Raw genomic sequence first — 57,671 nt, forward strand, 5'->3', positions numbered from 1 at the left:
ATCTCCTGAAGCCCTTTATATTCTGGACTAGCCATCCGTATAGCAAACTCACGCTGTTTAAGCAAGATTTCTTCAGTTCCCTTAGAATTATCAATTTCTAGAGCTTGTAATTCATTACAATATTCTTCTAAATGTTCAAGTTGATTTGTATTAACTCCGCGTTTAATTAAATCAATTAAACACCACGCATAGGCTCTTATATTCCATGCATCATGACCTGCCATGTTCATTAATTCTTTTGCTAACTCGAATGCACGATCAATATCTTGATGACGTAAATCAAAAACATCCTTGCTCGTATACTTCGTCTTAGTTTCCATAGCTACATAACTCCTTCTTCCAAAACGGATTTAATATCGTCAGCCAAGTCCGAATCATTACATAAGCTATCTATAAACTGGGTTTTCGTAACTCGTTTTTTACCATTATAAATGATATCCATCGTAATAGTACCTATACCTCTTTTGAAAGTATATCGAACTCGGTACGGAGCACACTTGATTTCTTTAATTCCAATATGATGTTCTTGCAACTTAGCTTCTAACTGTTCGCTATAAGCTTGTAAAAACTCTTTAAATGGTTCTGGATATACTGCTCGTTGAACAATCGATTCCACATTTTGTGTTTGTTCCATAAGTGGTTTTTCATCCATTTGTATCAACAATCCTACCAACATATTCAGTGAAGTATATAATTGATTAGAATTATTTTTATTACTAGGACTTATACTCCTGATAATATGTTTGCCATTATAGTAAATCTTATACTCTTCTAATTTACCTTCAATCTGAATTTGATAGATATCATGATAGTCATGAGATACAACTTTCTTAATAGTAATATCTTGACCTGCCAAAGTCTTAACAACCATGCGGCAAATACCTTGCGAAATACTAGGCAATGAAGCTAACTCAAAATCAAGATATGTATCAATTGCACAATCTTCTTGTAGTTTTGAAGTTAGTTGTTTTTGATTTTCAGCGAATTTCAATTCATCTACTTCAATATTAGAATCAGCTCTTCTATCCCACCAATTAAGTAAATACAAGCACTCCGTTGCCCTTGTGATTCCTGTATATAACCACTTAAATCCATCTACGGATAGTATGTTGTTATAATGCTGACAATCGAGGAATACACGTTTCCACTCACTGCCTTGTGCTTTATGGCATGTAATTGCATATCCATATTTAGCCTGAACTGCATTAAAATACGGATCTGACATCATTAATTTCAACCGTTCATGACTATTATTAAAATGGATTTTCTTATGCTCTTCTTCTGATCCATCATCCTTATTTTCTGCTTTCATTTGTTGCGCAATAGATTTTAAAGCATTAGTGTTTCTTATATAAAAATCTTTATATAATGCTTTTTGTTCATCTGCATCCAACATGGCATTAGGCGATGTTAATAAATCCTCTATCAACAAGGTAGGTGCTACAATACGCATACCATTTTCATTAATAAATTCGACTTGAACATGTCTAAAGTTAAGATCTACAATCCGTTCTTTATTCAATTGAATTCGACGAGACTCTACATGATCTACAGCCGTAACTGTTGCAAATTCTCCATTAAACACGCGGTGTCCATCGATAAATGTATTTTTAGAGAACATAATTCGATCACCTGGCACTATTGTCTTAGCCCCAGGATATAAGGACTCTCGTATCATCATGTTATACATACCTACTAAGTCATTCTTAGAGGCAATCACAATGGTCTGCGCATCCATATTATTATTGCAGTTCATCATATAAGTGTCTAAAAATTGTTCAGCCTTAATGCCTACTACCTCTGAATCATCTTGCTCAATAGTTAAACGATTTAACTGATGTCGAGCTAAATCATTTCGAATATGTAAGGCATTCTTTAAAATGAGGCTATCTGTTTTTTGACGTACTACTTCAGTAAGTTGGAAGGAACGAATAGGAAATTCATCACCGTATAACTTTTTAAAATACTCTTCAGATAAAGCTGGAGAGTGATTCATTCTAACAGGCATAAGCTGTGCATCATCACCAATAAAAATGACTTTCTTAGCATGTTCATTAGCATCTAGATTTATATAGTACATTAAATCATCTAATAATTTCCCGCTACCAAATTGGATGAATTCGTTATTTGCCATAGCATCGGACAACATGGAGCTTTCATCAATCAAATACACATGATTAGCTGGATTTTCATTGTCCTTTAATTCGAATACTAGTTTAAAGGTTTCTCCCTCTTGATTTCTTCCATATTCGTTCAACGTATTAAGAGAGTAAATCATAGAATGTACAGTAGATGCAGAATGACCTGTTTTCTCACGCAATACCAACGTCGCTTTACCAGTTGGCGCAGATAAACTGCAACTACGTCCAACATTCTTAAGATAATTAACCACACCTTTAAGGATGAAAGTCTTACCTGTACCAGCATAACCTTTCATTAGGAACACATGTTCCGAATCATTGTTAAGGAAATCCTCTAGTTGCGCTACTAATTCTTGCTGATCTGCGGTCAAAGCATATCCTTTAAACTCGTCTACCAAATGATAGTAAGCTGCGGTTTCTTCTGGATATAAATTGATATGATTCTTTTCAATAACATCAGCATATTCCTTAGCATGTACCTCCGTAATTTTTTCACGTTCCTCAGAACTAATCTTACTATATACTTCGTTTCGTTTAGCAATGGAACCATCTGGGTCACGATGTAAAGCTTCTAGTTCTTCGTCCAAATCGATAGAATCAACTGGATGTACTAAAGGTTTATTTTCAGGTAAAACAAATTCAGGATAATCCGTAATAGTAGGGTCCAATTTAAAACATAGCCATTTACTCAATAAATATGATTCCTTTAAGCAATGATTAACCACCTTTTGATCACACTCAATAACTTTATGGGCCATATCATTACCATTAACACGAAGAAGATGCAATTTTTTTATAATATCATGTGGAACTGCTCTAGAAAATTCATATTTTTGTAATTTACTACAAAAGTTTTCATTAGGATTATTAGGCAACTGTAAGTCGTTATACAAATAATTAGTAAAACTTTCAGCAAACACGCGCAACTTAACTAATGCAATTTGATGATCTGCATACAAATACCGTTCAGAATCCGTAGCCATTTTATACATCTCAGGATTTATGGTCTCTAATCTTGAAAAATTATGTGTCCCCATATGCCACCTCAACCATTTACAAATACTTTGTAAATCATGAGAATTTCATGAATTGTTAATTTTAATTATAGGGTAGTCATAAAGTTCCGTCAATAATTGCAATACTATACATTAAATTAGTTTAATAATAGCTATGACAAAAAAAAATATTGTAAAATAACTAAAATATCCCCCAGTAAACACAATTGTCTACTGGGGGTATTTACTTACGGTATGTTATTAAAAATCATAAAATTTTAAAAGATATGTTACTGGTTAAGGTTTTCTAGCATGAAGGCAATAACTAAAGATTTGTGAGTATATTCATCATATATACCGTAAACGGTAAGTACTGTTGCAACACATATTCAATTTATGAAGATGAAGAAGATTATTGTTTCAATACCGTAAACGGTAAGTACTGTTGCAACGCAGAAAGAGGTATACTATGCTATACGAAGAATTAGAGTTTCAATACCGTAAACGGTAAGTACTGTTGCAACATATGATATATAGTTTATAGTATTAAGCCATATGGCAGTTTCAATACCGTAAACGGTAAGTACTGTTGCAACGAAAGTGCATATGGTGATTCTATCGTATTTGAGTTTCAATACCGTAAACGGTAAGTACTGTTGCAACATCAATTGCTCTACTAATTCAGTCTCAGTAAATGGTTCAGTTTCAATACCGTAAACGGTAAGTACTGTTGCAACCTATTATTAGCTCTAATGGTGGTGGTGCTACTATGGGTTTCAATACCGTAAACGGTAAGTACTGTTGCAACTTAAAATTTTCTATTAAAGTATTTTTAAAATTTTCTAAAGTTTCAATACCGTAAACGGTAAGTACTGTTGCAACTCAAAATAGGGCTCCAATGAGTTCTGAGACCCATTGTTTCAATACCGTAAACGGTAAGTACTGTTGCAACCTCTTGGAATGATCGAAGGTATCTTAAATAAATTCCATGAAGGTTTCAATACCGTAAACGGTAAGTACTGTTGCAACAGCGAGTCCTAGAAAGCCAGTATTCATGGGGCTCAAAATTAGGTTTTAGAAAACCTCACACCGTAAACGGTCAAAACATGCTCCCATTCGGTTCACAATGCCTACGAACCTAGGTAAATACTGGTAGAAAATGATTTTTCTAAGATTACAGTAATTATAAGGGTTTTCGAGTTTTACGTCAATATGTAGGGAGATTTTCTAAAAGGAACAATTTTTATAAAATACAGGTAGTAACTGGGCTTATCGCTATTTTGATAACTTTTATAAGCCAAGAAAACCTATTTCATAGCTAATTTACAAAAAAAGACCTACTCGCATCAGATCACACGAATAGGTCTATCCATTCTTATATTCACTTATTACTTTCAAAATTATTCTCCAAAACATGATACCACAACATACAGCACTAATAATCCTAGTATAATTGACATATGTAACACCTCCTTTTATTACAGAATGCTAACTAGTCCCGTGTTGCCCGATATATTGTTGTTCCTATTGTTACAGTTGTTGAAAAGACTTCCCACGCAGATGCAGCTGCTAAAAATCCTAATACTGGTAACATATTAACTCCTCCTTTTTAAAACCTTAACAATTCATACTTACATTAACAAACAAAAAATACTGCATCAAAGTTACTAGGAGATACCTAGCTTCTATATGACACAATCAATAAAATATTATCTAAGCTGACCGAATGTTCCTCCCATTTTATTCACCACCTTTAATAAAAATATACTTAAAATATTAATCCTCAAATAATTTACATAAACCAAAAACTACTGCAAAACCTATAAATGGATACATATAAAACACCTCCTCATAATATATACGAAAATACTTCAATTAATACTAGTCTTCATCAAGTGCATCTAGCACTGCTACTAACACTGCAACTGCAGCATCTACCGCTAATGGGGACATAATACACCTCCTTATTAGTAATAATGATTTCACCAAAATTTCTAGGACCAACCTAATACTTTCAACTAAGTGATTTCTTATCGCCCACAACTTGATTATATATGAATTACTAATATCACCATATTCAAAATAACTAAGACGAAAGAATCTATAAAACTATATTGGCATAAATTCATCTTGATAAATCTATCTAGATATATTATGACAGACTACTATATACAGTACTTAAAATTTGGTATAGTATTCATGAAAGGTTCATTCATTTCAATGTAATAGGAGCTATATCATGGAACATCATATTTATTTAACATTTTTAAGTACTCTTGATACACGTTTCACTTTTAATCCCGAAAAATTAAAAAAAACAATTATCAATCTTATGGATATCGATCCATTAAATACAATTCTTCAAACAAATGAGTCTGCACTAAAATATTTACTACATAATAAATTGATAGAAAATCCTACTTTCATATTAGATAAGCTCTTTTTCTTTAAAACACCTGAGCTAGTAGACACATTCAAAGAATCAGACATATCAACGCTAAATATCTTTGAAGAACAAATGAATAACTACATAAATACAATGCATATACCCCTAACTTGGAATGAAGATACAATTAACTATATAGATTGTGGCGATATTGATGATATAAATAATTTAAAGGATAGTATCATCGATATGTCCCAAGCAATCATGTCTTACTATAAAGAGTTACCAACAGAAGATAATGTTATATTACATGTTGACTTATCAGGTGGCCCTCGTACAGCAATTATGTTGATGATTGCCATCATTCGTTTGGTAGCATTTCAAGGCATTCAAATCGGATCTATTCTATACGCTAATATGAATAATAAAAATCGTGATGAAATATTAGTGTATGAAGGGAACTCTATCTATAACATTTATGATATGATTACAGGTTTTGCAGAGTTTAATCAATTCGGCAGTGTAGATACATTAAAGACCTATGTAAACACATTGGAAAAGCCTGATAAACAAGTCGAAACACTACTCGTAAAAATGAGCGATTTTTCAGAGGCTATTCGTCTTTCAAGTCGAGGCTTATTCCAATTATCCATGGAAGATATCCATCAAACTCTAACAGATATCGAATCCACTAAAAATGCTTCACAACTTATGAGTACAACAAGTCATAAAAATTTTGAGATTGAAGCACTAAAAATGATGAGTCCTACCATCCAAAACAACTATAATATTGTATTGAATAACAAAGAAGATGATTTAGCCTATATTGACTGGTGCCTTAACAATGGATACCTACAACAAGCACTTGCATTATTTGCGGAATTTGTACCTCGTGTCATTCTTGATTCCAATATGTTTACATTAGATGAGCAACTCTTTCCAGTAAATGCCAATTCAGAGCTAAACTCGTATATGGAACATTTCAATACAATTAATACATATTCTGCGAAAATCATTGAAATGGTTAATGAACGAAGCAAACCAATCATCAATCAGATTAAGAAATCATTTCATGAATATATAAACGGCGACTATAAAAGAGAATGTAATAAAATCATCAAAGAATCGACAGCAGCACGGAAATCTAACCGTGCTTTCAACATCACCCGAGAAGATACATCATTTCCAAATTTTGAGAAAAATTTACTAGATAGTATTAATACCACTATTAGCACCATAGCCGCTAAGGAAGCAGATGCAATATTCAAATATTATACCTACGAAAATGATGATAAAAATCTTCCGATCAAATTCTTGCGTCTTATCAGTAATCTATGTGTAAATAGTCAATATATTCTTGATATAAACGAATTCCCAATACAGTTCAGACGATATGTCGTACAAGCACTTAAGCAAGAATTACGAAATGCAGGAGATTATGATGATATTATCACAATCACACCACAATATAAAATTCAATTAAATGCAACAAAACAGCTATTTAAAATACGAAAAGCATTTCTATCACTCCTCACTTCATCAGATTATGAGTACATATATCGCTACTTATTTTCACAAGCAGTAACATACCAATATCCTATAGATTTATTTCCACTCAAACTATACGATATTGATGGACTCATATTACACCCATGTTTACATAATCATCTAGAGATAATACAAAAGATTGCAAGCGTCTTAAATCTATATAGATTGCTTAAAGGTAGTCGAAACGATACAGCTCATGCACGAGAAGAAAAACGTGGCCAATGGCAAGGAAGTGCGGACATAAAAGAACAAATAGACTTATGCCTTACTGAAATCCGAGATGTTCGCAATTTTATTCGTACAAATACTACTCACAAATAATTACAAACGGCTAGAAAACAAGATTCATCACATGTTTTCTAGCCGTTCTTATATATTATTTTCTGCCTAAAAATCTTGCGAGATTAACACATTGTTTTATCTCTCTTCGTAACTCACAAGCTGTAGTGTATTTACAAAGAGCCTCTTTATTAGCATGATTACTATCATTCCGAGCTTTTTTGATTTCAAAATATTGCTCTAAAAACACCAATGTATTACTCACATTTTCTAAATCCTTATGAGGAATTATAACACCTGGCAAATTATACAAATCAACCTTATTATCCTTGGACAATCGAATAAGCTGCTCAGCATATTGTAATGGTGAAAGGTTCGCCGTATCAGCACGATATATAATTAAACCTTTATACTGCTTACCATCAAAGCCACCTGTAATATAGTTGATAAAATCATTACATACGGCTTGATATGCTTCATTCGCTGTATTCTTAAATTGAATTGTATTTGTCTCCGCATCAATAATAACATATTTATTACATGGATAGTCCTTGAACACAACCTTAAAAAAATGTAAGCGCATCGGCAAAAATACATCATTAATATTAACAATATTAGACGGTGATTTCATAATATCACCGAGAAAATAAATCCAATCAATTAACGTATAGTTTTTAATTTCCACATCTTCCGGCGGATATAAGCTAAATCCCTTTCCTTGTAAAAGGCTACTACAATTAGATGCTAATTGTTGTATCTGTCTATCAACTAATTCATCAATAAGTTTTTTTTGTTGAAATAAATCAGTTTCATTGTGAATAATATTATCACGCTCATTAGTAATCTCACTTAAGACTTTACGTATTCTTCGATCTAATTTTGGTGCCAACTCTTCTTTTGCAGGTTCACCACCACATTCTGATATTTGTCGTCTCGCTTTATTAATAGCATTAAACAATCGCATCGGTGTAGACCGTAAATCTGAAGGATTATATAAATCTTTAACTAACTCTTTATCATTAGCCAGTACATCCTCATCCACCTCAATAATTCCCTTGTCTACCACATATTCTGGTACATATTCACAGAACAGTGTTAACGCTTGTTGTAAATAATCATGATCGAGGCACCAATCGATATACGCCAATTCATCGGATGTATCATTATGATGATGTTCTAATAACTCAGCATAGGATTCTTCTATCGGCTGTTGTAACAATTCTACCAATTCTTGATTAAACGATTTACTGCGACATTCATAACGAGCAGATGCTTTTACTAACGACAAACTTTCATCAAGATTAGCTATAGATTTTTCAAAGGCACCTCGGCTCGAAATATTAATGGCCTCTGAAAATTCATCCATGGCAGTCAACAATTGATGTGTTGAACTATCTATCGTTTCGTCCTTGGATGGAGATGCATCCTCAGCATCAAAATATTCATTCAGTTTTTTGGCACTGCCGAATAATTTGAACTCTTCAAATCCGGCAATCATGTCAAACAGGTTGTACACATCTAAGATACGATGCACCGTGATTTCCTTCGGCACATTATCAATTCGTTTTAAACTCGAGTAATACACGCCCCGCACCGTAATGCCATGGTACGCCATGATTCGACTAATAACGAGCAAAATCATCGCTGCATTTCTCGGCCCACCCGTAGTATCCATATAGAGGCGCACCTCATTTTGATCGCCCATAACGCTATCTTTAAAAGCAAGGATTCTCCGCGATACATCAATAATACTCGTTTTAACGCGGTCTAAATCATCGAGATTATCGCCACACGGAATTTGTTCAATGCTATGGGTGAAAGTATTAATATTTTTTCCCTTATTATAATATACCTCCACCATTTGTTTAAGAAATATATCATACGAAGAAATGCCCGTAGTTTCCTTGGCTTTCAACACATCATCTGTGCATAACAAGAAAATCTTATCAAATGATACATCTGCCGTTTCCTTCTCACGCCACGTATGATGCAATACATATTTTAATGCGGATTCATTCGTCGTAATACTATCCCGCATATCATCATCAAAATCCTCATTCGTTATCTGTTTTATACTCGTACTAGTCACCAGACTAAGAAATGTTAAAAATACATTGTATATTGCCATACTATCTCCAAGCTCATACTAGTAGCTCTGCTTCGTAATAAATTATCGTTAATTTGTGAAAGTTTTTGCTATTTCATACCTTACATTTTATATTGTATCATGTTATATTCATAATTAAGAAAATAATTTTACAACTGCAAATCACCATTGATAGGGGGATGAAACAATGGCAACGACAACCAACTATATAAATGATTTAGCCAGTATGCGTCAGTTTATCCGCAGCTTAACATTTGGTAATCACAATCGGGGAAAAGCAACGGTTCGGGGTATAAAAGAAAGCCAGCATGATGATGTCATTCGCCGGTTAGATTATTTTGACATAATGCGCCATATTTATACACAACGCATTGGCAAATCATCGATTCATCACTTAGAAAAAGATGATTTTATTGATGGTTACAACTATCTAAATAGTCTATATGAACTCTATGCAGCAGTACCAGAACAGATTTATGTACAATTATGTATTTTATCCTATATTTATAACAACGATATAGCAACAATCACTGAAATATATTCCGGTTTAAATTCGGATATATTCTTAGATAACTATATAGATTTGGTGGAAAAACTCTTTCAAAAAAGAAATAAAAAACAAGACCCACCTGGACTTATTGATCAACAGTACATTCAACGTCAAATCAAAACATTAGAAACACTAGGTGTCTTGGAAAAAACGGAGGATACAAAAGGGTATTCGTACAGTATAAAAAATACAATCATCGATGAATTAACTAAAGCTCAACTAGAAGAGCTAGCCATCGCCGTATTTTTCTATACGAATGTGTCCATTACTGCCGCCGCAGGCTATATCTTACTAAGAAAAATCATGTATTTATTAGAAGGCCTATCGCTAAAAGAGGAACAGGAATCAATTACTAGCGGATTCAATAATAATTATTTTACATTTAAAGATAATAATCCCAATAATGTAATTGATGGCGATATTTTCTACCCATTAGCCGATGCGTTACATCGTAATAAAAAAGTCCGTCTTTCCTTTTACGAGCCGGGCAAACCTCGTGAAATTGTTAGCCCCGTAGAGCTGCAAACATACTATGGAGAAAATAAAAATATCCTGTGTAGTGTCAATAATGGTCTTATGCAACGTAATCGCATTGACCGCATCAAGTCATTAGAAGTGACAAAATATAACGCTACCGATATGTCCACAAGTCAAGAAAATACTACGATATCACATGATACCTGTACCATTCATTTCTTAACATTAGATGGTTATAAAGAAGCATATAGTCAATTTTTACGCCAGTTCAAACACTATCTTACAAATATCTCTGTCACAGATGAGTATATCGAATCACAACTAGTGGCACCGGATTTACTACAATTATTGCCACTACTACGCAGCTATTTACCATACTTACAAATTATAAATACCTCTAAACCAACTATACAAAAGAAATTTTATAATAATATATATGCATCTATTGGAATGGATTTTATAGAGGCAGAAGGCTACAAAAAGAAGAAAAAAATCAATAGATTTCTTCAGCCGTTACAAAAGAAAAAAGAGGATTCTACAAAGGAATCCCTAAAATCAAAGAAAGACCCTGATATCAGTAAAACCTATGTATCCTCTATGCTTAATGATATTAATGCCATTACGTTTACCACACAATATCAATTACAACTAGATTTACTCAATGGTATGTCGTATACACAGCAAGATATTTCCGATATCATCAATCATCGTAGACTACTAACACCGGCCCTCTACAAAAAGGCACTACGTAATGATGATTATGAACATATCTTAGCTGGTGCTCTTATAGAATCAGACGCTCCAGATGAACCTATAACATCAATATTACAAGATTTACCACTTGTCATTCTATCGGATGCAGAGCGTATGTTTTTAAAAGATCTTATCAAAGATACACGTGCTAACTGGCTACTCTCACAAGACCTATGCCAATCACTATCAACGGCACTCGAAACAATAGATACAACATTCCCAACCGGCACATGGAAGCAAATGCCAACCATGACCGATGACACACCGTCCAACATGACGGTCGTAATGCAATGTTTACAAGCGATTCAACAAAATCTACGCATCATCATCCGAGATCAAGAAGTATCTCCATGCCGACTAGAATATTCCGTAGGCAGCAATGGGTATACCCTCATCGCCTATCATCATGTAGACCACACATTTACAACATATCCATTACACGATATCAATACGATTACCATAACCGAAACACCTCGTCTCATGGATATAGATGAGGAGTATATTACATACTGTAACGAATCTAAACAAACGATTATATTTACATTACATGATGCAAATAATGCCGTCGATCGCTGCTTTAACTATTTTAGTAATTACACAATTAAGGCTAAGGAGATTGATTCTGATGAATTCACTATTGAAGTAAAATACCTGCCATTCCAAGAACAGGACATCCTACATCACCTACTTAAACTAGGCTATGCAATCCGCATTATAGACGAATCCCCACTACGCCAACAATTAGATACTATTTATGAAACAGCGATACGCTACGCGCCACAACAAAACGAATAGCCTAGAACATTACTATACCCCAGGCTTGTAACCGTTTTCCCCATTCAGTTTGAGGGGCAACAAATCCTACCATAGAATCACCTTCTTTCTCTAAAAACACAATTATTTTTCTAAACCGATTTTATTTTTAGTCACTATAACACCTCCCTCATCAGACTCATTATCTTAGTAACAATACGCCACATCCATCAGTTATATATGCATTATACGGCTAAACTCTACGCAAACATATTTGACTAACATTAATCATCTAACAATTCACACGCAACAAGGCCTATGGCAAATCCCACGAATTGATACATACAATCACCTACTTTCTCAAATATTTATATATCATTACAATTTCAATACTAATTTTCTATTTCTCTTCATAGATAACCTCATATTTTATAACAACACCAACTACTTACATTCATAGTATAAACTAATAGTGGAAGATTCCTTTATCAAAATAACTAAGACAAAACCCCGAGCAGATCAAATTAATCTACTCGGGGTTTTGTCATATATTCTATTAAATACCGTAAACGGTAAATACTGTTGCAATGGTGGTGGCAACATGGTTAAGTATTCCCAATATGGTGCAGTTTCAATACCGCAAGCGGTAAGTACTGTTGCAACAATCAAATATTTCGAAGAAAACAACAAAGGTCTAGAAAGGTTTCAATACCGTAAACGGTAAGTACTGTTGCAACTACCAGCCAAAGAATTAATGCGTGTATTCTGTGAGTTTCAATACCGTAAACGGTAAGTACTGTTGCAACTGATGTAGCAAAAGAAGTAGATAGCTTCACAAATGAGTTTCAATACCGTAAACGGTAAGTACTGTTGCAACCTTAGAAGTATCAGTCACTCGTGGGTCAACGACCTATGGTTTCAATACCGTAAACGGTAAGTACTGTTGCAACTAATACATATGAATCTGTTGCATCCATTTATCGGAATGGTTTCAATACCGTAAACGGTAAGTACTGTTGCAACGCAAAAAACAGTGCTATCACATTTGAAGAGCATTGTAGTTTCAATACCGTAAACGGTAAGTACTGTTGCAACAATCTTCGGATTTATGGCATGGGCATCTGCATGTGATTGGTTTCAATACCGTAAACGGTAAGTACTGTTGCAACAGCGGGTCCTAGAAAGCCAGTATTCATGGGGCTCAAAATTAGGTTTTAGAAAACCTCACACCGTAAACGGTCAAAACATAATCTCATTCGGTTCACAATACCTACGAACCTAGGTAAATACTGGTAGAAAATGATTTTTCTAAGATTACAGTAATTATAAAGGTTTTCGAGTTTTACGTCAATATGTAGGGAGATTTTCTAAAAGGAACGATTTTTATAAAATACAGGTAATAACTGGGCTTATCGCTATTTTGATAACTTTTATAAGCCAAGAAAACCTATTTCATAACTAGTTTACAAAAAAGACCTACTCGCATCAAATCACACGAATAGGTCTATCGATTCTTATATTCACTTATTACTTTCAAAATTATTCTCCAAAACATGATACCACAACATACAGCACTAATAATCCTAGTATAATTGACATATATAACACCTCCTTTTATTACAGAATGTTAACTAGTCCCGTGTTGCCCGATATATTGTTGTTCCTATTGTTACAGTTGTTGAAAAGACTTCCCACGCAGACACTGTGCTACTAAAACTCCTAATACTGGAAACATATTAACTCCTCCTTTTTAAAACATTATCTAGGCCGACCAAATGTTCCTCCCATTATATTCACCACCTTTCAACAATACTAAAGTTCAAACTATTAATCGTAATATAACCCAAGTCATGAAAATCTTTATATCAATATTACTAGGACAAACCTCTATCTAAATTTTTCATTACTCATTAGCTACATCATGATTATATGCTAACCCATATTATTAACGTACTCAAAAAAACTAAGATACATTCAAATTTGCATAATTATAGTTTCACATAAATAATTTTCTAAATAAATTTTATATGATACTATATAAATTATGAATATTAAATGAATTTATATTGCATAAAGGAAGATATATACTATGAGTACGAATCGATTTAAAAATACAACGTATCCATCACCTATACTATTTGATGGCCTACAAAATGCATCTAAAGAGGAGTTATCCTATTTAATCGCACTTCTCCGTCAACAAACTATGATGAATATTTTCTCAGATAAGTTCAATAGCACGGTAACCACAGGAAAAAAGGCAATCAACTCAGTTATGAGCTTTTTTGGCAAATCGAAGAAAACGAATGAGGAAATCGAACGCCAAGACAAAGATAAGCACCAAGATATAAATGATAAAATTAAAGAAGAAATTCACGTATTACAAAATTATACGCAAGAGCAACTCTATAATCTATTTATTGAGGAAGTCCGCAATGAGTTAGATATACCAGATAGCAGTCTAACTCATTTATCTAATAAAATTATTGAAAGTGCTGCAAAGACAGATAAAACAATACATGAAGATTTAGATGTGAATCAAAAAGCAGATATTATATATCAAAAAACACTTCAATCTATCAAAACAAGTTTAGAGAAACAAAGTGTACAAGAACGAGATGAAATGATTCGTCAGCTAAATGAAGAATTAGATAATCTATCATCTGATCGAAAGGAATTAATTAAACAGTCCTTACAAACTGACCATTTAAGTGGTGAAGTATTACGCAATAGTTTCCTAAAATCTGGAGTTGGTATTGGTTCACTCATCACTGTAGGCAGCACATTTGGTGCTTATATCGCTATTAATACAATTATCCATGCCATATTCACAAGCTTTTTAGGAATTACTCTTCCTTTTGCAGTTTACACTGGAGTTGCTAAAGGAGTCTCCATTATCGCAGGTCCTATTGGCTGGTGTGCATTGGGTGGCTATTCTGTATACTCCCTCATTAAGACCTCTGGTAAATTAACATCTGCCATGATGTCCGTTATTGTATTCATTGCTATGACTATTTATGGTAAAAGTTTCTTAGTCGACGATAATGGTGCACCATTATGGTTTACAAGTGATTCAGCTGAATATCAAGAATATAAAAGTAACCAATATCGAATTAAGCAATTACATGATGAATTAAATGAAGTTACACAAAATTTAGCACGTGCTCGGAAAAAAGCACAAGAAATAGAAGAAGCAAAACAAGCTATTGAAAAAGAACTAAAGCAAGAAAAAGCGAATGCAAATAGTAACAATCAGGCCACTATCGATAATCTAAATAAGAAACTCGAAGAAACCTATCAACAATTAAGCTCTGCATTAGGTGATTGTGAAGAATACGAAAAAGAATATAAAACACAAACGAATGAAATAGATACACTAAATAAACGCAATAAGGAACTAGAAAAAGAAAATATAGTATTACACAAAGAAACACAGTACCTTAAAGACTACAAGGATCTCTTAGAAACGGACAACGAAAAACTAAATCAAAGCATGATAGAAAAAGAAAATAAGTATGTCCAAGAAATCCAAGAACTCAAAGAAGCAATGGTTGAAGACGAGCACGCATATGACAACGATAAGGATCGTTTAAACGAAGGTAAAATTTTACAAAGAAAGTTTGAAGACTTTGAATTAGAGAAACAATTCTTACAAGATTATACTAGCGCTAGTAAATCAGTACGTGACGATATCGATAGAATGCTCATTCGCTTATACAAAATCGATGATCCCACACAAATCGATGCTACTCACAATAGTAAAATAGATGTACTTGGATACCCTGTATACCATATGCAAACGGCAAAAGACTATCGATTATACTATACCTATTCCAAAACAAGTGCCAAACCAATTCATATACTTTGCCACTGCATTAAAGCAAAACAAGATGTGTATTTTAAAAAGCTAAAAAACTCTGAAACTCTAAAACAAAAATTCAGATAATATCCATCAATATATTGTCTTTTAATGGTCAAATACCAAAATTCAATATCGAAATAAACAAAAAGCTGACGATTCATGCAAATTGTCAGCTTTTATACGTATTAATTACTATATATTGTTAAAGATACATTGCCATTATCAAAGGCTATATATTCACCATGTCCAATAGAGAAACAACCTTGGAGTGTATTTTTTGATAGCTCTGATGGTATTCTATTAAATTGGTAGAAATTATAGTAATCAATTAACGATGAACTCTTAATTAATCCAGACTTTTCTAAATGTGCATTATCACCAATAAGGTTAATAACGGTCACAATACCATGATCAAGTTCAACAGATATTCCCAAATTACTATACTTTAATGTTTCACGGCCACGATTATCAACAGGATTACTTGGCACTCCAAGTAAATCTATGACCTCCTGTTTATTCATACCTAAATATACACCATTAACCGATTCATAATGTTGTCGTTGAGGAATCGTACTTAATTGCACCTTTTTGTTTATGATTAACGTCTTATGTTCACCATACCCCATCCACTGCAGATGAATCGCTTTTCTACCTTGAGCCTCCTGAATAATAAAAACACCAGCTCCAGGATATCCTCCTACGAAATCGGCACCATCCACGATAGGACAACCATTGATATATCCGTTAGAAATGGTTAATACTTTATTCCCACTAGTATTATACCAATCACCAACAATTTTATTCGAAGCTCGGATTGTACTGTCTAATGAATTTTGATAGGCATCTACAGCTATCGAAGAGCACATACAAAGAATACTAAAAACTATACCAAATATCCATCTCAATTTACTATTCATATAGATCTCCCCTTATTGCCCTATTATTTTTCCATCATATTATATACGGCTTCCCAAAATTCAGGTGGAAACTCATCATCCTCATCATAACTATAATCCGGTAGGTATAGTTTACTTTCATCATAAAAATCATCACTAGTAGACTTAGACATGTAAGCATAATCCCATATAATGCCCAGCATATCTATTTTGAACTCACCAACCTCAACCATTGCAATGAGGTCCACGTAATATTGAATAATATATCGGCTTGAATTAAAACCATTATCCTCACCACAAAGCACTAGAGCAAGTTCACACAATAGTTTCAAATCATATAAAAAACATTGTTCATCAGTCTTATTATCATATACATCCGAGCTATCATCTTCCATATAAGGACATACAATAAAAAAATCACAATCCCATAAAAAGGTTCTGCTAAGTAAATAATGTCGCCCATCAATTGCAACCTCTAATTCACTTAGGCCACGATATGACTTATCATACATACGCGATTTACATAACGGTGTGAATATTTCTAGAATATTATCACCTAGTTGCTTTTTAATAACTGCTGACGCCATATATTGAGCACTACTAAGTAATGTAATATCTTCTAAATCTATAGACTGAGAAAATATCCTCATAAGTTCACATGCCAAATCCTTATATGTTATCTCATCCATTTCTTCTATAGCATATTTCCACATTCTAACATCTCCCAATTCATATAACCTTCACAGAACAATACTTTATACCAATTATAATAGGAAATGCATTAATAGCCAAATTTAGTTTGTAATACACATAAATAATCCACATATACTAACCAAATATTAGATTCACTAGTTTATTAACATTAGGAAATACCTTCCATTAAATTAGACAATAATAGCCAGTACCACATTTCGTAGTACTGGCTATTTTAATTTATGCCATTAATATTATAAAAATTTGTTTTAGTAATGCTCAACTAGATATCATATACCGTAAGCGGTACGTACTGTTGCAACTGACAATGTTTGATCCATTATGCTTCTTGCTTAAAGAGTTTCAATACCGTAAACGGTAAATACTGTTGCAACGGACTTATACCGCCGTTTGTTTGGCTTTGGTTATGAATGGTTTCAATACCGTAAACGGTAAGTACTGTTGCAACGACGACGTCAAAGAGGCTATCAAAAAGATCTGTGCGTTTCAATACCGTAAACGGTAAGTACTGTTGCAACGAACTTATTAATATATTTTGCAATAGGATATTTTCTTGGGTTTCAATACCGTAAACGGTAAGTACTGTTGCAACTGTGGCACACTTGCGGAAGTACAGGCTTGTGAGATTGAGTTTCAATACCGTAAACGGTAAGTACTGTTGCAACTTTCTGTATGTAAACTGTTTTATGATTGTATACTATTGTTTCAATACCGTAAACGGTAAGTACTGTTGCAACTGTTAAGATTTCCCCTTGGTACGACAACAATTATCGTTTCAATACCGTAAACGGTAAGTACTGTTGCAACTCATATTACACCAGCAGAACGTGTTAAATGGAATAAAGTTTCAATACCGTAAACGGTAAGTACTGTTGCAACATTGAGGCCTACTTCACTAAGTATCTTGGTCTGATCTTAGGTTTCAATACCGTAAACGGTAAGTACTGTTGCAACCATCGTGCATGACTTAAGATATTATGGTATCATTAAGGTTTCAATACCGTAAACGGTAAGTACTGTTGCAACCCTAATTGTAGAATTAGAAGATGGCTCAAAATATTGTTTCAATACCGTAAACGGTAAGTACTGTTGCAACTGGATGGTTGTTAATTATGAAAAAGACTTCAACTGTAGTTTCAATACCGTAAACGGTAAGTACTGTTGCAACTTGAAACTGTAGCATAATACAATTAGGGGTGGATAAACCACGTTTCAATACCGTAAACGGTAAGTACTGTTGCAACTCGACGTAGCCGATTTATCATTGGCAACAGGTTTAGTTTCAATACCGTAAACGGTAAGTACTGTTGCAACTATGGAACGGTCAAATCACCCATAGACAATATGATCAAGTTTCAATACCGTAAACGGTAAGTACTGTTGCAACAGATTGTGCTATTCGAGTTATTTCTAGAGTATTGTTTCAATACCGTAAACGGTAAGTACTGTTGCAACCCAAATACATTTACATCAATAAGAAAGGAGAAATAATATTGTTTCAATACCGTAAACGGTAAGTACTGTTGCAACATAGTAAATATTTTGGTGTCCCTATAGATGCCTAATATAATCAGTTTCAATACCGTAAACGGTAAGTACTGTTGCAACTTTCAAATATAAAAATATTGTTAGCAATATCTTCTTGTTTCAATACCGTAAACGGTAAGTACTGTTGCAACAGCAGTCCTTACAAAGCCAGTATTCATGGGGCTTAAAATTAGGTTTTGGAAAACCTCACACCGTAAACGGTCAAAACGCGCTCCCATTTGGTCCACAAGGCCTATGGATATAGGTAAATACTGTAAGAAAATGATTTTTCTAAGGATACAGTAATTATAAGGGTTTTCTGAAATCACGTCAATATGAGGGTAGGTTTTCCAAAAAGTCTATTTTTCAAAAAATGCAGATAATAACTAGGTTTATATCCATTTTTATCTATTTCAGCGTAGTAGAAAAGCTTTTCTCTCTCGATTTTATACAGAAAAAGACCTATCCATATGACATCATACGAATAGATCTATCGATTCTTATATTTACTTATTACTTTCAAAATTATACCTCAACACATACATGAACTAACCCAAGATTGACTGATGACAACATATATAACACCTCCTTTTATTACAGAGTTTAAACTAGTCCCGTGTCGCCCGATATATTGTTGTTCCTACAGTTACAGTTGTTGAAAAGACTTCCCATGCAGACGCAGCTGCTAAAAATCCTAATACTGGTAACATATCGATTCCTCCTTATACTAAACTAATCATTACATTTACTTGTATACTAATCATCTAATAACATACAAACAGCTAAGCCTACGCCAAAACCTACAAATTGAACCATCTAATCACCTACTTTCTTGTATAAACAAACCGCAATTAGTCCCGAGACCGTACAGCTTGATATACTGATACACCAAATGTTACGCCTTCTGCGAAAGCTCCCCATGCAACAGCACCTAATAATGGAAACATACTAATTCCTCCTTTTAACAAAATACTATAAGTACTAATCTAAGTATAACCCTAAAGCTGGAAATCTCTGTATCAAAATTACTAGGACGTATCCTCTGTCTAGATTTCCATAACTCATTGGCTACATCTTAAGTATATACAATAAATAACTATGAATATATTCAGAAAAACTAAGAAACAAAAAACAAACTCAAATAAAGCCCCTGTGTGAACAGGAGCTAAATTGCCTTGTAAGGTATATACTAATGTTTCTTCTATCGCCTTCATAGATGACTCGCATTAAGCTACCTTCATAAGGAATATTAAATTTTTTATCTAATTCTTTGGCTTGCCATAGTAATGACGGATTAATGTTTTCTTTGTCTTTTACTGATAGTTTATCACTGCGAATAGTTTCTTTCACATCGGTGATAGTTAAGTCTCTAAATTGAAATAACGTTTCTAGAGTAGAACACTCTACTTTATCTTTTGCAGAATCCCACGCTCGAAGTAGTCCCCTCTCAAAGTAAGGTCGTTGCGGAATGGAATTTGTTGACGAAAATCCTCTTTGATTTCTTCTATCGTGCGAAACTGTTTATCCTTGTCTATGAAGCTCCGTCCGTCCACTATGTAGTTCCAATTGAGTTGGTTCCAATCTACTACCTTGGCGTTGAACTCCTTCTCTGCTACTTCTGCTAGGCATATCCGTGCCACGCATATTGCTACCTTCATCTGCATGCTCCCTAGAAAGAAGTGCTTCGTTTTGTTGAGTGGATAAAACTGGTTCATGTAGTCTACCACTTGTAGTGCCATCTTTCTCCACTCGTCCTTCGGACATTTCATTTCCGTTAGTATCTCGTTGACTAAAGTTTCGATATCCATTAATTTTCTCCTTAATATAATCCACTCTTGAACTAGCAAAATTAATTACCTATTTTTACAACTAGCGTTGTTTAATTAGTCCCTTAATACCGCACGAATTAACTCAAGCTGGAAAACATTTCTACATTTCAATAGTACAAGTAGTAATTACTGTTATAACATAAAGAAACAACTTGCCATCAATAATTTAACTCTTTTTCTATTCATCTTGCTTTTAAGAAATCAATAAATGTCTAGATATTCAATCATTTATATATTTTTAAAAAAAATCTCCACTATCACTATTATAACCTGGAAGCTCTACTATTTCACTAATTTCACTAGCGTACAATTCGTAACTACCAACATATATCGAGGCCTCATCGGGCTCATTATTTACACCAGAAACAAAAGAGTCCAACTTACCTATTAATGACTCTCCATCAATAAATCTAACCTCTACATATGTTGATTGTATTTCATGATAACGATTATATAGCTCTTCCTCTGTCATAATGTCACCTCTATTTTAGCACCCCTTTACGCACAATGTCCCATTCTACTTTTTCTATCTCCTGCGTTAATTCTTCATTCAATTCACGTATTAAGGATATAAATTCTGTCCGCTTAGCCGCATCATTCCAATCGATTAGTATCTTGTTTAATTTAAATTGCAAAAGAGTATTTTCATATTGTTTGCATAACTTGCCCTTAGACCAGACCTTCCCTTTGTTAGCCTCATTACCATATAACTTATTGATATCCGCCAATATAAGAGAAATTTTCTCTGATGATGATATGAGATCATTTATGTAGTTATACACACGAGTTTTATATGAGCAGGTATTGTTTTCACCATTATCCTCTTTACCCTTTTCCCACCACGTATAGTAACGTAAACTCAAAACTGGGCCTTCTTTAATTTTATCAATACGCCAAAACATATATGGTTTAACGGTTAAATTGTCCTCATTTGTATTTTGAAAGCCCCAATAATCGGCATCAACAGTTCGGTCTAGAGAACGTGTCCAAAAATGCATCAAAGACCAAGGGGTACCAAAGCTGCTGCCATACTGAATCGTGTGAGTTTGAGACGCATCGTCTATGCGACCATATACATATGAATCGTCAATATTCTCAACGTGTTGTTTCAAGTTGGCCATAAATGGTGCTTCATGATTTGGCTGATTAAATACAGTCTGCAAAAATCTCCGTTGGGCAATCGCAGTATCTTGAATATTAAAACGTATATGCCCATCAATATCCTCATAGTGTTCCCAAAAACAGCTATGCTCTATAGTGGTCCTAATTTTAGAACCCAAATAGTCTACAAAACTCATTAAAATTGGATTATTCCACTCACGACAAGATAATAACAAGGACAAAAACTCTGGCCCATCCATATAGGTATTAACCTTTGGATCCTTCTCCAGTTCTCGAACCGTATGCCAGTCATCATCATTGAACCAATCCGTCTTCAAATACGCAGTATGAATCGTATACTTTGACAAATCCAATTCTCCCGGTTCATCTCGTAATGCCCATCGAATACTATTCACCGCGCCCCAGCAAGCAGTCCCATCACGTTTTTGCTGTTGTTCCTTTTTCTCCTCTGAAAGATGTTGATATATATCCAATCCATTGTATTGATTTGATTCAAATGTTTTTGAAAGCAAGTATTTATACCGATTGATCTGATTACCGTGCTCCTGTGATGATGTTTTATCTTCAATAATTAAAGCTACTTGTAATTCTGGAACCAATACAAGCACATCAATATTAAGTAACTGCCTAAAAATATATATCTGGTTAACACCAGATACATCATAGCCCCCGTTCAACAAACGAGATAAAAATCGAGCTCCAAACTGGCGTCCGCTTGCATTATCGTCGCGAACAGGCATATTAATCCAATTCAAACACTAACAAATAAAAGCATCCTGCGACAACTCATTCGTTGCAAAACTAAAAATATTATTCTCCACAATCCGTTCGTCAATCATAGCTCTTAATCCCCTTACTAACCTCTACACTGACCAAACCTTGTATATACAACTCAGTCCATTCAAAATAACAATACCATTCTTAAGACAAGTATACAATCACAAACGTGTAAATTCCGTACCATATAAATGCAAAACTATGCCCTAACATCACCTAAACCACAAACGTAAATAAAGAAAGACCCTATCGGCCCCTCAAAACGACTTCGGGCTCCGCGTAGCGCAGTAGCGTGCCGGCTTTTCTCTCTCCTCCAGAAACAATGCCACTACATTACCTCCATACAAACGTACATAGAGAAAGCCCCCATCTGTTCCAAAACCGACTTTGGCCCTGCGAAGGCCGCAGGCCGGAGTCAGACCCGGCCGGTGGAGGATTTTTTCTCTTCACCAAAACAATGCCCTAACATCACCTAAACCACAAACGTAAATAGAGAAAGACCCTATCGGCTCCTCAAAACGACTTCGGGCTCCGCGTAAGCGCAGTAGCGTGTCGGCTTTGAGGGGCTGATAGGGTCTTAGCTCTAACTACCCTTTGTACTTAGGTGATGTAGGGCATGTTTCAGGCACCACGTCTTTGCGGTCCCCTAGTTGTGCACTACGGTCTGTATAGTGTGTATGAAGTAGTTCGTGTGCTTTATGTCCTAATGGTTCGCCCAAGAAGTTTTTGTATAGGTCTTGGATTTCTGGGTTTTCATAGGATGCCACGTATTTGTATTCTTCATCAGCTTTATAAAGTCCGCCAATACGGGCTTCTTTTGTTTTCACAGCTTGTGGTAATTTAGTACGTGGTTGACCACCACCACCAATACAACCACCTGGGCATGCCATAACTTCGATGAAGTCATAGTGTTTGCCACTTTCTTTCAACGTGTTAAGAAAATCACGAGTATTTTTGCCACCGTGTACAACAGCAACGGACAATGTTACGTCATCGCCAAGTTGTACAGTCGCTTCTTTAACACCATTCATACCACGAACATCTTCGAGGTGAGTCAACGCATATGGAGGTGGTTCCTTATCTGTGATGAGCTTATACGCCGTACGCATAGCTGCTTCCATAACGCCGCCCGTATTACCGAAAATGATAGATGCACCAGTTTCCATGCCGATTAAATCATCGAACTTAGAGTCTTCTAAGCTGCCAAAATCAACACCTTCGTCATTGAGCCAGCGAATGAATTCGCGCGTCGTAATGGAAATATCCGTATCCATGCCGAGGCTTTCATCATCGTAATAACGAGCCGCCGCGTTTTCCTCAACCCGCTTAGTTTCGGCCTTCTTCGCCGTACAAGGGTTAACGCTGACAGACACGATATTTGCAGGATTAATACCCTTTTTCTCAGCAAAGTACGTCTTGATCATGGCCGCTTCCATGGCGATGCAAGAACGGGTGCTGGATAAGTTCGGAATGAGTTCAGGGAAATAGATTTCCGCAAAGCGCACCCATGCAGGGCAACAGGATGTGAATTGAGGGATGGTACCGCCATTCTTTAGGCGATCCACAAGCTCAGATGCTTCTTCCATAATGGTCAAATCCGCACCAAAGTTCGTATCGACCACATAATTAGCACCCAATTTACGAAGGGCGCTAACCATTTTTCCTTCTAAGAATGTGCCTGGTTCGTAGCCAAAGCCTTCGCCGATAGCCACGCGCACAGCCGGAGCCGTTTGGATAACAACAATCTTGTCAAGGTCAGCAATAGCCGCTTTCACCTTATCAAGCTCAGATTTCGCATGCATGGAATCGAATGGACAGGCAGCCGCACATTGACCACAGTGGATGCACATTGGCACATCACCGGTTGATTCAAGATCGTAATAATCGAGCACGCTCATCACATCGGCGCAAGCGCGACGGCACAAGGTGCAATTCTTACACTTCGAAATATCGTGGTAAATGGACGGGTTGTCGAGCGCGATTGGCACGCGTTTGTCGATAAATTCAAATTGGGACATGAGGACCTCCTCGTTCTGTATAATCATACCTATTGTGAAAGTTTTAATTTCTCCTATATTACTAGCATAACAAATAAGGAGGCCATCAATCAACGTACTAGGCTAGTAGGAATTGAAAGATTATTGGACTTCATAAACAGGAAAATTTAAAGTTCATACATCATCGGTACATCGATGAGCTCTACCCGTTCATCGTCTGAGACAAATCCAAACCCTCGTTTGCTAAATAGCCAATAGTATGGTTCACCGTGTAATACACGGGCTTTTTCCATGAGTGATCCCAGCACATCTTGGCCAATCGGTTCATTTTTCCATTTGCACTCGCCCACTAATAAATGACGTACAGGCCGTGCATTGGGATCTGCTTGTATGTCCGCCATGGCCACTACATCGATTTCAACTTGCTTTTTCGTTGCACTATCCGTGCCCCACCAATGACCTATTTGTTGTGGCAAGAACGGAACTGAGCCTCGGTGAATGCGCGCCTGTACATATTGTGCTGCCATCGTTTCAAATACGAGTCCCATGAAATGTGAAAGCATAGGTTTAACGTATTGATGGTATACAAGTTTGCCATTAAAGTTTTCAATGGCCCCTTGGTTCGGTTCTACAAAACGATACCAAAAGGTATACATAGAATCTTTAATGGTATAAATACTTTTATTAGACTTAGATCCAACAGGATGTATTTTTTCGATGATCTGTAAATCAATAAGGCTTTTTAGATAATTATTCAATGCCCCCGTCGTCATATCTACCTTAGTAGCAATTTCGTTATTACGGCTGGCTCCCTTAGCGATAGCACTGAGGATGGCATTATACTGACGCGGCTCTCGTAATTCCTGCTTTAACAGACTCGACGGTTCATCCACAAGACGTCCTGTAGGTGTGAAAAACAAGGAAATAATGCTTTCATCAAGAGAATCACCATCCCTAAAATATGATAAATATTCAGCCACACCACCAGTAAGGCCAAAGGCGATAGCACTATCCTCATAGGAAAGATGGGATACCATTTGACGGGCCTCGATATACGTAAATGGTTTAATTTTATACTGCGCCGTGCGGCGACCATACAAAGGGCTCTTATGGCCTAGCACCTGATTTTCCATAAAACTCATGGACGAACCGCACAAGATGAGCATTAACTGAGATCGATTTTTATATGCATCAATCAAGGCCTGCAGCTCAGACGAAACGGACGGAATCGACTCCGCCAAGTACGGATATTCATCGATAATAAATATACAACGATGGTCTAAGCTATACTCAAATAAATGGGTCAACGCCGCCGTGATCGTTGGAAAATTCGGTAACGTGGACTGTAATTTACCGGTTTCAATCATCCCCGTTGCACGATATACAGCTTGTGAAAGCGCCTCTAAATTGTTACTCGCACCAGATTCGAGGCCCACCATATACGCGCCATCATGAGACGCCAAAAAGTGGTGCAACAAATACGTCTTACCCACGCGACGGCGTCCATACACAATAGCCAATTCAAAACGTTTTGAATTATATTGCACTTCCAGAGAAGCTAATTCATGTTCACGGCCTACAAATACCATATCGCACCTCCTCGTTAATCTAAATTACGCTATGCAACAAATATCCTATCTATATCTTCTTTAGTATAACACGATATAGTATATTACGATATACTATATTACGTTATACTAAATTACAAAACAAGATACAGTCCTCATCATACCAGTGATTATCTAGTGTTATAAGGATTTTCACCCACACGTTTTGTCCTATAACTCAAACTCATACTCTGCATATAAACACAAAAAAGCAGCTCTTTCGAGCTGCTTTGTCGTATAAGGTGTATATTATTTTTTACCTTGTTTTGCTTGTTGAGGCCATAAGAAGTTGTAAACTGCTTCGGATGGGGAACCAGCAACAACTGGACGGTCTTTGCCATCAACTTTATCTTCCCGTTCTGCGTAACCTTGTGGGTTATACAATACAACTTTTTGGTCTTTTACAGTTTTCTTTTTGTGGTTGAATTCTTCAGTTGCGATGAAATGATAACCTTCAGAATCTTGAGCTTTGATCATAACAGTTGCAGTTTTATCGCTTTTTTGAACGCTATCTTGATCGATAGACCAAGTGATACCTGCACTATCTTGACCAAATACTTGCCAGTTAACAGCACTAGCAGAACCAAAACCGAATGCGCAAATTGCAGCAGCAGCTAAACATGTACCTAGTAATTTTTTCATATATTTCACCTCGTATAAAATCAAATTTAATTTATTATACCATATATTAAATGTATTTTGCGTGAAAGCTAATTTTTTGCGATACTTTTACGTAAAATGTACTTCGTCCTACACCATGACGCTCAATAAAGCCCTCTTCTACAAGTTCTTTTAATGCTTTTTCAACAGTAGATACAGCTATATCTGGTTGTTTCTCAAGAATTCCAGATTTTGTAACCTTGCCAATAGTGGCACTAATTATGATTTTTATACGATCCTTTGCAGATAACGACATAGTCAGCAATTCAATACGGCTTTCAAAATCACGATAGGCCGCCAAAATAACGCGAAGCATATATTTGACAAAAGGGACTACATCCTCATCGCCTGTGTGCCAACCTGCGCCGGATTGAGCTAACACCGCATAATAACTGTCCTTTGTACGCTCGATTTTTTGCTCTAAACTAATGAACTTACCTATCATGTACCCATTTTGGTACAAGAGCAACGTCGTCAGCAATCGGCTCATACGCCCATTGCCGTCATTGAAAGGATGAATACACAAAAAATCGTGTATAAATACAGGAATCACAAGCAATGGATCCACCGATTTATCTTGGAGAACCGCATTAACACCTTGGCAAATCTCATCAATAGCAGCCGGCGTTTCATATGGTGCCAAGGGCTTAAAGCGCTCCACCTCAGAACCATCTGCAAGCCGTTCAATTATCGAATTCTGCACATTCTTAAACTGTCCGCCAATCCCCTTGTGGGAATACGCATACAAATCGCGATGCAACTGCAGTACAATGTGCCTTGTCAAATCGATATACTCGTAATTTTCATGCACCGTATTCAACACATCGCGATACCCCATAATCTCTTCCTCATCCCGATTACGAGGCATCGTCTTATCCGCCACCAACGACCGAATACGAGCCTTCGTCGTCACAATCCCTTCAATCCGGTTCGACGACTCCACACTCTGCACCTTCGCAATCTCCACAAGCCGCGCCACACTACTAGGCCGCTGCGATACAAACAAATCCTGCCGCCCCTTATACTCGTGAATCTGAGACACCAACGACACAACCTCACCATCCCACAGACACTCTCCGAGCCGCCGATAATCAAAACTACGCATACCACACCACCTTTCCCCTATACGACTATTTCTCCCCTAATTTTAATACAATTTAGGCGATAAATAAATAAAAATATATCTTCCTTCTCCGGCCCTTTGTGGAAAATAATTTTGTAGATAAAAAGAACTCAATTCTCTGAATTTGTATAAATGATAGATGCAAAATGGGATTGATGGGGCCGAAAAAACGACTTTACCCTCACTGTGGATTTCGATTCTCGAAATCTTACGTTCAGGACTAAGTGATGTGTGGCTCCCATGCGTCGCTCCGCTCCTCTGTTAGCTCACACCCTACTTATGTCCCTGCGAAGGCCATAGGCCGGAGTCAGACCCGGCCGGTGGAGGCTTTTTCTCCCTTCTCCGGCCCTTTGGGAAAAATAAAATTCTAAGGAATAAAAAATGCTTATGTTTCTGATTTTGTATTCATAATATAGAAAAGGAATGGTAGGGAATCGAAAACCGACTTTGGCCCTGCGAAGACCGCAGGCCGGAGTCAGACCCGGCCGGTGGAGGTTTTCGATCCCTACCATTCCTATCACACTATATACGAATACTAATATTCAGAAACATAAGCATACAAATTTAATTAAATTTTATTTTCCCCAAAGGGCCTGCATTACTTCTGCTCCTATTGTATCTTTCTCAATTTTCACAGGTTTTTGTTTTTCATTGCTACTCAACAACGGTACACCAGATTGGCTATACACAGTAGCGTTAACTTCTGTCCAAGTGCTATCTGGGCGATTGATTTCAACAGTGTAGATATAGGTATAACCTTCTACATTGTTGGCTTTCACCAAAATACGTGCCATAGAATCTGTTTTAAACACAGATGAGTTATCGATAAACCACGCGGAATCGTCTGTGTCCGCATCAACGTAGTACCAATCAGCAGCATTGGCTACGCCAAAACCACCGAAAAATATACATCCTGCTGCCATGATGGCAGCTAACCATTTTTTCATCATTCTCTCCTATTCAATCCTTTATTCATTCAACTATATATGGGCATGATTGTGGTTTGGTCTCTACAGAACGTCAGGGCCTAATAAATAAAGCAACTGCTCGTCCTGTATAACACGAGTGGCGACCACTTAGGTGATCGCCAATTGTGCATATCTATGTTAGATATAGTATATTTTCGTTGCTTTGCATATAGAATACAAACAAATCTATATGACATATACGATATTAGTCTTCGCTTTCGATTTCAGATGCAGGGATTACAGCAATGCTTGCTACCTTATCACCTTCGTCGAGGTTTTGTGTTTTCACACCAGAAATGGCTTTGCCTTTTTTCACAGCAATATCATTCATGTTAAAGCGAATGATTTTACCTTGTTCGGAAATGAGCATCACTTCGTCATCATTGTGAACGACTTCAACGGCTACTACATCGCCAGTTTTATCGTTAATGCGGAAGTTCTTTGTACCGATGCCGCCGCGTTTTTGTACATTGTACGCATCCGCTTCGTTGCGTTTACCATACCCCTCTTCGGAAATAGTAAACACTTGTGCTTCGCTTTCATCAGACTCAAGAACACCAGCGCCTACAACAACGTCGCCTGTTTTCAATTTGATACCACGAACGCCATGAGCCGCACGTTTCATGAGACGAACGTCCTCTTCGTTGCAACGGATGGCCATGCCAAGTTTCGTACCGATTAGGATATCTTGGTTGCCTGTGGTTACGATTACAGAAATCAAGCGGTCCCCATCGTCAAGGTTAATCGCATTGAGGCCAGAACGACGGATGTTGCGGTATTCTTCGATAGCCGTGCGTTTTACAACACCGAATTCAGTAACCATGAATAAGTTTACATTTTCATGGATGCGTTCAAGGTCGATCATAGTCGTAACGGATTCGCCCACAGCCAGTGGCAATACGTTGACCATAGCGGTACCACGAGAGTTACGGGAACCTGCTTCTGGCACTTCGTACGCTTTGAGGCGGTATGTACGGCCAGTGGACGTAAAGAACAACAATGTATTATGCGTGCGAACATGCATAATTTGCGTTACGTAGTCGTCTTCCTTCGTCTTCATGCCAATAACGCCAGCGCCACCTTTATGTTGATTGCGATATACGTTGGCATTCATGCGTTTGATGTAACCTTGTTTAGTCAAGGTAATAACCATCTCTTCGTCAGCGATGAGGTCCTCTACATCAAGGTCGGACGTGTCGATTGTGATTTCACTGCGACGAGGGTCGCCGTATTTTTTCTTCATATCTTCCAATTCGTCTTTGATGATTTGACGTTGACGCGCTTCGCTAGCCAAGATAGCTTTCAAATCTTCGATCAATGCCAACAATTCCTTGTATTCTTCTTCGATTTTTTCGCGTTCCAAGCCTGTTAAACGGCGTAAACGCATGTCGAGGATGGCTACTGCTTGTTTTTCTGAAAGCCCGAATTTTTGCATCAATGCGTTACGTGCAATTTCGTCAGTTTGGGAACTGCGGATTGTAGCGATAACTTCATCGATGTGGTCGAGGGCAATCAACAAGCCTTCCAAGATGTGAGCACGCGCTTCGGCTTTGTTAAGCTCGAATTGAGTGCGGCGTACGATTACATTGAGACGATGATCTAAGTAGTAACCCAATACTTCTTTCAAATTCAATACGCGAGGATGACCGTCTACGAGGGCCAACATAATCACGCCGAAAGATTCTTGAAGTTGAGTGTGTTTATATAATTTGTTAAGAACGATATCTGGTTGCACGTCAGCGCGCAATTCGATAACGATGCGCATACCTTGACGGTCAGATTCGTCGCGAAGTGCTGTGATACCATCGATGACCTTATCGCGGCTCAAGTTCGCAATCGTTTCGATAACGCGAGCCTTGTTAACTTGGTATGGAATCTCAGTCACTACGATTTTATGCTTGCCCTTCGCCATTTCTTCAATGGTTGCACGAGCGCGCATTTTTACGCTGCCACGACCTGTGGAGTACGCTTTTTTAATGCCTTCCCGGCCCAAAATGAGCGCCCCAGTCGGGAAGTCTGGACCTTTAATTTTCGTCATCAATTCGTCCACAGTCACATCTGGATTATCGATGAGCATTTCAAGGCCATTACAAACCTCGTTAAGGTTATGCGGCGGAATATTTGTCGCCATCCCTACGGCGATACCGCTGGAACCATTGATGAGAAGATTTGGGATCTTCGCTGGCAATACGGTCGGTTCTTGCAAGCTTTCATCATAGTTCGGCATGAAATCAACAGTTTCCTTGTCGATATCAGCGAGCATTTCTTGCGTAATTTTCGCCATACGTACTTCGGTATAACGCATCGCCGCGGCACTATCGCCGTCGATGGAACCAAAGTTACCGTGGCCGTCTACCAAGAGGTAGCGCGTATTGAAATCCTGCGCTAAACGAACCGTTGCGTCATAAACGGAACTATCACCATGTGGATGATATTTACCGAGTACGTCACCGACGATACGAGCGGATTTCTTGTACGGTTTATTTGGCGTCATGCCTGTTTCGTGCATCGCGTACAAAATACGACGATGTACTGGTTTCAAGCCATCGCGCACATCTGGAAGAGCACGCATTACGATTACGGACATCGCATAATCGATATAGGCGTTCTTCATTTCTTTATCAATCTGAACGGGATGAATATTCCCATGGGACCATTGTTGGTCTGCCACAATCTCACCTCATTTTACTAACACTGATTACAATTCATCATATTATTATAGCATTTTTGTGGGTTTAGCGCTATTGTTATAAGGATTTTTAGTGAAAGCCTACTTTAATTCTTACAGATTTTATTTCACATATATATATTTAGGGATTATAATCCCAATTCCACACAATTTTAATAAGTTTAAGGATTACAATCCCAATTCACCAATATTTTTATCCGTTTAGGGATTATAATCCCTAAACACAATTATGAATATAAATCTAATATCCGACTATGAATTGAATACCTGCACTATAGTAATTACCTATTTAAAAATCTATCTATCCTTGTTACAATAATTTTGTTTTTATTCATTATTCTATATTCTATGGACTTTTATAAATAGAATGTACAGAGAGGAGTTACATATGGATAATCAGAATTCAAAATTTCACTTACCCAAAATTCCAGCCATTATCTGGATACAATTATTACTACTAGCTATAGGTTATGCCTTCTATTCTGCTAACCGTCTATCCTTTAGCGTAGGCTTAAAGGCCATCGCAGCTCAATTAGCATTAACACCTATTGAAGTAGGTACCATTGGTACTATATTTACACTCGGACAAGCCATCATCGATATTCCTGCAGGTTATCTAGCAGATAGATTTGGGCGCAAACGATTACTCGTATCTAGTATGATTTTCTTAGGTGTTATGACAGCAATCGTTACAAAAGCATCTGATGCTATTCAAGTAGGTTTAGCCCGTACCATCTTTGGCATGGCTGAAGGCATATGGAATATCGTTATGTACTCTGTTGCTGGCTCTATCTTCCCTGCTGCACGAGCCATGCTCAATGGTCTCATGATGACCTTCTACTCTATTGGTGCTTATGTTGGACCTACGTATTACGGCTATAGTCTATCCTTAACTGGAGACTGGACACAAGGCCTACTCAATATGGGTATTGTTACAGCCCTGTTCGGTGCATTACTCTACTTTGGGTTCCGTAAAAAATACACTGATAGCTCTACAGATGTTAAAGGTATGCATCTTATCGAAGCAGTAAAGACAGTTGGTACTAACAAAATTGTATGGCTCGCTGTTCTAATCCAAATCTTAAACATTGTACCTTATTGGGGCTTTGCTTCTATGGGACCTTATTTGTTCATGACCTTTAAAGGCTTTAGCGCCGCAGAAGCAGGCCAATTCTTTGGCATGGTATACGGTATTGGTGGCCTTTCCGGCGTTATCCTAGGTTTCTTCGCCGATAAATTTGGTCGTAAACCAACTATCGTGGCACTAGCTTTACTAAATACCATCTGCGGTATTCTAATATTCCACTTCATCCCTAAAGCATCCATATTACTATATATCGTTGGTGCTATTATGGGTATCGGTCTTCATGCCATTTATGTACTTGGATATACCATCGCACAAGATGGTGTTAGCCATAAACAAATTGGTCTTGCTACAGGTCTTGTAGGCGCTTCTAGTTATTTCCTCTCTTTCTTCTCAGGTCCATTCATGGGTTGGCTCACGAGCACATGGGGCCATATGATTGCGCTAGACATCGTCGTTGTTGCCTTTGAAGCTGTACTCGTAGTGGTAGCAATCATTATGAAAGAAACACAAAAGAAACACACTACAACCATTGAAGAAAAATAAACTTCATATAGAAGTCTCAATACATATAAAGGACGTGTAAATCAAATTGATTTACACGTCCTTTTATTATATGCTCATCTAACTATACTTACACATACTGATTAAGACTTTCACTCTTTTAATAATTCACTACGGTCACAGGATCATTATTTCGATATTTGCGACCTATATGGAGGATATTCTCGTTCATTGTTAACTATGTTCTTTTACAAACTTATCAAAATCAGAAATTACCTTCTGATGCGTATTAAACACTTTATATTCACTAACAGCTTTCTTTTGAGCCTGTGTCATAGAAATATTACCCTTGTTTGTTAGGATATGATACTCATTAAAGTCTAAAAACTTATCAACACTTTCAATAAAGGCTTTCATAGTAAATGTTTCACGTCGTTCGATAATACGCTCTATATAATCAAAAAACGAAGATATAGTTCGCTCTAGTTGTTCAATTTCTTCAACAGATAAATAATTTTTTGCTACGATTACATCCTTCTTATAAATCCGTCCTTCAGGCCCAGATTCCCAAGTAGTCAACCCCATATGATCCTTTGTAGCATCCGCATGACTATGAATGATTTCTGCAGCAGTTTGACCAGTTATAGCATAATGAAACTTATTTTGTATAGTTCCAAAAAACGCTCTAGTTATAGGTGATTGTGCATCATAATCGATTGCACACGCTGCAAATATATCTGTCACTTGTTGATATATACGACGTTCACTAGCACGAATTGAACGGACTCTTCGTAGCAACTCTTTAAAATAATCTTGGCCAAATGCGCGTCCATTTTTTAGCATATCATCATCAAGGGCAAAACCCTTTATAATATATTCACGCAATACGCCCGTAGCCCATATACGGAATTGAGTTGCTTTTTTACTGTTTACACGATACCCTACCGCAATGATGGCATCGAGATTATAAAAATCCGTAAGCCTCTTTACAGTACGTAAGCCTTCTATTTGAACTTGTTCCATTTTGGAACAAGTTCCAATTTTTTCTAACTCTCCTTCAGCATAAATATTGCTTAAATGCTTTGATATAGCTTGTGGATTAACATCAAATAATTTCGACATATCCTTTTGAGTCATCCAGAATGTTTCATCTTTATATAACACATTGGTGGAAACAGACTCATTCTCTGCTTGATATACAATAACATTTCCGGTAATTGCATTTTCTAAAGATATCATATAATTCCCTCCGAGCATTATACTTAGCCTTAGTTATATCCTATTCTCCCTTTTAATAATTCACTACGGTCACAGGATCATTATTTCGATATTTACGACTCGTATGAGGATGATCTCGTTCTACCAAACCTTTTAAAGCTTCATCTAATAAGTGCCAAAAATTCTTATTTTCAGCTGTTGGTATTCCCAATACAATGGCATTCCCCTTAGAATACGTAATACATGTAGATGTTATATCATCAATGATAGGCAAATATACAATAATAACACCAGATGCCGCTAGCATATCTTTAAGTGGCTCTTTAGCCACAGTCAAAGATTCTTGTGAAAGTTCTTTTATTTGAGGAATAAAGGTTTTAAGTAATTCACAATCATAAGGATTTACCTCCACAAATCGAGATTCACCTTTTGTAATTTGTACCAATGTATAAATAGCACTCTGTTTTGCTTTATCCATATCCTTTATATTCTCATATACCAAAGGCATAACCATTTCATCAGCCACAGTTTTCAAAGATGCTACCTCAAAAAACTTTTGTAAATTATTAACTTGTTCCGCTTTCTTTTTAGTTTCTGGTACAATGCCCAACCGAGCTAATTTAGCATACCCAAAAGGCTTGGCAAAATTTATTTCCTCATCAATAGAATCTTCATACTCTACCTTTAGTATTTTCTCTCTATATCCAGCTTCTAAACCATTCCAGAAACTTGCATCTACGCCAAATACACGTTCTAGACGTAACGCTACATCCTGTGTTAGAGGTACTTCACCATTAATCAATTTACTAATATGTTTCTCACTCATATCCATACGAGAAGCCAACTCTTTTTGAGTCATATGTCTATTTTCTAAAACTTCTTTAATAGTCATGCCTGGTGGAATCGCTATAAAGGTCTTACTCCTATAAATTTTCATATGCGTATCTCCTTGGCTAATGGTAATCTTCTAGCCTCACCGACTCTCTATCTAACGAGACTAGATACAATATAAATGGCCATCTATAATAATTTACCTATTAGGTTAATTCTATTATACTCCTTTGTAACAAATTGTAAATAGAAATTTACCTAATAGGTAAATTAAAATATAGAATAATAAATTATACAAATTCAATACATATAAAGGACGTGCAAATCAAATTGATTTACACGTCTTTTTTTAACATATCATCAGAGGCAGTTGTTTCCATTTTGGAAATAACTACTAACACATCTTAAATATGCTACTTTATTAATTCTCAACAATTATGGAATCCAGCTGGTTCATCCTAAAGTCTTCTACCACATCCATAAAGGCCTTATTATGTATTGGATTTTCAGTCATACCAAACAAATGGCTTGTGCAATCACAGTCGGAGCAGCCAAATTTTGGCACCTCCCACTCAGCAATAGCACCCACCGCATCAGCCAAAGCACATTCGACACTCACATCTACATCATTAGGGTCTGGCATGCTCGGCATGGATGGGTATGGTTCGTGAGTAAGGCTCCAGCTTTCAAGGGGCAGTCCACTTGTGCGAATGGGCACGGCCGCAATCATTTCGCAATAGCCCCGGAAGTAATCGAGGTGCCAATGCATTTTCTTGCGTTTTCTCTTATGGCGCTCAATGCGTTTCGTAAGATTCGCCTTGGCGGAGCCGACATACATGTAATAACCTGCATTAAAATGCATCATGCCCTTAGATCCGATTTCGAGATCTAGTTCATGGTCAAGGTGCATCACCATGATGTATACGCCGCTATCGTGCGCTTCGCTGTCGAGAACATAGCTCGGATAGGTGCAGGCGCGCGTCACGGTAGGCATTGTGAAAGTCTCATCCCACGCCACAGCAACGGCTTTCCAGTCGAGGAATGGTGCCACTTCTTTAAAGGTCGTGGCAAATTCTAGATCCGTATGGTAGTCTGGCAAGAACCATTTAGCTTGGTCCCATTGTACAAGGAATAATACGCCCGTATGGTAGCCTTCATTTTGCAGTTCCCGTAAGTGCAATAAATGCTTGCGTCCCCGTTCTGTAATAGCATCGGGGAACATGGCACCGGTCTTGGAGAACAAGGTGCAGGATTTAACCTCTAACAGGAATTCTTCACCATCGTCGTTAGTGAGGAGTAAATCAAAGCGTGATGTCGCCCCATGTAGTTTTACCGTATATTCGCGACGTACAACACGCCATTGTTCCCAACCAAGAATGAGTTTGTTTTCAATCAAATGCTCTGCTACATCATTGCTATAATTCGTATCGAGCATGATAACAACGCCATCACGTTCAATGCCTACAACGCGATACTTCGTCTTCGCATCAGGCTTATCATGAGGCACGATGTACATCGTAACACCTGTAAATAACAATTCCCACATACGACCTGGATTTGGTAAATGGGCAAGTACGCTTTCACCATTAAGATCTAAGGTCACCACAAAACGATTGGGACGGCCTGTATAAGTTGCTTTCAAAATTGTATCGTATAGAACCTTCATCGTTCCTCCTACATCAAGATAATTCTAGGTTCATTATACAACAAAACGGGCCACTCCGAAGAGCGGCCCGCTGGGAGGCGTCATATGACAGGTTCCGAGGCTATCATATGACCAGAGATAAGATATTCATCGCATAACAGCGATAGTTGTGCTAAGCACAGATGGGATAGAATTATCTATGCATTAGCGATATGTTGTTTTATTGCAAATCTTTACTTTGCGTAGATACTTCACTGGCAGAGGTAAAGCTTGCCAATGGAGCGTCGCCAGAGCCTAAGATTACCTTGTTCGCTACTAGCGCATTAGCTGCCGTTTTAGCTTGCTCCAAAGTAAGGCCAGTGCGAGGTCCACTAATTGTGATCGATGCGCTTTTACCATCGACTGTAGCAAATTTAAGATATACCACACGTTTATCAGCCATGTTGGGCACTCCTTTCTAATTCATATACATAAGGATGGGAATGATCGCGATAGGTCCACAGGGTTTGGATTACTACGAACCTTCACGCAGCCATTATGTGCTAACTATTATGAGTGAAAACACATTAATGACCAAGGGATACTTCGTTGACGCGTATTACGTCAGCAATGGTGTTCTCATAGAGACCAGCCAATGCGGTACCGACGATTTTGACCGCATCATCAGTAGCTTCTTCAGCGACGCGTGTGAAAGTGACGTCTTTGTACTTCGGTTTTTCTTCCGTACCGATATTAAAACGTAACACTAACTTTGTGCGTTTTAGTTCAGCCATCTGATCACCTCCTTTCACCTATATACATTCCAAAAGGAGGCTCGTGACAAGCAAATTCGTTTCAAAAAGAGGAATAATATTTTTCCCCATGAAAAAACGACCCCAAATCAAGGTTTAGGGCCGTACTTTTGTATTTAGTTTCACGTGAAACAGGGTCAAAAATTTTTGCTTTTTTGTAGCTTGGGACACATTATTTTATTGTAAAATGAATTATACTAGTATATGTAATTTGAAATGATGATAACAATCATTTCATAACGATCTCTTACTAGCTCTCTAGAACATGTATCGTTTGGACGTACATCACCGTCGAAACGCATCATCTCTAGCATGTGCTAATAGAGACTTTCACAGTGAAAATATATGATAGAATATAAGTAGTTCATTACAATTTAGAGGGGATTACAATGGCTCAAATCGCAGGAAATTTACAACGAATTAAAAACGGCCAACGCCGTTATGCTATTACACCGCGCATTCCAGCGGGTTTTATTCAACCAGATCAATTGCAAAAATACATTGATGTGGCGAACAAATTTGGCGCTGTTCTTAAACTAACTGGCAGCCAACGCATTATGATTACGAATTTGAAAGCTGAGGACGTAGACGCAGCGTGGGACATGCTCGGCATGGAACCGGCGTACATGGTGTCCAACCGCGTGCGCAGCGTCAAGATTTGCCCTGGCACAACGTTCTGTAAACGGGCTAAACAAGACAGCGTGCATCTTGGCATGCAATTGGAACGCAAATATTTGTCCCAAGAAATGCCTAGCAAGATGAAAATCGGCGTGTCCGGCTGCATTAATTCTTGTACTGAAAGCCGCATGAAGGACGTTGGCGTTATCGGTTCTGTTGAGGGCTGGAGCGTCTACGCTGGCGGCAGCGGCGGTGCGCATCCACGCATTGGCGACCTCATTGCAGAGGTAACAACAGAAAAAGAAGCCCTTGCACTTGTGGACCGCATCATCGAATATTACAAAGCAAATGCACAAATCGAACGAATGGGTGAATTCATCGACCGCATCGGCTTAGATGCTTTCAAAGAAGCTGTACTAGGCGACCTTGAAGGGGCTCCTACAGAAGTAAAAGCAGCGGAACCTATTGTCAACTTGCCAGGTCACGGCAATGATCCAGAGGTTGAGACGCCACGCCTTGAACCAGGTCAACCAATTACACCGGATACAATCATCCGCGATATCGTGGACATCTATCCAAATACAGTACCTGTACTACAAAGCATCGGCATGGGTTGCCTCGGTTGCCCATCCTCTACGATGGAACCACTATGGCAAGCCGCTGAAATCCACGGCGTCAACGTGTACGATTTACTTAACAAACTAGAAACTGCCCGCAAAGGTGCATAATTAATATAAAGGAGTTTCACATGTCCGCATTTTTAGGCCACATTCACTACTGGTTATACCGCAAAATCCAATTGCTCGTAGAGCGTGAAAACTTAATTCTTGAAAAAACGACAAAGGTCGTAGATGATCTTGCTGAGGAATTACATTCCATCTCCGTAGATACATACGGCGAACCAATTAACCCTAGCATTCCATTGGAAAACATTATCGACCATAACAACATTCACGGTTGGCTCTCCAACCAAATCAACATAGCATCCGTCCGCGAAGCGGCTTTCATCAAAGACATGCTCGATACAAATGCTGATGAAAATGCTATTCACGTAGTAACCGCTATTCTCGATGCCTTCGCTGTACAAGGTCAAGCATGCGGCGTTGTGGCCCAAGATAGCCTCGAAGAACATACGGCGCCAACCATCTACAATGCCCTTCAAAACTTCTATGTAAACGGCATGCCTTGCGACGGCGGCGACCAAATCGTTGAGGACAGCGCTGACCGTTTCACATGGGTTGGCGACCACCGCTTACAAGCTGGCTACTGGCGCACTGCAGGCGTTGATCCTAAATTCATGATGCTCGCATACCAAACATGGTTCGAGGCCTTTGTGAAAGCTATCGATCCTGAATTCGAGCTTATCACCACCGAAGACAATGGCACACGATTATATACAATCGCTAAAAAATAAATACCATTTCGTTCGCTAAAACGGACGAAAAACGACTGAAAATGGACGAAAACGTGCAAAAAACGAACGAAAACGCGGGTGTAAAATTTTACACTCGCGTTTTTTATTTCTAATGATCCAATATATGTGCCTAAAAAATTAGAACAGGCGTGTTCTATTTCCAGGCACCTAATATATGCGTCTAAAAAATTAAAACAGGCGTGTTCTATTTCTAGGCACCTAATATATGCGTCTAAAAAAATTAGTACAGACGTGTTCTATTTCTAGGGACCTAGTATATGTGTCTTAAAAATAGTACAGGCCTGTTCTAATTTAAAATTCCTTATAAAAGTGTAGCTACAGACACAGAATTGATAAAAAATATCAGTTATAATAGAACCATAAGATAAATCATTACTCATATACTTTCAAATATAGGAGGTGCAGCATCATGGCAGGCACAGTAAAAAAAGATCTAGGTTTATTATTCCAAGGCCCTAACTATGTAATCGTAAAAAAAGGTGGCAAAGCAGGTGAAAAGGTAGAAAAACATAATCATCCTGAAGCCAATGTTATCTTTACTGTTGTAAAGGGTACTGTTCAAGTATTCCTTAACGAAACAGAAGAACATGTACTCGTACCGGGTGAAGTTCTCGAATTTAATGGCGATAACTATATTCAAGCAACGCTTGTTGAAGATAGCGAATTCATCGTAAATCTCGTTCATAAACCTGAATAAGATTATATAGATATGACCTCCTCCTCTCCTTAGTGTCTATATATAAAAAACACCTATAAGTGGTAAGTTACATAAAACAGTAACTATTACCATATATAGGTGTTTTTTACATTCTTAGTCCTAATATCTTAATTTTATAACTGTATTTCTATAGAATATAGTATTATCACTTGCAGTTGCTTTCATAAGAGAATATACTAATTATATAAGAGAGAAAGAAGGATTTACATGACACGCGAAGATTTAGAAACCTATATTCACAATCAATTTGAGGATACTACCACCAATACGCCTTGGACGCAGTTCCCGCATTACAAGGTGTACCGCCATCAAAGTAATCATAAATGGTTCGCCCTTGTCATGAATATTACTACCGATAAATTAGGATGGTCAAACATTCGGCCTATCGATGTGTTAAACATAAAATGCGAGCCCACCATGATTGGTGCCTTTCGTAAGGAACCAGGCATATACGCAGCCTATCATATGAATAAGGCCAATTGGCTAACCGTTTCTTTGGATGGCTCTGTGCCTACTGAAAGAATAAAAATGCTCCTCGACATGAGTTATCGATTGACTAAATAAAATACTAAATTCTTTATCTGCCCATTCAGCACATAAAATAAAACGAGTCTAGATTCATTCTAAGCTCGTTTTTTTGCTTTCACGTATTGTATTGTTTAATATTTATGAAATAACTTTCACCTATACTCGTAACATCATAGATGCACTTATTAAAAGTACAGTATATACAATAGCAATGATAATAATATGCATTGATGTAGTCTTTAACATCTGACGGTAGAGTCCAAGGGAGCAAAGCATATAATATATAGCTAATACAAATGCGATTAGGCCCAAAAAAATAGATTGAACTCCGAACACAATCATACCCGCTCCGGCAAGGCTCAATACAATAACAAGTACAGCACCGAGTAAGGATAAGATGGTTATAGGTAAATCAAAGGCCATCGCATACGAAACGGCCATGAACGTATCCTGAAACATAAGATCACGATTACTAGTGGCTTTCACATAAAAATAGACCAATATAAGCCAAAGCCCTTTTAGGAAAAACCAGGCAAAAACAAAGCCTAAAATCGATACAATTGTATCTAGCACAGTTACAGGCGTGATAAAAAATATGATACCATTTTCCACCACCGACAAACCAAGCATAATGCCAAACAAACGCAACATAAAAACTAGCGCTTGATCAAACGTACCACTCTCCATAATATACGGAATCCCCTTAGACCGCGGATACCGCATCAAATTCCAACAAACCTGCATAATAGACATAATTAAACCCTCCTTGTCCCTTTCTCCTCTACAGTCTAAAAAAATAATATTTTATGTGATTTAGAGAGAAAAAAGACACCCTCCTAAAAACGACTTTGGCCCTGTTCCAAAGGAACAGACCCGGCCGGTGGAGTTTTTAGGAGGGTGTCTTTTTACTTATCGCCAAAGCGACATTAAAATATTATTTTTTTAGACGTTTAATTACTTCATCTGTAATATTTTCAACGTTACTATTTGCATCAGCTGCGCGGATTGTGTATGGGTCGTCTAATACAACGTCCATTTTCTTTTCAACGCGAACGGATTCGATAGCGTTATGAATGTTTTGCATCATTGGTTGTGCAATTTTATTCACTTCGTCATTTTCTTTTTGTAACAATGGAGCTACAGATTTATTAAATTCTGCTTCTGCTTGAGCTTGATCTTTAATTTTGTCAATTTCTTGCATTTTCTTTTCAATTTGTGGACGGTATTGTGCATCTACTTGTTGCATTTTCATGTCGAGTGCACCGTAACCAGGATAGCTATTTACAACTTGACTCATTTGCACTAAACCAATGTTAGCAGCGCTTGCCACAGCAGTGGTAGCGGAGATAGCACCAACGATAGCCAATGTTGTCAATTTTTTAGTTAATTTCATTTGAGATCCTCCTGAACAGTAAAGTTCCATTACACAAACATGTAATGCACTATTTTTACTATATCAAATCTAACTTGCTTTCACAAGTAAAAACCCTCAAAAATCATAGATGAGATATAGCATCTAATAATTAAATTGTATACTATTAAATAATAATAAGGGCCCATGAATTCATCATGAACCCTTATTAAAAATTTACTATCTATTATTGTTCGTCATTAAGATAGATGTATTTATCGGATTTCAATTTAGACACGAGGTCAGGCACCAAGCCGATAAGGCGATCAAAGCTGTTGCTGTAAGGATTGCCTTTAATGTTGAACAACTCGATGCGTTCGCCTTTGATCACGAGCACAGCGCTTGGTTCCATGCGAGCGCCGCCGCCACCGCCGCCACATTCATGATTCTTGCCAGATGTATTGTGGTTTGTGCCAGTGCCGAAACCAAATGTTACGTCCACAAATGGAACCAATGTAGTATCGCCGATTTGCACCGCTTCACCTACTACAGTTTCCACCTTAATCATATTTTTGAACTTCTCAAAAAGGACTTCTAAATTTTCTTTTACGTTACTGTTCTCCATCGTAGTACCTCCACTGATGTCAACTATGCGTTAGCGGCCTGTTCCGCTTTCAATCGTTCTAATTCTTTCTTTTCTTTGCGCTTAACCCAAACGACCTTGACCGTTTCAGCTATGAGTGCACGCATTGGTTGTGAAAGCACGAATCGCGTGCCGTGCCATGCCAATGCGCCTAGAATAATGCGCCCTTTAATGTGGCCGCTACCTTCTAAATGCCAATTCAAATAATCAATCTCGATATGTTCAGCCTGTTCAGGCCAAATACTGTACAACATCGAAGCAAACATGCCACCCTTAAAAGGATCACCGATGCCGATACGCCCTTCTACAGCGATATCTCGTGGTTTAGAATGGTCATAACACCGCTTAGAAACAAGCAACAATTGACGCCACAATTCCGTATTCGTCACATGTTTCATGAACCAAAAGGTCGGGATTTTCGATTTAAAGCTAGCCACCGGATCATTAGGATCTGGTTTTTGAAAGCGCGATTTTACGCTATCTTTCAAGCCGTCTATTTTCGTAAATACCTTCTCTTTTACGGTGCCATCACTATTGAAAGTAACTTTTTCTACCACTTCATCATCAGGTTTCATCGTCGGGTTATCGCGAATTGAATCATATTGTGCAGCCCGCGCTTCAGCACCCTTATTATCACCCTTAGATGTATCAACACGTTCAACGTGAACCTGTTTACCTTGTGCATCTGATGTTTGCCCTGCACTGCGCGTAGCATCTAGGCTTTCACCAGAAGCACCAACGGTCGTCGGCTCAGTCGGTTCAGTACCGCCCTGGCCATCACCTTGCATGGCTTTCATCATCGCTTCCGCCTGCGCAGCCATCGGATCATTTTCAAATTCGTCAACAGCCTTCTGATATTCGTCATCAACCCGTTGTTGAATCCATTCATCGTATTCTTTCACAGGGCCTATTTTCTGCATACCTAATACATACAGTTGTTTAAAAAATGGTTTGCCCTGAAAATATGCGAGATGCAGCGACAATACGCGCCACAGCCATTTAACCGACAATTCTACGCGGTACGGCGTCCTGCCGTTCCATTCGATGCTATATGTGATTGGCGTTAGTAGGATAATCATGATCAGCGCTACGATGAGAAGCACTACGACGAGTGCCACAATAGCGACTATACTCAACCACATCACCTCCTTAGGTTATGGGATTTGTGAAAGTATACTCTAATTTTCAATGCCCTTGCGAGCCATTACACCTTGCATGTAATAATGCTTAACTTCCTTCATTTCCGTCACAAGATCGGCCACATCAAGAAGTTCTTGCGGTGCCCCGCGCCCCGTAAACACCACTTCGGTTTCCGGATTACGAGCCTCTAATAGAACCTCCGTTTTTTTCCAATCAATGAGTTCAAAGAACAAAGCCATGTTATATTCGTCGAGAACCACCAAATCATAGTCGCCACTAGATACAGCCTCTAACGCGCGTTCATAGCCCTTTTCAATGAGAGCCACATAATCCTTGGGTGGATTTCCTGATTCAAATACAACCACTTCATCACCCCATTTGGCGAGCTCATCCTTGCTCTTCATGCCTTCCTTGATGATAAAAAACGGTTTACCTACAGTTTCTAATGTAATATTTTTGAGGGTCGGTAAAATATTATGTTCACTATACACTTTAGACTTCATGAACTGTAAAAATAAAACCTTTTTGCCAGCGCCTATAGCTCGTATAGCGAGGCCGATCGCAGCCGTCGTTTTACCCTTGCCTTCGCCGGTATAAACTTGTACATAGGCCTTCATAGATATACCTCCGTTCATATACCATAATTGTACAATATTTATAGACGAAAAGGAATAGATATCACATGAAAGGCAATCCTAATTATGCATAAGATAATAATATCTATTGATCCATTAATTATATTACCTACACATTGGTGCCAAACAAGATGATGATGGGGCCCTAAATCCTCCACCGGCCAGGTCTGACTACGGCCTTCGGCCTTCGCAGGGCCAAAGTCGGATTTAGAACCCCATCATCATCTTACTATCTAGCACTTCAATAACGTATGCTTATAAAATAATATACACCAATACAATATCCTATAGATATTATTATCAACCAAAAAGGATTATCCCACATGTGATATCTATACCATCAGTATATAAACATGTACCAATTATGGTATATGAATTACTACCAACCCAGCCGTTTGGGAAGAGATATAATGAATACTTGTTAGATAAGTTCCTTATAATGTGTCTTAAAAAATAGAACAGGCCTGTTCTATTTTTTAAGACACATATACTAGGTCCTCAGAATTAGAACACTCCTGTTCTATTTTAAAACACATATACTAGGTCTCCAGAATTAGTACACGCCTGTTCTATTTTTTAGGGCACATATATTAGGTGCTCAGAATTAGAACACTCCTGTTCTAATTTTTTATAAGGCATATATAAGCCAATCTCGTACACTTCTTTATCCTAAATTGTACAATGATATTTTATGCCAATTAGTCAACTAAATTTAGATAGAAAAAAGATAGACCCCTCCGGAAAATGATTTCGGGCTCCGCGTAAGCGCAGTAGCTTCCCCACTCCCGCCAGTTTAGTAATTAGTAATACGCCAAAAGGGATACCCCCTGTTCGAAAACGACTTCGGGCTCCGCGTAAGCGCAGTAGCGTGTCGGCTTTCGAACAGGGGGTATCCCGTCTTATAGCGTATTTAATTACTAATTGGCAAAAATACCATGGGATCAACCGCGGACCCATTAATCCGTACTTCGTAGTGTACGTGTGCGCCAGTACTTTTACCAGTACTACCCATAAGGGCGATGACTTGGCCTTGTTTTACGGTCATGCCCGGTGTAACGAGAACGGCGCTATTGTGGCCATAGCGAGTCACAAATCCGTTGCCGTGATCGATTTCTACGAGGTTACCATAACCGCCTTCGGTGTAGCCTGCAAATGTTACGGTACCCGCTGCAGTAGCAACGATAGGTGTGCCGTAATCGTCAGCGATATCGACACCTTCGTGGAATGCGCTAGCAGCACCGGTCACAGGATCGACACGAGTGCCATAAGGGGATGTAATAACACCCTTACTTGGCCAGATGCTTGGCGTTGTACTATTCGTATATCCACCAGAACCTGTGGTGTAGTTCAATTGTTGCAATGCAGCGATGTCTTGAGCCCCACCATCACGCAAGATGTTTCGCATCGTGTAGAAGCTAACCAATAATTTTTGTGCATCCTTATCTAATTTAGATAGTCTTGCTGAAAGTTGCGCCGCACTTAGCGTGGGACTAGTCTCATCGCTAGCGGCTTCCTGCTTTGGGTCAGAGCCATCGCTACCACCTTGAGATGGTGTGCCGGACTCAGCACCCTTTAACATTTGTTTATTTTCTTCACTAATTTGATTTAAGTTTTGGATTTTCTTATCCAACACTTCTGTTTTTTGTTGTAACAGTTTTAGTTGTTCTGTTTGCAATTGTGTTTGTTGACGCAATTGAACGATTTCTGCTTGTCGTGCAATGCCCCAAATGGATAAAACAAGTGCTGCTACAAATAAGATTACGGCCACTACAGCTACAATCTTCGCTTGTTTATGACTCAATGTAATGGTGCAATTATCACCATTCTGAGACACTACAGAACTCAAAATACTTGGTACTTTCAAAATGCCTTCCTTACTTTTAATCATTCCTCAACTCATCATGCATGTGCGCTCTATATGAACACAACGAAGCGATTTGCCTATTGAGAATGGATAACGCTCGCTAACGCTTCCTCATTCGTACGTTCCCCAAGCGCTTCATTTAAACTTTCTAATTCCTCTTGTGAAAGATTAACGAGACTTTTACCTTTCACAATTGGTTTACTGAAAATACGAGAGTCATTTCGGCCATAGATACTGGAAATGCAAACCCCATTATTATTGCCATCAAGCAATGTAAGGGAAAAGGATAAATCGTTGCCGATGTTATCAAAAGCATTATACTTCTTAAAGCCGATTTTTTGCAATGTGTTGCCTTGAATATTGCGAATTTGAGTTTGTTCCTCAATCATATTCTGCAATCCCTTTGCGGCCTCGCGAATTTCAGTGATTTCTACTGAAAGTTTACGTTCTAGGCTAGTCCCATTTTCACCTTGCATGAAGAAATTGAACTTCTTCGTTAAGCTCCCTAATCTAATGTGTAGGATAATACAATATACCAATAAAATAACGGCTAATGCGCATCCTAATACACCGATATAGGGTTGTATAGATTCTAACATTCAAAACCCTTTCTATCTAATTCGTCCATAAACGGACTAATAGCACGTTCTAGTATACCATGTAATGACGCAATAAGTACACCATAATTCACAATAGGCGTACCTTGCACAACGGCACAATCAATGCGCCGTAACACCTCGCGACGCGTCAACATACAAGCCCCGCAATGGATGATAAGATCATAACCGCTCACATCCTTAGGGAACGCACCACCGCTGGTAAATTCAAGCTGTAGATCCGTATACCCCTTCTTTTTAAGCCACATCGGAATTTTAACGGTTCCAATATCATCGCATTGGCGACGATGTGTGCAGCCCTCACTGATGAGCACACGCGCACCAGGTTTCAAGTTGTTAAGGGCTTTCACCCCCGTTACTAAATCCTGCAATTTTCCCTTGAACCGAGCCATTAAGATGGAAAATGATGTTAATGGAATATCCGCAGGCGTCAACGCATTCACCGCTTCAAAGGCTTGCGAATCGGTGATGACGAGTTTTGGTTTTTGTGAAAGCTTATTGAGCATGGTCGGTAGCTCTTCTGTTTGGCATACCAAGGCAAGGCCTTTATGGTCCAAAATCTCACGAATTGTCTGAACCTGAGGCAAGATTAGACGACCCTTTGGCGCCGCCGAATCAATAGGACATACCAAAATAATAGTATCCCCTGGATCAACTAACCCTTGTAATAGAGATTGCTCGCCTTCTACATCGAGCGGTGTTAAACCACCTAGCAAATCGAGCAATGTAAGACGATCCCGATTCGATGTAAAATCCGTAGAACCTACGACAGTGGCAATAGCTGACAAATCGGGATACGCATCTACATAATTTAGGTTAGTATCATTACCATTGCTATCATTATCATGAGCGCTTTCACTATCAGAAGCGTTAATTTCATTGATGAATAATGCAATAGGCACATTGTTTTGTTTCAACGTATTAAGCCATATCATATCATCAGCAGTGGGCGCTTCATCATTACGCAACACATAGACAGCGAGATTGATTTTTTTGATAATTTCTTCGGATTTTTCAATGCGAAGAGCGCCCAGTTCCGATGTATCGTCAATTCCCGCCGTATCGGTAATGACCACAGGGCCTAGAGGCAATATTTCCATAGATTTGCTAACGGGATCGGTCGTAGTGCCTGCCACCTCAGACACAAGGGATACTGGTTGATCCGTTAGCATATTAATTAAGGTCGACTTACCCGCATTACAACGGCCAAAAAAGCCGATGTGTACGCGATTAGCCTTTGGTGTTTGTTCCATTATACGCGAAACTCCATTGTTTCTTCATGTTCTGTGCTCTCCTGAACATCCATATACGCAATAAGACGTTCTAATTCAGTTTCAGAGCTAAAGGCAATTTCAATTTTACCTTGTACCTTCTTACCAGCTCTAAATTTAATAGATACTGGAGAACCTAGGCTCAATTTTAAACGATCTACCAATGCGCGAACCTCAGCTGTATCATGTGGCTCTGTAGTGTCTTTAGACTTAATCTTTTTAGACATCATTGCTTTCACGAGCTGCTCTGCTTGACGAGCGCTTAACTCGCCCTCTTTGATGCGCTCTGCTGCTTCTACTTGTTGCGCTGCACTACGTAAAGCCAATAAAGGTCGAGCTTGACCAACAGTTAAATCGCCTTCAATCAAATCCTTTTGAACAGATGCAGCTAATTTCAAAAGGCGCATCATATTGGCAATATATGAACGACTACGTCCAAGTCGTGCAGAAATCATCTCCTGAGTTTGCTTATACGTATTCATCAAACCTTGATACGCCAAAGCTTCTTCAATCGGATCCAGACCTTCACGTTGGAGATTTTCTACTAAAGCGACTTCTGTCATTTCCTCTGTATTATAATTTTTTACAACTACAGGTACTGTTTCTAAGCCCACCATCAATGCAGCGCGATAGCGGCGCTCACCGGCTACGATTTGGTATTTATCCTTTTGCTTGCGAACGACGATTGGTTGAAAAATGCCTAGATTCTTAATGGACTCAGCCAAAGTAGCTAAACTTTGTTCATCAAAATTCTTACGTGGTTGATCCTCATTAGGAATTACATCCCCTATAGGCAACTCGTGAACTTCACGTTCAGGTAAAGCCGTCTCTATGGACTGCTCTCCCATCATTGTTGCTAATGTTTTTCGTTCCTTTTTCTGTTTCATCGCCATAATAATCCCCAATCTATTAGTACTTTCACACCGCATATATAAAATGCAGCACAAACCAATATACAGTTTGTGCTTACATTACATAATCATATTTATTTAGTCTATTCTATACCAATTATTTCGTTTTCTTAGAATCTCGAATAACCTCTTTAGCTAATTTAGTGTAAACAGCTGCACCCTTTGATTTCGAATCATACACAATAATCGGTTCCCCATAACTTGGTGCTTCACTGAGGCGAACATTTCGAGGAATAATTGTTTTATACACCTTAGTACCAAAGAACGATTTTACCTCATCAGCCACTTGGACAGACAAATTAGTACGTCCATCAAACATAGTGAGTAACACACCTTCAATTACAAGGTCTTTATTAGATGTTTGTTGCACGATTGTAATCGTCTTAACAAGTTGACTAACACCTTCCAAGGCATAAAATTCAGTTTGAATTGGAATCAAAACACTGTCAGCAGCTGTGAAAGCATTCAAAGTTAGCAAACCAAGAGATGGCGGGCAATCAATGATGATAAAATCATACTCATCGCGTACAGAAGCAATGGCTTTTTTCAAAATTGTTTCACGTGAAACAATCCCTACTAATTCTACCTCAGCACCAGCCAATTGAATCGTTGCAGGCGCTACAAAAAGCTTTTTAAGCATTGTAGGTTGAATAACATTAGCAATGTCTTCGCCATCTATCAACACATCGTGAACACATAATTCCAAATCATCTTTTTCAATGCCTAATCCAGAACTAGCATTACCCTGCGGATCCAAATCTATTAATAACACCTTTTTGCCTGCATCAGCTAAACAAGCACTGAGATTAACAGATGTTGTAGTCTTGCCTACACCGCCTTTTTGATTAGTAATCGCTATTACTTTGCCCACAAAATTCACCTCAACTTTACGTTCAAAAATATTTCATTTCATTATAACATAGGGCACGCAAAAGAAATAGAACTTTATAGGTATGACCATCATTTTCAAATAAAATCTAAAAAACAAATAAGAATGTTTCACGTGAAACATTACAAAAACATATGTTCACCAACATGATATATCAGCTTATAAATTTATTTGATTATGTATCATTACTAAATAGATTTACACCATTAGGTATAAAATAATTACGTATAACTTTTTTCTATGGACGCACCTCAATAAATTATATGAAGCTATAGCCTTTACAGTATATATAGATATATTTATACTTATAAAAGACAGTATTTTAATAGGTTTAACATTTTAACCATACAATCTATTTTATTTTTAAAGGAGGCGTTTCACATGCCCATTTATAACGGAATGCTTCCCGTCATCAACAAGGATGAAGTAAAGCGATATGCAGGACTTCGTCATGCCGAAGATTTTCCAGAAAAATTCGTTGACGAAGCTTGTAAAGAAATCCAATTATTAGCGACGCCAAAAGGTGTCTACCAAGAATATGATTACGATGCGGAAAATAAAGTTATTTTAAGTAATCCGCCGCTCAAAATTGAAGGATCCATCATTGAAAAACATCTTGAAAAATCTACAAAGGTGTATGTGCTAGGTGTTACGGTCGGCGAAGACGTTGAAAGACGTAGCGAACAGCTATTCAAACAAGGCAACTACACCGTAGGTCTCTTACTAGATGCGGCTGCAACAACTGCAGTTGAACAAGTGGCTGACCAAGTTAACGAGGTAATCAATAACATTGCTAAGAAACAAGGTTATGCACCTACATGGCGTTTTAGCCCAGGCTATGGCAACTGGCCTTTAGAAATTCAACCACAACTTGGTAAAATCATCAAAACCGAACAAATCGGACTACAAGTTACAGAAAACTTCTTATTATTTCCAAGAAAATCCGTAACAGCTATTATTGGTTTGATGCCAGGAGATCAATGCTTGACAACAAAACGCGGTTGTAGCTCTTGCTCACAAAAAGATTGTCAATCAAGAAAACTTCCAGAAAAAACAGCGGCTACAAAACCAGAAACAAGCAAAACAACAGCCGAAACATCTGGTATAGCTATGAAAGCACAACCAACAGAATAAAATTTTAACACACGATGTTTCACGTGAAACATTACCTTGTACATCTGTACCATTGTACCCATTCTGTACCATTGTACCCATGTGCAATCAAAAATGTTTCACGTGAAACAATTCATTTATAGTATTAGTAATTAAAATGTAGGTCACCACGGTTCTGAGCCCGACTTTGCTAGGTCGAGGCCCTTGGCCGACGACCGTTAAGGCGGTGGAGGGCGAATGTCCTTGGTGACCTACATTTCAATATATAAAGGATGATTCACATGTACATTTTTGACGGCGCTATGGGTACAATGCTCCAAGCAGCAGGCCTAGAAGAGGGTTATTGCCCAGAATTATTTAACGTGGAACGACCAGAAGTAGTAAAAAATATCCACGCACAATATTTACAACATGGTAGTGATGTAATTACTACCAATACATTTGGCGCATGCGGCCTTAAATTAGAAGATTACGATTTACAAGATCGTGTAAAAGAAATAAATATAGCAGCTGTAAAGGTTGCCAAAGAAGCAATTTCAGAGTTCAAGCCATCCGCTCGTGTAGCCGGTTCTATGGGCCCTACAGGACGTTTTTTACAACCTTTGGGCAATATGAGCTTTGATTCTATTTACGATACATATAGAGAACAAGCAGAGGCTTTGATTGAAGGCGGCGTTGATTTCATCATTATCGAAACAATTATCGACGTACAAGAAATGCGTGCCGCTCTATTAGCATCTTTGGATGCTCGTGAAGCAGCAGGTAAGACTAAAGAAGATGTACAAATTATCTGTCAATTTTCTTTCAGTGAAGACGGTCGTACCATCACTGGTACACCTCCAGAGGTTGCCACAACTATCGTAGAGGCAATGGGGGCCGATATCATCGGTATTAACTGTTCTCTTGGACCTGAACAAATCACACCGCTTATTGAAAAAATCGCTAGTGTTACTAATTTACCAATCAGCTGCCAACCAAACGCAGGTATGCCACAACTCATTAACAAACAAACGGTATTTCCGCTTTCAGCAGAAGACATGGGCCCATTGATGATTCCAATTGTTGATGCAGGTGCAAGTTATGTAGGTGGCTGCTGTGGTACAACACCAGCGCATATTCAATCAATTTCTGACGCTGTGAAAGCACATACGCCTAAGGAACGTGCTCATATTGAACCTAAAACGGTGATTACAAGTCGTACAAAATTGCTTGAATTAGGTCATAATGTTAAACCGTTGATTATCGGTGAACGCATTAACCCAACAGGTCGTAAAGTGCTTGCTCAAGAACTACGGGACGGTTCTTTCATTCGTGTAAAACGCGACGCCTTAGACCAAGTAGAAGAAGGTGCAGATATCCTCGATGTGAATATGGGGGTAGCCGGTATGGATCAAACACCTTTGATGGAAAAAGCCATCTTCGAATTATCCATGCTTGTAGAAACGCCATTATCCATCGATACATTGGATCCTAAAGCCATGGAGGTAGCCCTTAAAAACTATCCTGGCCGTGCACTTATCAACTCTGTAAATGGAGAAGAAGAGTCCATCACACACGTTATGCCATTGGCTAAACGCTATGGTGCCGCATTACTTTGCTTGCCAATCTGCAGTGGCGATTTACCTGAAAAGGCTGAGGATCGCGTTGCTTTGGCTGAAAGCATCGTAAATCGCGCATATGGCTATGGTTTACAACCACACGACCTCTTGCTTGATCCATTGGTATTAACACTTGCCAGCGGCGAAGATAGTGCACGACAAACGCTTAGCACATTGCGTTTATATAAAGAAAAATTCGGTTTCCCAACTGTTATGGGCTTATCCAACATTTCCTTCGGCATGCCACAACGGCCATATCTAAACGGTCAATTCCTAACAATGGCCCTTGCATCCGGTTTGACTACACCAATCATGAATCCGCTCAACTACGCAGCTAAAAAAGCATTTGTATCAAGCACCACATTACTTGGTTGGGACCCAGGTTCTGCAGAATTCATAAAAGAATATGGTTACGAAGATGAAACTACAGCACCAGGCAATGCGGCGCCAAAAGGTCCAGATAAAGCATCCTTTGATAGCAACGACCCATTAGCTAATATCCGCACTTGTGTAGAACAAGGCGAAAAGGAAGCTATCGTAGAACTTGTTAAAAAGGCATTAGCTGACGGCATGGACCCATTGGATATTACAAAAAAAGGGCTTTCAGAAGCCATGAACGTAGTAGGCGATAAATTCGGTTCTGGTAAATTATTCTTGCCACAAGTTATGCTCGCTGCCGAAACGATGCAAGCTGCTTTCAACACTATCAAAGAAATCATTCCGGCCAGCGACAGTTTAGATAAAGGAACCGTTGTTGTAGCCACTGTTAAGGGCGATATTCACGATTTAGGCAAGAATATCGTAGCTGCATTGCTCGAAAACAATGGTTATAAAATCGTCGATCTCGGCAAGGATGTTGACCCTGAGGTCATCGTACAAGCCATTAAGGACAACAAGGCGGCTCTCGTAGGCATTTGTTCCTTGATGACGACCACAATGCCTCAAATCGACAATACCATCGCTGCTATTCGTGCAGCCGGCCTTAAAACGAAGGTCATGGTTGGTGGCGCCGTAGTATCCCAAGATTACGCTGACCAAGCGGGCGCAGATATTTACGCCAAGGACGGCATCGCGGCTGTAAACCACGCGAACGATTTCTTTGAAACTTTGAAATAATGGCTAATCTAGGCATATAATATAGGTAATACTCATGGTGAAAGTCTAAAATAATGCTCACATAACGCATATGAGGCTTTCACCATACATAGAATAGATAAGAGGTATATGATGACATTACGTGAGAAACACCAAAAAGGCCAGTTCACCATCACCGTTGAATTGGACCCACCTAAAAGCAGTTCTGCCCAAAAGGTTTTTGAACAAGCAGCGCGCCTAAAAGGCAAGGTTGATGCCATAAACATTGCGGACAGCCCTATGTCTAAAATGCGCATGAGCCCTATTTCCTTGTCCTATTTATTGCAACATAATGAAGGCATCGAAACGATTTTCCACCTCACATGCCGTGACCGCAACATCATAGGCTTACAATCTGAACTGCTCGGTGCTGCAGCACTTGGCGTTAATAACATTTTGACACTGACAGGCGATAAGCCGGACCATGGCGACCACCCATTTGCACAATCCGTATTTGAAGTGGACTGCATGGGCTTACTAAATATTGCTAAAACATTGAACAGCGGTAAAGATTTAGCAGGTAACGACCTCGATGAACCTACGAACTTCTACATCGGTGCTACAGGCAATCCTGGTGCTCCTGATTTAGAAATCGAACGTCAAAAACTAGCTGCTAAAATCAAAAATGGTGCCCATTTCGTGCAAACACAACCTATCTATGATTTAGAACAAGCTAAACGCTATATCGACAAAATGTCTGAATTCAATGTACCTATTATGCTTGGTTTGATTCCTCTTAAAAGCTTTAAAATGGCAACATACCTTCATGAAAAAGTACCTGGAATCAACCTTACCCAAGACATTCTAGACCGCGTAGAAAAAGGCGGAAAAGAAGCGGGTACAGAAATCGCCATCGAAACCTTGGAACAAATCAAAAAAATCGCTGCAGGCGTACATATCATGCCGCTTAATGATATAGATACGACTTTGCATATTATTGATCACGTGTAAATCTTAAATAACAGCAAAAGTGCTCCCAACAGCCTCCTAAAAATGACACGCTATCGCGCTAAAGCGGGACCCGAAGTCATTTTTAGGAGGCTATTGGGGGCTTCTTTATTCTATAATTAAGCAAAAACGTGATCAATAATATGCAAATCTTAAAAGAACAGGGAACAAATCAAAATAGATTTGTTCCCTGTTTTGTTTCCGATATAGCCGTTAGTGTTAATATGCTACAATCTTTTCCTATTTATTGTTACCTATAACATATAGTTTAATCTAAAAACACCTTTCAAAAAACGACTTTGGCCCTGCGGAGGCCGATAGGCCGGAGTCAGACCCGGCCGGTGGAGGCTTTTTGGAAGGTGTTTTTAGATTGCTTACATTAATGAAAAAGATTGTAGCATATTATAATAACGGTTTATCCTTTATCTCTTTTGGTTTTCTCGGATATTTCCCAGGTGTTTTTCCTGTTTTTTTGATGTACACGATAGCTCGTTTATCATCTAGTGTCGGTAAGGTCACGGTTCTTACATCTTCGATGGATGCTTTTAATGTGCTAAGGGCTTTATCAGATTCGCCGACTTCTTCTTCGTAGATAGCGCCTTTTAAGGCGATAACATAGCCGCCTTGTTTAACATAAGGCACAGTCCATTCTAATAGGATTGGTAATCTTGCAACGGCACGACTCGTAGCGATATCAAAGCTTTCACGATAGTCCTGATGACTCAAATCCTCAGCGCGTCCATGTAAGGTCTTGCAGTTCGTCAATTGCAATTCGTCGATAACGGACTCAAGGAAGGTAAGGCGTTTCTTGAGGGAGTCAAACAAGGTCACGAGCAAGGTTCTGTCATAGATGGCCAAGGGAATGCCAGGGAAACCAGCACCGGTTCCTACGTCGATAATGGAGGATCCAGAATTGATAATTGTCGGATCATAACAAGATAGGGAATCAATCATGTGCTTAACCACGACTTCTTTCATATCCGTAATACCGGTGAGGTTAAGATATTTATTTGTTTCAATCATGCGTGCATAGTACACGTAGAAATCTTTTGCTTGCTGCAGTGTGCATGGCAATCCAAATGCTGCCATTTGTGAAAGCATATATTCTACAAACTCAGATTCACTAGCGATAGGCACATCATATTTTTCTTTCATCGGTGCTCCTAACTATATGTATGTAATTCAGGTTAAAATTCATTTATTTGCGCTGTAAGACCTGTTTAGGTGTTTTTAGGATAACTTATGTATAAAGCACTTAAAAAAGAGCATACAGGCGAAATATAAGAGTCATATTTGTATCTATTATACCATATTCTCAATATATTCTCATTTATAACATAGATAAACCTATAAAAAGAGGGGATACTCATAAAAAACTTATAACACTATGATCTCATAATCGATATTCTCAATTAACTCAATATTTTTGATAATATAAAATAAGATGTATAGCTGAATTTCAATTATTATCAATTATATTTTTTATTGAGAAATTACTCCATCTTTTTAATCTACTCATTTCTAATTCTATATAATCATTCAAATCTAACTATCAAATATAATTCTTCGTATTTTAACACTTACCAAATACTATACTCCAAATTTTATTTCCTATATGAAATTCTCTTCATCTTGTCTTGCAATTTATCTTTTCTGTGTGTACATCTTATGTACATCTAGAATGTACATAATTTTACTTTTACATATACTATAGTTATAAATATTCATATATTTATGCAAAAATTCATTTGTTATCTATATAAAAATAACACTTGTAAAAATATATATCAAGGTATATACTTCTATTAACAAGGAGGTGATGTGTATGACCACAGCAAAGCTATTTGAAAATGGCCGTAGCCAGGCTGTACGATTACCAAAAGAGTATCGGTTTAATGGTGATGAAGTAATCATCAACAAAGTAGGCAATATAGTCTTACTAATGCCAAAAGATGATGAGTGGGCAGGTTTTGTAGCAGGCTTATCATTATTTACAGATGATTTTATGTGTAACGGACGGGAAGAAATCGATCATCAGGAGCGTGAAACTTTATGAAGTATATGTTAGATACGAATATTTGTATTTATGCTATCAAACAAGATCCAGAAGTTGTACTACAAAAGATTTTAAAACATCATCCATCAGATATATGTATTTCATCAATTACATATGCCGAATTAATGCATGGTGTTGAAAAAAGCCAAGCCAAAGATAAAAATAGGCTAGCACTAACGCTTTTATTATCGCCTATAGAGATTGTCGATTTCGACAGCCATGCTGCTGAAGAATATGGGAAAATAAAAGCTGATTTACAATCACAAGGAAAAATTATTGGTCCTATGGATTTACTCATAGCTAGCCATGCTAAATCGAAAGGTCTAACTATTGTAACTAACAATACAAAAGAATTCAAAAGAGTTAATC

43 protein-coding genes and 3 CRISPR repeat arrays (2 of these 46 running past the window's edge) are annotated in these 57,671 nt (G+C 38.0%); of the genes, 13 read left to right on the forward strand and 30 right to left on the reverse strand.

The window, feature by feature from the left end:
• Both O3598_RS03460 and O3598_RS03465 read right to left on the reverse strand, forming a co-directional pair.
• Positions 1 to 320, reverse strand: the 5' portion of a protein-coding gene (locus tag O3598_RS03460; protein WP_371451774.1) for a DUF7017 domain-containing protein. The gene continues 1,645 nt to the left of window position 1, outside the view; 320 of the gene's 1,965 nt are visible here — the first part of the coding sequence; it begins with the start codon at positions 318 to 320; the stop codon falls past the left edge of the window.
• 2 nt (positions 321 to 322) lie between these two features.
• Positions 323 to 3,178, reverse strand: coding sequence for an ATP-dependent DNA helicase (locus O3598_RS03465; RefSeq protein WP_371451776.1), 2,856 nt, complete (start codon positions 3,176 to 3,178; stop codon positions 323 to 325).
• Positions 3,179 to 3,484: 306 nt separating this feature from the next.
• Positions 3,485 to 4,165: a CRISPR direct-repeat array (repeat unit 35 nt; unit sequence GTTTCAATACCGTAAACGGTAAGTACTGTTGCAAC).
• A 1,489-nt stretch (positions 4,166 to 5,654) separates the two neighbouring features.
• On the opposite strand from O3598_RS03465, the gene O3598_RS03470 reads away from it, so the two are divergent.
• Positions 5,655 to 7,391 carry a hypothetical protein gene (locus O3598_RS03470; protein WP_371451778.1) on the forward strand — a complete coding sequence of 579 codons (1,737 nt, stop codon included), beginning with the start codon at positions 5,655 to 5,657 and terminating at the stop codon, positions 7,389 to 7,391.
• 55 nt (positions 7,392 to 7,446) lie between these two features.
• On the opposite strand, the gene O3598_RS03475 is transcribed toward O3598_RS03470, so the two are convergent.
• Positions 7,447 to 9,477 carry a hypothetical protein gene (locus O3598_RS03475; protein WP_371451780.1) on the reverse strand — a complete coding sequence of 677 codons (2,031 nt, stop codon included), beginning with the start codon at positions 9,475 to 9,477 and terminating at the stop codon, positions 7,447 to 7,449.
• A gap of 166 nt (positions 9,478 to 9,643) precedes the next feature.
• Here O3598_RS03475 and O3598_RS03480 point away from each other — a divergent pair, with 166 nt between their 5' ends.
• Both O3598_RS03480 and O3598_RS03485 read left to right on the forward strand, forming a co-directional pair.
• On the forward strand, positions 9,644 to 12,031 hold the full coding sequence (locus O3598_RS03480; RefSeq protein ID WP_287517089.1) for a WYL domain-containing protein: 2,388 nt from the start codon (positions 9,644 to 9,646) through the stop codon (positions 12,029 to 12,031).
• 512 nt (positions 12,032 to 12,543) lie between these two features.
• Positions 12,544 to 13,158: direct repeats of the CRISPR family, unit length 35 nt; unit sequence GTTTCAATACCGTAAACGGTAAGTACTGTTGCAAC.
• 920 nt (positions 13,159 to 14,078) lie between these two features.
• Complete coding sequence (locus O3598_RS03485; RefSeq protein WP_316598749.1) at positions 14,079 to 15,935, forward strand: hypothetical protein; 1,857 nt, start codon at positions 14,079 to 14,081, stop codon at positions 15,933 to 15,935.
• 101 nt (positions 15,936 to 16,036) lie between these two features.
• On the opposite strand, the gene O3598_RS03490 is transcribed toward O3598_RS03485, so the two are convergent.
• The 11 genes from O3598_RS03490 to gyrA all read right to left on the reverse strand — a co-directional run bounded on the left by O3598_RS03490 (position 16,037) and on the right by gyrA (position 31,742).
• The gene (locus O3598_RS03490) at positions 16,037 to 16,717 is read right to left on the reverse strand and encodes a hypothetical protein (RefSeq protein ID WP_316598748.1); all 681 of its coding nucleotides are present in this window, start codon (positions 16,715 to 16,717) and stop codon (positions 16,037 to 16,039) included.
• A gap of 74 nt (positions 16,718 to 16,791) precedes the next feature.
• Positions 16,792 to 17,460 (reverse strand): hypothetical protein, encoded by a 669-nt coding sequence (locus O3598_RS03495; protein ID WP_316598747.1) that lies wholly within the window; start codon positions 17,458 to 17,460, stop codon positions 16,792 to 16,794.
• 268 nt (positions 17,461 to 17,728) lie between these two features.
• A CRISPR array of direct repeats spans positions 17,729 to 19,140; the repeat unit is 35 nt; unit sequence GTTTCAATACCGTAAACGGTAAGTACTGTTGCAAC.
• A 1,251-nt stretch (positions 19,141 to 20,391) separates the two neighbouring features.
• Positions 20,392 to 20,796, reverse strand: coding sequence for a hypothetical protein (locus O3598_RS03500; RefSeq protein WP_371451783.1), 405 nt, complete (start codon positions 20,794 to 20,796; stop codon positions 20,392 to 20,394).
• Positions 20,797 to 21,055: 259 nt separating this feature from the next.
• Positions 21,056 to 21,289, reverse strand: a complete 234-nt coding sequence (locus tag O3598_RS03505) for a hypothetical protein (RefSeq protein WP_316598745.1) — start codon at positions 21,287 to 21,289, stop codon at positions 21,056 to 21,058.
• 10 nt (positions 21,290 to 21,299) lie between these two features.
• Positions 21,300 to 22,694 (reverse strand): nuclease, encoded by a 1,395-nt coding sequence (locus O3598_RS03510; RefSeq protein WP_371451785.1) that lies wholly within the window; start codon positions 22,692 to 22,694, stop codon positions 21,300 to 21,302.
• A 609-nt stretch (positions 22,695 to 23,303) separates the two neighbouring features.
• Complete coding sequence (locus O3598_RS03515; RefSeq protein ID WP_371451787.1) at positions 23,304 to 24,734, reverse strand: [FeFe] hydrogenase, group A; 1,431 nt, start codon at positions 24,732 to 24,734, stop codon at positions 23,304 to 23,306.
• 146 nt (positions 24,735 to 24,880) lie between these two features.
• Positions 24,881 to 26,302, reverse strand: coding sequence for an ATP-binding protein (locus O3598_RS03520; protein ID WP_371451789.1), 1,422 nt, complete (start codon positions 26,300 to 26,302; stop codon positions 24,881 to 24,883).
• A 267-nt stretch (positions 26,303 to 26,569) separates the two neighbouring features.
• Positions 26,570 to 26,962 (reverse strand): hypothetical protein, encoded by a 393-nt coding sequence (locus O3598_RS03525; protein ID WP_005381651.1) that lies wholly within the window; start codon positions 26,960 to 26,962, stop codon positions 26,570 to 26,572.
• 46 nt (positions 26,963 to 27,008) lie between these two features.
• Complete coding sequence (locus O3598_RS03530) at positions 27,009 to 28,085, reverse strand: Fic family protein (RefSeq protein ID WP_316709718.1); 1,077 nt, start codon at positions 28,083 to 28,085, stop codon at positions 27,009 to 27,011.
• Between the two features lie 593 nt (positions 28,086 to 28,678).
• Positions 28,679 to 29,050 (reverse strand): hypothetical protein, encoded by a 372-nt coding sequence (locus tag O3598_RS03535; protein WP_009660658.1) that lies wholly within the window; start codon positions 29,048 to 29,050, stop codon positions 28,679 to 28,681.
• 226 nt (positions 29,051 to 29,276) lie between these two features.
• Positions 29,277 to 31,742 (reverse strand): DNA gyrase subunit A, encoded by a 2,466-nt coding sequence (gene gyrA, locus O3598_RS03540; RefSeq protein ID WP_371451791.1) that lies wholly within the window; start codon positions 31,740 to 31,742, stop codon positions 29,277 to 29,279.
• A gap of 406 nt (positions 31,743 to 32,148) precedes the next feature.
• Between gyrA and O3598_RS03545 the strand changes: the two genes are divergently transcribed.
• Positions 32,149 to 33,390 (forward strand): MFS transporter, encoded by a 1,242-nt coding sequence (locus O3598_RS03545; protein ID WP_016476273.1) that lies wholly within the window; start codon positions 32,149 to 32,151, stop codon positions 33,388 to 33,390.
• 192 nt (positions 33,391 to 33,582) lie between these two features.
• On the opposite strand, the gene O3598_RS03550 is transcribed toward O3598_RS03545, so the two are convergent.
• The 5 genes from O3598_RS03550 to O3598_RS03570 form a co-directional block, all read right to left on the reverse strand.
• Positions 33,583 to 34,587 (reverse strand): virulence RhuM family protein, encoded by a 1,005-nt coding sequence (locus O3598_RS03550; protein ID WP_371451793.1) that lies wholly within the window; start codon positions 34,585 to 34,587, stop codon positions 33,583 to 33,585.
• A gap of 52 nt (positions 34,588 to 34,639) precedes the next feature.
• Positions 34,640 to 35,503: a HigA family addiction module antitoxin gene (locus O3598_RS03555; RefSeq protein ID WP_016476271.1), complete on the reverse strand. Its 864-nt coding sequence runs from the start codon at positions 35,501 to 35,503 to the stop codon at positions 34,640 to 34,642.
• A 315-nt stretch (positions 35,504 to 35,818) separates the two neighbouring features.
• Entirely contained in the window at positions 35,819 to 37,063 is a 1,245-nt protein-coding gene (sfsA, locus tag O3598_RS03560; RefSeq protein ID WP_371451797.1) for a DNA/RNA nuclease SfsA, read from the reverse strand.
• Between the two features lie 199 nt (positions 37,064 to 37,262).
• A complete protein-coding gene (locus tag O3598_RS03565) occupies positions 37,263 to 37,484 on the reverse strand; it encodes a DUF2922 domain-containing protein (protein ID WP_016476269.1) in 222 nt (73 codons plus the stop codon).
• 124 nt (positions 37,485 to 37,608) lie between these two features.
• Entirely contained in the window at positions 37,609 to 37,815 is a 207-nt protein-coding gene (locus O3598_RS03570) for a DUF1659 domain-containing protein (RefSeq protein WP_005375915.1), read from the reverse strand.
• Between the two features lie 407 nt (positions 37,816 to 38,222).
• Between O3598_RS03570 and O3598_RS03575 the strand changes: the two genes are divergently transcribed.
• The 4 genes from O3598_RS03575 to O3598_RS03590 all read left to right on the forward strand — a co-directional run bounded on the left by O3598_RS03575 (position 38,223) and on the right by O3598_RS03590 (position 41,168).
• Entirely contained in the window at positions 38,223 to 39,179 is a 957-nt protein-coding gene (locus tag O3598_RS03575; RefSeq protein ID WP_371451799.1) for a DUF1858 domain-containing protein, read from the forward strand.
• A 20-nt stretch (positions 39,180 to 39,199) separates the two neighbouring features.
• Positions 39,200 to 39,865 carry a hypothetical protein gene (locus O3598_RS03580; protein ID WP_281742204.1) on the forward strand — a complete coding sequence of 222 codons (666 nt, stop codon included), beginning with the start codon at positions 39,200 to 39,202 and terminating at the stop codon, positions 39,863 to 39,865.
• Positions 39,866 to 40,295: 430 nt separating this feature from the next.
• Positions 40,296 to 40,583: a cupin domain-containing protein gene (locus tag O3598_RS03585; RefSeq protein ID WP_038125136.1), complete on the forward strand. Its 288-nt coding sequence runs from the start codon at positions 40,296 to 40,298 to the stop codon at positions 40,581 to 40,583.
• Positions 40,584 to 40,811: 228 nt separating this feature from the next.
• Positions 40,812 to 41,168, forward strand: coding sequence for an MmcQ/YjbR family DNA-binding protein (locus tag O3598_RS03590; protein WP_005379448.1), 357 nt, complete (start codon positions 40,812 to 40,814; stop codon positions 41,166 to 41,168).
• Between the two features lie 120 nt (positions 41,169 to 41,288).
• On the opposite strand, the gene O3598_RS03595 is transcribed toward O3598_RS03590, so the two are convergent.
• The 10 genes from O3598_RS03595 to O3598_RS03640 all read right to left on the reverse strand — a co-directional run bounded on the left by O3598_RS03595 (position 41,289) and on the right by O3598_RS03640 (position 50,435).
• On the reverse strand, positions 41,289 to 41,885 hold the full coding sequence (locus O3598_RS03595) for a hypothetical protein (protein ID WP_371451801.1): 597 nt from the start codon (positions 41,883 to 41,885) through the stop codon (positions 41,289 to 41,291).
• Positions 41,886 to 42,066: 181 nt separating this feature from the next.
• A complete protein-coding gene (locus O3598_RS03600; protein WP_005375856.1) occupies positions 42,067 to 42,525 on the reverse strand; it encodes an OmpH family outer membrane protein in 459 nt (152 codons plus the stop codon).
• Positions 42,526 to 42,730: 205 nt separating this feature from the next.
• Complete coding sequence (locus tag O3598_RS03605; protein WP_005379443.1) at positions 42,731 to 43,108, reverse strand: GerW family sporulation protein; 378 nt, start codon at positions 43,106 to 43,108, stop codon at positions 42,731 to 42,733.
• Between the two features lie 23 nt (positions 43,109 to 43,131).
• A complete protein-coding gene (locus O3598_RS03610) occupies positions 43,132 to 44,262 on the reverse strand; it encodes a hypothetical protein (RefSeq protein WP_164733267.1) in 1,131 nt (376 codons plus the stop codon).
• Between the two features lie 42 nt (positions 44,263 to 44,304).
• Positions 44,305 to 44,883, reverse strand: coding sequence for a cob(I)yrinic acid a,c-diamide adenosyltransferase (locus O3598_RS03615; protein ID WP_371451803.1), 579 nt, complete (start codon positions 44,881 to 44,883; stop codon positions 44,305 to 44,307).
• Between the two features lie 928 nt (positions 44,884 to 45,811).
• Positions 45,812 to 46,789, reverse strand: coding sequence for a M23 family metallopeptidase (locus tag O3598_RS03620; RefSeq protein WP_009661386.1), 978 nt, complete (start codon positions 46,787 to 46,789; stop codon positions 45,812 to 45,814).
• Between the two features lie 53 nt (positions 46,790 to 46,842).
• Positions 46,843 to 47,364, reverse strand: a complete 522-nt coding sequence (locus O3598_RS03625; protein WP_281742207.1) for a DUF4446 family protein — start codon at positions 47,362 to 47,364, stop codon at positions 46,843 to 46,845.
• A complete protein-coding gene (gene hydF / locus O3598_RS03630) occupies positions 47,358 to 48,635 on the reverse strand; it encodes a [FeFe] hydrogenase H-cluster maturation GTPase HydF (RefSeq protein WP_316063117.1) in 1,278 nt (425 codons plus the stop codon). The genes O3598_RS03625 and hydF overlap by 7 nt, the downstream gene beginning before the upstream one ends.
• Positions 48,635 to 49,546 carry a ParB/RepB/Spo0J family partition protein gene (locus O3598_RS03635; RefSeq protein WP_281742209.1) on the reverse strand — a complete coding sequence of 304 codons (912 nt, stop codon included), beginning with the start codon at positions 49,544 to 49,546 and terminating at the stop codon, positions 48,635 to 48,637. Before O3598_RS03635 ends, hydF begins: the two co-directional genes overlap by 1 nt.
• A gap of 115 nt (positions 49,547 to 49,661) precedes the next feature.
• Positions 49,662 to 50,435 (reverse strand): ParA family protein, encoded by a 774-nt coding sequence (locus O3598_RS03640; RefSeq protein WP_060807989.1) that lies wholly within the window; start codon positions 50,433 to 50,435, stop codon positions 49,662 to 49,664.
• A gap of 399 nt (positions 50,436 to 50,834) precedes the next feature.
• Between O3598_RS03640 and O3598_RS03645 the strand changes: the two genes are divergently transcribed.
• The 3 genes from O3598_RS03645 (at position 50,835) to O3598_RS03655 (ending at position 55,249) form a co-directional block, all read left to right on the forward strand.
• Positions 50,835 to 51,587, forward strand: coding sequence for a methionine synthase (locus tag O3598_RS03645; protein WP_038123682.1), 753 nt, complete (start codon positions 50,835 to 50,837; stop codon positions 51,585 to 51,587).
• A gap of 260 nt (positions 51,588 to 51,847) precedes the next feature.
• On the forward strand, positions 51,848 to 54,280 hold the full coding sequence (locus tag O3598_RS03650) for a homocysteine S-methyltransferase family protein (protein ID WP_371451806.1): 2,433 nt from the start codon (positions 51,848 to 51,850) through the stop codon (positions 54,278 to 54,280).
• A gap of 111 nt (positions 54,281 to 54,391) precedes the next feature.
• Positions 54,392 to 55,249 (forward strand): methylenetetrahydrofolate reductase, encoded by an 858-nt coding sequence (locus O3598_RS03655; protein WP_005375925.1) that lies wholly within the window; start codon positions 54,392 to 54,394, stop codon positions 55,247 to 55,249.
• A 399-nt stretch (positions 55,250 to 55,648) separates the two neighbouring features.
• Here O3598_RS03655 and rsmG read toward each other — a convergent pair whose 3' ends face one another.
• Entirely contained in the window at positions 55,649 to 56,401 is a 753-nt protein-coding gene (rsmG, locus tag O3598_RS03660; protein WP_316601086.1) for a 16S rRNA (guanine(527)-N(7))-methyltransferase RsmG, read from the reverse strand.
• A 670-nt stretch (positions 56,402 to 57,071) separates the two neighbouring features.
• Between rsmG and vapB the strand changes: the two genes are divergently transcribed.
• Together vapB and vapC are read left to right on the forward strand one after the other, a co-directional pair.
• The gene (gene vapB / locus O3598_RS03665; RefSeq protein ID WP_137661085.1) at positions 57,072 to 57,302 is read left to right on the forward strand and encodes a type II toxin-antitoxin system antitoxin VapB; all 231 of its coding nucleotides are present in this window, start codon (positions 57,072 to 57,074) and stop codon (positions 57,300 to 57,302) included.
• Positions 57,299 to 57,671 carry the 5' portion of a type II toxin-antitoxin system tRNA(fMet)-specific endonuclease VapC gene (gene vapC / locus O3598_RS03670; protein WP_287504883.1) on the forward strand. Its footprint extends 38 nt past the window's final position, so 373 of the gene's 411 nt are visible here — the first part of the coding sequence; it begins with the start codon at positions 57,299 to 57,301; its stop codon lies beyond the right edge, outside the window. The genes vapB and vapC overlap by 4 nt, the downstream gene beginning before the upstream one ends.

The organism is Veillonella atypica, assembly GCF_041431435.1.
Lineage (GTDB): Bacteria > Bacillota > Negativicutes > Veillonellales > Veillonellaceae > Veillonella > Veillonella atypica.

What these genes read in the sequence shown, in the direction of transcription:
- O3598_RS03465 (WP_371451776.1), bottom strand. Translation starts at nt 3,178, where the DNA reads ATGGGGACACATAATTTTTCAAGATTAGAGACCATAAATCCTGAGATG.
- O3598_RS03470 (WP_371451778.1), top strand. Translation starts at nt 5,655, where the DNA reads ATGAATAACTACATAAATACAATGCATATACCCCTAACTTGGAATGAA.
- O3598_RS03475 (WP_371451780.1), bottom strand. Translation starts at nt 9,477, where the DNA reads ATGGCAATATACAATGTATTTTTAACATTTCTTAGTCTGGTGACTAGT.
- O3598_RS03480 (WP_287517089.1), top strand. Translation starts at nt 9,644, where the DNA reads ATGGCAACGACAACCAACTATATAAATGATTTAGCCAGTATGCGTCAG.
- O3598_RS03485 (WP_316598749.1), top strand. Translation starts at nt 14,079, where the DNA reads ATGAGTACGAATCGATTTAAAAATACAACGTATCCATCACCTATACTA.
- O3598_RS03490 (WP_316598748.1), bottom strand. Translation starts at nt 16,717, where the DNA reads ATGTGCTCTTCGATAGCTGTAGATGCCTATCAAAATTCATTAGACAGT.
- O3598_RS03495 (WP_316598747.1), bottom strand. Translation starts at nt 17,460, where the DNA reads ATGTGGAAATATGCTATAGAAGAAATGGATGAGATAACATATAAGGAT.
- O3598_RS03500 (WP_371451783.1), bottom strand. Translation starts at nt 20,796, where the DNA reads ATGGATATCGAAACTTTAGTCAACGAGATACTAACGGAAATGAAATGT.
- O3598_RS03505 (WP_316598745.1), bottom strand. Translation starts at nt 21,289, where the DNA reads ATGACAGAGGAAGAGCTATATAATCGTTATCATGAAATACAATCAACA.
- O3598_RS03515 (WP_371451787.1), bottom strand. Translation starts at nt 24,734, where the DNA reads ATGTCCCAATTTGAATTTATCGACAAACGCGTGCCAATCGCGCTCGAC.
- O3598_RS03520 (WP_371451789.1), bottom strand. Translation starts at nt 26,302, where the DNA reads ATGGTATTTGTAGGCCGTGAACATGAATTAGCTTCTCTGGAAGTGCAA.
- O3598_RS03525 (WP_005381651.1), bottom strand. Translation starts at nt 26,962, where the DNA reads ATGAAAAAATTACTAGGTACATGTTTAGCTGCTGCTGCAATTTGCGCA.
- O3598_RS03530 (WP_316709718.1), bottom strand. Translation starts at nt 28,085, where the DNA reads ATGCGTAGTTTTGATTATCGGCGGCTCGGAGAGTGTCTGTGGGATGGT.
- O3598_RS03535 (WP_009660658.1), bottom strand. Translation starts at nt 29,050, where the DNA reads ATGAAAAAATGGTTAGCTGCCATCATGGCAGCAGGATGTATATTTTTC.
- O3598_RS03545 (WP_016476273.1), top strand. Translation starts at nt 32,149, where the DNA reads ATGGATAATCAGAATTCAAAATTTCACTTACCCAAAATTCCAGCCATT.
- O3598_RS03550 (WP_371451793.1), bottom strand. Translation starts at nt 34,587, where the DNA reads ATGATATCTTTAGAAAATGCAATTACCGGAAATGTTATTGTATATCAA.
- O3598_RS03555 (WP_016476271.1), bottom strand. Translation starts at nt 35,503, where the DNA reads ATGAAAATTTATAGGAGTAAGACCTTTATAGCGATTCCACCAGGCATG.
- sfsA (WP_371451797.1), bottom strand. Translation starts at nt 37,063, where the DNA reads ATGAAGGTTCTATACGATACAATTTTGAAAGCAACTTATACAGGCCGT.
- O3598_RS03565 (WP_016476269.1), bottom strand. Translation starts at nt 37,484, where the DNA reads ATGGCTGATAAACGTGTGGTATATCTTAAATTTGCTACAGTCGATGGT.
- O3598_RS03570 (WP_005375915.1), bottom strand. Translation starts at nt 37,815, where the DNA reads ATGGCTGAACTAAAACGCACAAAGTTAGTGTTACGTTTTAATATCGGT.
- O3598_RS03575 (WP_371451799.1), top strand. Translation starts at nt 38,223, where the DNA reads ATGGCTCAAATCGCAGGAAATTTACAACGAATTAAAAACGGCCAACGC.
- O3598_RS03580 (WP_281742204.1), top strand. Translation starts at nt 39,200, where the DNA reads ATGTCCGCATTTTTAGGCCACATTCACTACTGGTTATACCGCAAAATC.
- O3598_RS03585 (WP_038125136.1), top strand. Translation starts at nt 40,296, where the DNA reads ATGGCAGGCACAGTAAAAAAAGATCTAGGTTTATTATTCCAAGGCCCT.
- O3598_RS03590 (WP_005379448.1), top strand. Translation starts at nt 40,812, where the DNA reads ATGACACGCGAAGATTTAGAAACCTATATTCACAATCAATTTGAGGAT.
- O3598_RS03595 (WP_371451801.1), bottom strand. Translation starts at nt 41,885, where the DNA reads ATGTCTATTATGCAGGTTTGTTGGAATTTGATGCGGTATCCGCGGTCT.
- O3598_RS03600 (WP_005375856.1), bottom strand. Translation starts at nt 42,525, where the DNA reads ATGAAATTAACTAAAAAATTGACAACATTGGCTATCGTTGGTGCTATC.
- O3598_RS03605 (WP_005379443.1), bottom strand. Translation starts at nt 43,108, where the DNA reads ATGGAGAACAGTAACGTAAAAGAAAATTTAGAAGTCCTTTTTGAGAAG.
- O3598_RS03615 (WP_371451803.1), bottom strand. Translation starts at nt 44,883, where the DNA reads ATGAAGGCCTATGTACAAGTTTATACCGGCGAAGGCAAGGGTAAAACG.
- O3598_RS03620 (WP_009661386.1), bottom strand. Translation starts at nt 46,789, where the DNA reads ATGATTAAAAGTAAGGAAGGCATTTTGAAAGTACCAAGTATTTTGAGT.
- O3598_RS03625 (WP_281742207.1), bottom strand. Translation starts at nt 47,364, where the DNA reads ATGTTAGAATCTATACAACCCTATATCGGTGTATTAGGATGCGCATTA.
- hydF (WP_316063117.1), bottom strand. Translation starts at nt 48,635, where the DNA reads ATGGAACAAACACCAAAGGCTAATCGCGTACACATCGGCTTTTTTGGC.
- O3598_RS03635 (WP_281742209.1), bottom strand. Translation starts at nt 49,546, where the DNA reads ATGGCGATGAAACAGAAAAAGGAACGAAAAACATTAGCAACAATGATG.
- O3598_RS03645 (WP_038123682.1), top strand. Translation starts at nt 50,835, where the DNA reads ATGCCCATTTATAACGGAATGCTTCCCGTCATCAACAAGGATGAAGTA.
- O3598_RS03650 (WP_371451806.1), top strand. Translation starts at nt 51,848, where the DNA reads ATGTACATTTTTGACGGCGCTATGGGTACAATGCTCCAAGCAGCAGGC.
- O3598_RS03655 (WP_005375925.1), top strand. Translation starts at nt 54,392, where the DNA reads ATGACATTACGTGAGAAACACCAAAAAGGCCAGTTCACCATCACCGTT.
- rsmG (WP_316601086.1), bottom strand. Translation starts at nt 56,401, where the DNA reads ATGAAAGAAAAATATGATGTGCCTATCGCTAGTGAATCTGAGTTTGTA.
- vapB (WP_137661085.1), top strand. Translation starts at nt 57,072, where the DNA reads ATGACCACAGCAAAGCTATTTGAAAATGGCCGTAGCCAGGCTGTACGA.